At 35.2% G+C, this 57,671-nt stretch carries 59 protein-coding genes (1 of these 59 running past the window's edge); 39 read left to right on the top strand and 20 right to left on the bottom strand.

The window, feature by feature from the left end; translation table 11 throughout:
• Positions 1–692: 692 nt before the first annotated feature.
• A complete protein-coding gene (locus tag J5J03_RS09275) occupies positions 693–1,352 on the top strand; it encodes an HAD hydrolase-like protein (protein ID WP_208588941.1) in 660 nt (219 codons plus the stop codon).
• A gap of 395 nt (positions 1,353–1,747) precedes the next feature.
• Here the strand turns inward: J5J03_RS09275 and J5J03_RS09280 are convergent, their stop codons facing one another.
• Positions 1,748–2,986 carry a hemolysin family protein gene (locus J5J03_RS09280; protein ID WP_208588943.1) on the bottom strand — a complete coding sequence of 413 codons (1,239 nt, stop codon included), beginning with the start codon at positions 2,984–2,986 and terminating at the stop codon, positions 1,748–1,750.
• A gap of 487 nt (positions 2,987–3,473) precedes the next feature.
• On the opposite strand from J5J03_RS09280, the gene J5J03_RS09285 reads away from it, so the two are divergent.
• Both J5J03_RS09285 and J5J03_RS09290 read left to right on the top strand, forming a co-directional pair.
• Complete coding sequence (locus J5J03_RS09285) at positions 3,474–3,635, top strand: hypothetical protein (RefSeq protein ID WP_208588945.1); 162 nt, start codon at positions 3,474–3,476, stop codon at positions 3,633–3,635.
• Positions 3,636–3,734: 99 nt separating this feature from the next.
• Complete coding sequence (locus J5J03_RS09290; RefSeq protein WP_208588948.1) at positions 3,735–3,971, top strand: hypothetical protein; 237 nt, start codon at positions 3,735–3,737, stop codon at positions 3,969–3,971.
• Positions 3,972–4,073: 102 nt separating this feature from the next.
• Here J5J03_RS09290 and J5J03_RS09295 read toward each other — a convergent pair whose 3' ends face one another.
• From J5J03_RS09295 to J5J03_RS09305, 3 genes are all read right to left on the bottom strand, one after another.
• A complete protein-coding gene (locus J5J03_RS09295; RefSeq protein WP_208588956.1) occupies positions 4,074–5,372 on the bottom strand; it encodes a hemolysin family protein in 1,299 nt (432 codons plus the stop codon).
• A gap of 720 nt (positions 5,373–6,092) precedes the next feature.
• The gene (locus tag J5J03_RS09300; protein WP_208588958.1) at positions 6,093–6,206 is read right to left on the bottom strand and encodes a biofilm-forming protein; all 114 of its coding nucleotides are present in this window, start codon (positions 6,204–6,206) and stop codon (positions 6,093–6,095) included.
• 93 nt (positions 6,207–6,299) lie between these two features.
• Positions 6,300–7,004 carry a YetF domain-containing protein gene (locus J5J03_RS09305; protein ID WP_208588960.1) on the bottom strand — a complete coding sequence of 235 codons (705 nt, stop codon included), beginning with the start codon at positions 7,002–7,004 and terminating at the stop codon, positions 6,300–6,302.
• Between the two features lie 105 nt (positions 7,005–7,109).
• Here J5J03_RS09305 and J5J03_RS09310 point away from each other — a divergent pair, with 105 nt between their 5' ends.
• The gene (locus J5J03_RS09310; protein WP_208588969.1) at positions 7,110–7,532 is read left to right on the top strand and encodes a DoxX family membrane protein; all 423 of its coding nucleotides are present in this window, start codon (positions 7,110–7,112) and stop codon (positions 7,530–7,532) included.
• Between the two features lie 71 nt (positions 7,533–7,603).
• Here J5J03_RS09310 and nagZ read toward each other — a convergent pair whose 3' ends face one another.
• The gene (gene nagZ, locus J5J03_RS09315) at positions 7,604–8,830 is read right to left on the bottom strand and encodes a beta-N-acetylhexosaminidase (protein ID WP_208588971.1); all 1,227 of its coding nucleotides are present in this window, start codon (positions 8,828–8,830) and stop codon (positions 7,604–7,606) included.
• 272 nt (positions 8,831–9,102) lie between these two features.
• Between nagZ and J5J03_RS09320 the strand changes: the two genes are divergently transcribed.
• From J5J03_RS09320 to J5J03_RS09350, 7 genes are all read left to right on the top strand, one after another.
• Positions 9,103–10,785: a cache domain-containing sensor histidine kinase gene (locus tag J5J03_RS09320; RefSeq protein WP_231710669.1), complete on the top strand. Its 1,683-nt coding sequence runs from the start codon at positions 9,103–9,105 to the stop codon at positions 10,783–10,785.
• Positions 10,760–12,307, top strand: coding sequence for a response regulator transcription factor (locus J5J03_RS09325; RefSeq protein WP_208588979.1), 1,548 nt, complete (start codon positions 10,760–10,762; stop codon positions 12,305–12,307). Before J5J03_RS09320 ends, J5J03_RS09325 begins: the two co-directional genes overlap by 26 nt.
• Before the next feature lie 123 nt (positions 12,308–12,430).
• Complete coding sequence (locus tag J5J03_RS09330) at positions 12,431–13,759, top strand: ABC transporter substrate-binding protein (RefSeq protein ID WP_208588981.1); 1,329 nt, start codon at positions 12,431–12,433, stop codon at positions 13,757–13,759.
• An 86-nt stretch (positions 13,760–13,845) separates the two neighbouring features.
• Positions 13,846–14,742, top strand: a complete 897-nt coding sequence (locus tag J5J03_RS09335) for a carbohydrate ABC transporter permease (RefSeq protein ID WP_208588986.1) — start codon at positions 13,846–13,848, stop codon at positions 14,740–14,742.
• 2 nt (positions 14,743–14,744) lie between these two features.
• Positions 14,745–15,584: a carbohydrate ABC transporter permease gene (locus J5J03_RS09340; RefSeq protein ID WP_208588987.1), complete on the top strand. Its 840-nt coding sequence runs from the start codon at positions 14,745–14,747 to the stop codon at positions 15,582–15,584.
• 45 nt (positions 15,585–15,629) lie between these two features.
• Positions 15,630–16,262, top strand: coding sequence for a YesL family protein (locus J5J03_RS09345; RefSeq protein ID WP_208588988.1), 633 nt, complete (start codon positions 15,630–15,632; stop codon positions 16,260–16,262).
• 255 nt (positions 16,263–16,517) lie between these two features.
• Positions 16,518–17,750: a coiled-coil domain-containing protein gene (locus J5J03_RS09350; RefSeq protein WP_208588991.1), complete on the top strand. Its 1,233-nt coding sequence runs from the start codon at positions 16,518–16,520 to the stop codon at positions 17,748–17,750.
• 92 nt (positions 17,751–17,842) lie between these two features.
• On the opposite strand, the gene J5J03_RS09355 is transcribed toward J5J03_RS09350, so the two are convergent.
• From J5J03_RS09355 to J5J03_RS09365, 3 genes are all read right to left on the bottom strand, one after another.
• Positions 17,843–18,271 carry a BrxA/BrxB family bacilliredoxin gene (locus tag J5J03_RS09355; RefSeq protein ID WP_208588993.1) on the bottom strand — a complete coding sequence of 143 codons (429 nt, stop codon included), beginning with the start codon at positions 18,269–18,271 and terminating at the stop codon, positions 17,843–17,845.
• A 77-nt stretch (positions 18,272–18,348) separates the two neighbouring features.
• Positions 18,349–20,064, bottom strand: coding sequence for an aminodeoxychorismate synthase component I (gene pabB / locus J5J03_RS09360; RefSeq protein WP_208588995.1), 1,716 nt, complete (start codon positions 20,062–20,064; stop codon positions 18,349–18,351).
• A complete protein-coding gene (locus tag J5J03_RS09365) occupies positions 20,065–20,661 on the bottom strand; it encodes an anthranilate synthase component II (protein WP_208588997.1) in 597 nt (198 codons plus the stop codon).
• A 212-nt stretch (positions 20,662–20,873) separates the two neighbouring features.
• Between J5J03_RS09365 and J5J03_RS09370 the strand changes: the two genes are divergently transcribed.
• The 7 genes from J5J03_RS09370 to J5J03_RS09400 all read left to right on the top strand — a co-directional run bounded on the left by J5J03_RS09370 (position 20,874) and on the right by J5J03_RS09400 (position 26,747).
• Positions 20,874–21,827, top strand: coding sequence for an ABC transporter permease (locus J5J03_RS09370; RefSeq protein ID WP_208588998.1), 954 nt, complete (start codon positions 20,874–20,876; stop codon positions 21,825–21,827).
• The gene (locus tag J5J03_RS09375; protein WP_208589001.1) at positions 21,817–22,770 is read left to right on the top strand and encodes an iron chelate uptake ABC transporter family permease subunit; all 954 of its coding nucleotides are present in this window, start codon (positions 21,817–21,819) and stop codon (positions 22,768–22,770) included. The genes J5J03_RS09370 and J5J03_RS09375 overlap by 11 nt, the downstream gene beginning before the upstream one ends.
• Positions 22,767–23,540: an iron ABC transporter ATP-binding protein gene (locus tag J5J03_RS09380; protein ID WP_208589003.1), complete on the top strand. Its 774-nt coding sequence runs from the start codon at positions 22,767–22,769 to the stop codon at positions 23,538–23,540. Before J5J03_RS09375 ends, J5J03_RS09380 begins: the two co-directional genes overlap by 4 nt.
• A gap of 165 nt (positions 23,541–23,705) precedes the next feature.
• The gene (locus J5J03_RS09385) at positions 23,706–24,770 is read left to right on the top strand and encodes a siderophore ABC transporter substrate-binding protein (protein WP_208589005.1); all 1,065 of its coding nucleotides are present in this window, start codon (positions 23,706–23,708) and stop codon (positions 24,768–24,770) included.
• Positions 24,771–25,405: 635 nt separating this feature from the next.
• On the top strand, positions 25,406–25,873 hold the full coding sequence (locus tag J5J03_RS09390; RefSeq protein ID WP_208589007.1) for a chemotaxis protein CheX: 468 nt from the start codon (positions 25,406–25,408) through the stop codon (positions 25,871–25,873).
• A 17-nt stretch (positions 25,874–25,890) separates the two neighbouring features.
• The gene (locus J5J03_RS09395; RefSeq protein WP_208589010.1) at positions 25,891–26,358 is read left to right on the top strand and encodes a chemotaxis protein CheW; all 468 of its coding nucleotides are present in this window, start codon (positions 25,891–25,893) and stop codon (positions 26,356–26,358) included.
• A gap of 32 nt (positions 26,359–26,390) precedes the next feature.
• Positions 26,391–26,747 (top strand): response regulator, encoded by a 357-nt coding sequence (locus J5J03_RS09400; protein ID WP_208589011.1) that lies wholly within the window; start codon positions 26,391–26,393, stop codon positions 26,745–26,747.
• A 298-nt stretch (positions 26,748–27,045) separates the two neighbouring features.
• On the opposite strand, the gene J5J03_RS09405 is transcribed toward J5J03_RS09400, so the two are convergent.
• The 4 genes from J5J03_RS09405 to J5J03_RS09420 all read right to left on the bottom strand — a co-directional run bounded on the left by J5J03_RS09405 (position 27,046) and on the right by J5J03_RS09420 (position 31,428).
• Positions 27,046–27,678, bottom strand: a complete 633-nt coding sequence (locus J5J03_RS09405; RefSeq protein WP_208589014.1) for a YczE/YyaS/YitT family protein — start codon at positions 27,676–27,678, stop codon at positions 27,046–27,048.
• Between the two features lie 67 nt (positions 27,679–27,745).
• Positions 27,746–28,825 carry a Ger(x)C family spore germination protein gene (locus tag J5J03_RS09410; protein ID WP_208589016.1) on the bottom strand — a complete coding sequence of 360 codons (1,080 nt, stop codon included), beginning with the start codon at positions 28,823–28,825 and terminating at the stop codon, positions 27,746–27,748.
• The gene (locus J5J03_RS09415; protein WP_208589018.1) at positions 28,812–29,915 is read right to left on the bottom strand and encodes a GerAB/ArcD/ProY family transporter; all 1,104 of its coding nucleotides are present in this window, start codon (positions 29,913–29,915) and stop codon (positions 28,812–28,814) included. Before J5J03_RS09415 ends, J5J03_RS09410 begins: the two co-directional genes overlap by 14 nt.
• Positions 29,916–29,922: 7 nt before the next feature.
• A complete protein-coding gene (locus J5J03_RS09420) occupies positions 29,923–31,428 on the bottom strand; it encodes a spore germination protein (protein WP_208589019.1) in 1,506 nt (501 codons plus the stop codon).
• Positions 31,429–31,576: 148 nt separating this feature from the next.
• On the opposite strand from J5J03_RS09420, the gene J5J03_RS09425 reads away from it, so the two are divergent.
• Entirely contained in the window at positions 31,577–32,734 is a 1,158-nt protein-coding gene (locus tag J5J03_RS09425; RefSeq protein ID WP_208589020.1) for an acyl-CoA dehydrogenase family protein, read from the top strand.
• A 308-nt stretch (positions 32,735–33,042) separates the two neighbouring features.
• On the opposite strand, the gene J5J03_RS09430 is transcribed toward J5J03_RS09425, so the two are convergent.
• A complete protein-coding gene (locus J5J03_RS09430; protein WP_208589021.1) occupies positions 33,043–34,188 on the bottom strand; it encodes a glycosyltransferase family 4 protein in 1,146 nt (381 codons plus the stop codon).
• A 174-nt stretch (positions 34,189–34,362) separates the two neighbouring features.
• Between J5J03_RS09430 and J5J03_RS09435 the strand changes: the two genes are divergently transcribed.
• On the top strand, positions 34,363–34,764 hold the full coding sequence (locus J5J03_RS09435) for a universal stress protein (protein ID WP_208589022.1): 402 nt from the start codon (positions 34,363–34,365) through the stop codon (positions 34,762–34,764).
• Here J5J03_RS09435 and crcB read toward each other — a convergent pair.
• The 5 genes from crcB to J5J03_RS09460 are packed head-to-tail and all read right to left on the bottom strand — an operon-like array spanning position 34,754 to position 37,540.
• Positions 34,754–35,116 carry a fluoride efflux transporter CrcB gene (gene crcB, locus J5J03_RS09440; RefSeq protein WP_208589025.1) on the bottom strand — a complete coding sequence of 121 codons (363 nt, stop codon included), beginning with the start codon at positions 35,114–35,116 and terminating at the stop codon, positions 34,754–34,756. The two genes, J5J03_RS09435 and crcB, sit on opposite strands and share 11 nt — an antisense overlap.
• The gene (locus J5J03_RS09445; protein ID WP_208589028.1) at positions 35,113–35,508 is read right to left on the bottom strand and encodes a fluoride efflux transporter FluC; all 396 of its coding nucleotides are present in this window, start codon (positions 35,506–35,508) and stop codon (positions 35,113–35,115) included. The genes crcB and J5J03_RS09445 overlap by 4 nt, the downstream gene beginning before the upstream one ends.
• A complete protein-coding gene (locus J5J03_RS09450) occupies positions 35,499–35,906 on the bottom strand; it encodes a Fur family transcriptional regulator (protein ID WP_208589030.1) in 408 nt (135 codons plus the stop codon). The genes J5J03_RS09445 and J5J03_RS09450 overlap by 10 nt, the downstream gene beginning before the upstream one ends.
• 4 nt (positions 35,907–35,910) lie before the next feature.
• Entirely contained in the window at positions 35,911–36,774 is an 864-nt protein-coding gene (locus J5J03_RS09455; protein ID WP_208589031.1) for a metal ABC transporter permease, read from the bottom strand.
• A 13-nt stretch (positions 36,775–36,787) separates the two neighbouring features.
• Positions 36,788–37,540 (bottom strand): metal ABC transporter ATP-binding protein, encoded by a 753-nt coding sequence (locus J5J03_RS09460; protein WP_208589032.1) that lies wholly within the window; start codon positions 37,538–37,540, stop codon positions 36,788–36,790.
• A gap of 211 nt (positions 37,541–37,751) precedes the next feature.
• Here J5J03_RS09460 and J5J03_RS09465 point away from each other — a divergent pair, with 211 nt between their 5' ends.
• From J5J03_RS09465 to sufB, 9 genes are all read left to right on the top strand, one after another.
• The gene (locus tag J5J03_RS09465; protein ID WP_208589033.1) at positions 37,752–38,108 is read left to right on the top strand and encodes an arsenate reductase family protein; all 357 of its coding nucleotides are present in this window, start codon (positions 37,752–37,754) and stop codon (positions 38,106–38,108) included.
• 24 nt (positions 38,109–38,132) lie between these two features.
• Complete coding sequence (gene gcvH / locus J5J03_RS09470) at positions 38,133–38,516, top strand: glycine cleavage system protein GcvH (RefSeq protein WP_208589034.1); 384 nt, start codon at positions 38,133–38,135, stop codon at positions 38,514–38,516.
• Positions 38,517–38,879: 363 nt separating this feature from the next.
• Complete coding sequence (locus tag J5J03_RS09475; protein ID WP_153836526.1) at positions 38,880–39,230, top strand: toprim domain-containing protein; 351 nt, start codon at positions 38,880–38,882, stop codon at positions 39,228–39,230.
• Between the two features lie 17 nt (positions 39,231–39,247).
• Positions 39,248–39,571, top strand: a complete 324-nt coding sequence (locus tag J5J03_RS09480) for a thioredoxin family protein (protein WP_208589038.1) — start codon at positions 39,248–39,250, stop codon at positions 39,569–39,571.
• Positions 39,572–40,455: 884 nt separating this feature from the next.
• Positions 40,456–41,241, top strand: coding sequence for a Fe-S cluster assembly ATPase SufC (gene sufC, locus J5J03_RS09485; protein ID WP_208589039.1), 786 nt, complete (start codon positions 40,456–40,458; stop codon positions 41,239–41,241).
• A gap of 15 nt (positions 41,242–41,256) precedes the next feature.
• Positions 41,257–42,564 (top strand): Fe-S cluster assembly protein SufD, encoded by a 1,308-nt coding sequence (sufD, locus tag J5J03_RS09490; protein ID WP_208589040.1) that lies wholly within the window; start codon positions 41,257–41,259, stop codon positions 42,562–42,564.
• Entirely contained in the window at positions 42,564–43,784 is a 1,221-nt protein-coding gene (locus tag J5J03_RS09495; protein WP_208589041.1) for a cysteine desulfurase, read from the top strand. The genes sufD and J5J03_RS09495 overlap by 1 nt, the downstream gene beginning before the upstream one ends.
• Positions 43,774–44,217 (top strand): Fe-S cluster assembly sulfur transfer protein SufU, encoded by a 444-nt coding sequence (gene sufU, locus J5J03_RS09500; protein ID WP_208589043.1) that lies wholly within the window; start codon positions 43,774–43,776, stop codon positions 44,215–44,217. The genes J5J03_RS09495 and sufU overlap by 11 nt, the downstream gene beginning before the upstream one ends.
• A gap of 33 nt (positions 44,218–44,250) precedes the next feature.
• A complete protein-coding gene (gene sufB / locus J5J03_RS09505) occupies positions 44,251–45,648 on the top strand; it encodes a Fe-S cluster assembly protein SufB (RefSeq protein WP_018930854.1) in 1,398 nt (465 codons plus the stop codon).
• 166 nt (positions 45,649–45,814) lie between these two features.
• Here the strand turns inward: sufB and J5J03_RS09510 are convergent, their stop codons facing one another.
• Positions 45,815–46,708 carry a nucleoside hydrolase gene (locus tag J5J03_RS09510; RefSeq protein ID WP_208589052.1) on the bottom strand — a complete coding sequence of 298 codons (894 nt, stop codon included), beginning with the start codon at positions 46,706–46,708 and terminating at the stop codon, positions 45,815–45,817.
• A gap of 267 nt (positions 46,709–46,975) precedes the next feature.
• The gene (locus J5J03_RS09515; protein ID WP_208589054.1) at positions 46,976–47,275 is read right to left on the bottom strand and encodes a DUF378 domain-containing protein; all 300 of its coding nucleotides are present in this window, start codon (positions 47,273–47,275) and stop codon (positions 46,976–46,978) included.
• 316 nt (positions 47,276–47,591) lie between these two features.
• Between J5J03_RS09515 and J5J03_RS09520 the strand changes: the two genes are divergently transcribed.
• The 10 genes from J5J03_RS09520 to J5J03_RS09565 all read left to right on the top strand — a co-directional run.
• Positions 47,592–48,821: a spore germination protein gene (locus J5J03_RS09520; protein ID WP_231710670.1), complete on the top strand. Its 1,230-nt coding sequence runs from the start codon at positions 47,592–47,594 to the stop codon at positions 48,819–48,821.
• Positions 48,822–48,876: 55 nt separating this feature from the next.
• Positions 48,877–49,560 carry a GerAB/ArcD/ProY family transporter gene (locus tag J5J03_RS21985; RefSeq protein WP_231710674.1) on the top strand — a complete coding sequence of 228 codons (684 nt, stop codon included), beginning with the start codon at positions 48,877–48,879 and terminating at the stop codon, positions 49,558–49,560.
• A 325-nt stretch (positions 49,561–49,885) separates the two neighbouring features.
• Complete coding sequence (locus tag J5J03_RS09530) at positions 49,886–50,959, top strand: Ger(x)C family spore germination protein (protein WP_208589055.1); 1,074 nt, start codon at positions 49,886–49,888, stop codon at positions 50,957–50,959.
• A gap of 342 nt (positions 50,960–51,301) precedes the next feature.
• Positions 51,302–52,132: a sulfite exporter TauE/SafE family protein gene (locus J5J03_RS09535; RefSeq protein WP_208589056.1), complete on the top strand. Its 831-nt coding sequence runs from the start codon at positions 51,302–51,304 to the stop codon at positions 52,130–52,132.
• A gap of 15 nt (positions 52,133–52,147) precedes the next feature.
• A complete protein-coding gene (locus tag J5J03_RS09540) occupies positions 52,148–53,542 on the top strand; it encodes a bifunctional metallophosphatase/5'-nucleotidase (protein WP_208589057.1) in 1,395 nt (464 codons plus the stop codon).
• A gap of 53 nt (positions 53,543–53,595) precedes the next feature.
• Positions 53,596–53,904 carry a YunC family protein gene (locus J5J03_RS09545; protein ID WP_208589058.1) on the top strand — a complete coding sequence of 103 codons (309 nt, stop codon included), beginning with the start codon at positions 53,596–53,598 and terminating at the stop codon, positions 53,902–53,904.
• 112 nt (positions 53,905–54,016) lie between these two features.
• Complete coding sequence (locus J5J03_RS09550; RefSeq protein ID WP_208589059.1) at positions 54,017–55,111, top strand: HD-GYP domain-containing protein; 1,095 nt, start codon at positions 54,017–54,019, stop codon at positions 55,109–55,111.
• Between the two features lie 64 nt (positions 55,112–55,175).
• Complete coding sequence (gene yunB, locus J5J03_RS09555; protein WP_208589065.1) at positions 55,176–55,967, top strand: sporulation protein YunB; 792 nt, start codon at positions 55,176–55,178, stop codon at positions 55,965–55,967.
• 111 nt (positions 55,968–56,078) lie between these two features.
• Positions 56,079–57,560 (top strand): sodium-dependent transporter, encoded by a 1,482-nt coding sequence (locus tag J5J03_RS09560; protein ID WP_208589073.1) that lies wholly within the window; start codon positions 56,079–56,081, stop codon positions 57,558–57,560.
• 26 nt (positions 57,561–57,586) lie between these two features.
• Positions 57,587–57,671: the 5' portion of a methionine/alanine import family NSS transporter small subunit gene (locus tag J5J03_RS09565; protein WP_208589075.1), read on the top strand. 17 nt of this gene lie beyond the right edge of the window; only the first 85 of its 102 coding nucleotides appear in the window; its start codon is at positions 57,587–57,589; its stop codon lies beyond the right edge, outside the window.

Below are 57,671 nucleotides of genomic sequence, written 5' to 3' on the forward strand. Positions count from 1 at the left end.
CATTCGAATTCATGGATCTCTAAATTATTTAACACCTACTGAATACAAGTTGATGAACCTTTAAAAAATTGTCCGATTTAGTGTTGACATACCACTCCTTCAAAATATAGAATACCTCCTTTTTCTTTTTGATATCTAGTATAAAGCAACTTTTAAATTCTTCTTATATATTACCTCAGGCAATTTTCTGTGAGATCTAAATCAGTAGAAGCAATAGAAGTACATGCGCGTCTATGTTCCTTTTCAAGCATTCATATAAGTGTTAATGTGCCTCCACCATCTATATAATTCCTGCAAAATTCAAAATACAGCTCACTTCTTCCTATCGAAATATTATAATGCTAAATACTCAATTCTTACATATTACTTCACTTTTTAATTTTGCCATGGTATTTGAAGTAAAATATCTAGTCGCTTCTTTTACTAAGATGATTTGGAGTGCTGTTTTAATCATAGTAGGTGAGCCTAACACTATTTCCAAAGGTGAGCTGTAACAACTTTGATCCAAAATCCTGTATTGGCATGCCGTTTTTTTATTACGTAATCGATCCAGCGGTATTGGATATTTATGTTAAAATATAAATGACTTAGTGACAGAATGTACTTAAACGAAGGTGAAGAGTTTAAAAGCAGTTAATTTTTAGTTAGACTTACGGAATGTAATCAGATTATTTTACAAGGGGGAAAAAATAATGACACAAGCATTAATCTTTGACATGGATGGAACACTCTTTCAAACAGATAAGATATTAGAATTATCTCTGGAAGATGCTTTTAGCCGTTTACGGTCATTAAATAAATGGGATACGGATACGCCTATTGATAAATACCGCGAAATTATGGGTGTACCTTTACCAAAAGTATGGGAGGCTTTGTTGCCTAATCATTCCGTTGAGGAGAGAAAACAAACTGATGCTTATTTTCTAGAAAGACTAATTGAGAATATAAGAAGTGGGAAAGGTGCTTTATATCCTAACGTAAAAGAAGTCTTAAGTTATTTGACAGACAATAATTGTTCCGTATATATAGCTAGCAATGGTCTAAATGAATATTTAAAAGCGATTGTTAATTATTATAATTTAGATAATTGGGTTACGGAAACGTTTAGTATCCAACAAATTAAATCTTTGAATAAATCGGACTTAGTTCAAAGTATTATAAAGAAATACGCTATCACTACTGGAGCGGTAGTTGGTGACCGACTATCCGATATAAATGCAGCTAAAGATAATGGGTTAGTTTCAATTGGATGTAACTTTGACTTTGCACAAGAAGATGAACTTTCTAAGGCTGATATGATAATTGATGATTTAACTGAGCTAAAAACAATATTACCTAAATTAAACAAATAACTTATTCACGATTGTTGAATAAGCATTAAAAGGTTGTGATACATATTATAAATGAATGAAATGTATCGACCAATTTTTATAATTAGTACTGAAAATTAAAGCTACACTTACTTTAAAAGTAGTGGAATCAGTAAAATCTGATAACAATTTAAGGGGAAAACTACTACTTTTGCCGAAGAGTTGTAAAAGGCATAACTGTCATGCTACCAATGTTGGATATATATACATAAGTTAGTGGAAAAAAGGTACTTAAACGTGGCAGTATATTAATCTAAGAAAGAAGTCTTTATTTCCTCCAGTAAATCAGTACGGCGAAGTAATGAATATCATTATTGTGTATAAAGTGAAGAAAAGGCACTCAGTCAGAGTACCTCATCTTACTTGTTCAACCATTCTCATGCTTTACAAACCTTCACCTTGGAAATCATTCTTCCGTTTACTTCCTCAATCTTGAAGACTAATCCTTCGTATTCAATGGCATCTTTATCTCCAACTTCAGGAATACGTCCGATTTGACCAAGGATAAATCCATTCAGTGTTTCATACTCGTCAAGCGGAAGTGCCACGTCAAAATATTCAACTACCTCATCCAAATCTATACTTCCGTTTACATAGAAAGTGTTGTCATCGATTTTTGTGATGTCTGTAATAATTTCATCATCTTCATCAAAGATTTCACCAACGATTTCTTCTAATAGGTCTTCGAGGGTAACAATCCCGGCCGTTCCCCCAAATTCGTCTATGATGATGGCGATATGAATTTTGTTTTGTTGAAAATCTTTAAATAATTCATCTAGTGTTTTGAACATTGGAGCGATATACGGTTTTCTGCAGAAGTCCATCACATTAAAATCATCTGGATTGTTAGAAACATTCAAATATTGTATAAGGTCTTTGGCATGTAATATTCCAACAACATTATCAATATTGTCTTGGTAGACTGGTACTCTTGAAAATTTTTCTTCATCAACGATAGATACAACTTCTTCTAATGTTGCTTCCGTGGAAAGGGCAACAATCTCAGTTCGATGAGTCATAACTTCGCTTACCTTTACTGCCCAGCGTTTAATAGTGCCTTGAATGATTTTGTTCTCATCTTCTTCAAAGACTCCTTCTTTCGTCCCTACATTGGCCAATAAAGCTATTTCCTCTCTGCTTGTCGTTGTTTGATTATCATTAGAATTTTTGGATATTATTTTTGTAATATATTCCGATATGATTACTAACGGATATGTAATATAAATTAAGTATTGTATAATTTGTACTGAAATTAGGGCCAAACTTTTCCAGTATCTTGCGCCTAATGTTTTCGGAATGATTTCTGATACAACAAGGATAAGGATGGTTAAAACAGCTGAGACCACTCCAAAATATGCTTCACCAAAAACTTTAGTTGCTTGTGCCCCAACACCGGACGCACCAACTGTATGGGCTATCGTATTAAGTGTTAAAATTGCGGAAAGAGGTCGATCCACATTTTCTTTCATATTTTGAAAAAGCTTGGCGCGTTTGTTGCCATTCTCTGCTTTTACATTCAAATAAGAAGGGGTAGTGGAAAGAAAGACCGCTTCGAGAATCGAACAAAGAAAGGACACACCTAAGGCTAAGAACAAGTAAAAAAACAGAAGTATCATAAGATAAGCTTAACCTCTTTCTATTTAGTAGTAATTTTCTATTATTTTTTATTACGTCTTTATTTAGTATATCAAAATGAAACAGTTTTTACACAATTTATACTTCTACTTACAGTGTATAGTACCCTATCATAATAAAATAAAACTTTTTAAAAATTGAATACCTATTATATGAAAAATTGTGTCTGTTATATGATGTGTAGTGTACACCACTTTTATTTCTTTTGCTTAAAGAATTGAAATTATCGGATAGGGCTACCTGTATCATATAAGGGAAGTGGGCGTCAAACAGTTGATATAATTCATAATGTTTACTAGAGGAATATATCTACTTAGCATGTAGTGATAATGACTGAGCGGTTTGCTCAGTTTTCCTAATGGCTTAAATTTAGCATGAAATTTATTGGGATAATATGTTAAATTATGTAAGAAGAAATGGTTTTATTTAGCGGCTTAGTTATATAAAGTTAATTGGAGGTGCACAGGTTTGAGTGATCTATTTAATTTGTTGAATTCTTCAATTTTTCGTAAAAGGTTTAAAAAGAAAGATGCTGAATATAACCGTAAATGGGCTAAATCACAGGATTGGTTTGAAAATTACACAAATGATCCTGCATGGGGAGAATTGATGAATGAAGACCAAAAATAAATAATAGAATCATTTTGATTGAATGGCTTATCTCAAAGTATTCATTTTAAGATTAGGTGGAAAGTAATAAGAATATTTTCAGAAGTAGGAGTTGATGTCATGGGAGTATGGATCAGACGCCTTATCATAATAGCTTGTATGGTTGTACTTATACCGAAAATTTTTTCTCTTTTTTCAGGGCTAACTAATGAATTGCCAGAGGATATTAAAGGTATTCAATACATATTATATAAGTTCAATGAACATAAACTTAATGACTTGATTACGATTGGAGACAGGAAGAACGAAGGAAGATTATGTTTGTTAGCGCTTAAATCACAGGGGCAAATGAAATAGTCAATTTATAATTGAAAATTAGATCCCTCATTCATTTTTAGCCATTGAATTAAGGGGTATCGTTTGCTTACACAGTTTGTTTTACAATCTAAAAAAAGTTTGTTATTTTTTATTTGTGTTCACTTGACTTACTTCGATTTTTTTTATCTGATGGCCATCTACCTCTAGAATGGTAAATTTATAATTATCGTGTTCGATAGTTGTCCCTTTTTGAGGTTCTATTTTATTTGTGAGAAACCAACCACCAATTGTATCAATCTCATTATCATCGATATTAGTTCCAACTAACTCATTTAGTTCAGAAATAAGAAGTTTCCCATTGATGATATATGTATGCTCACCTATTTTTTTGTACATTGGTTGTTCATTTACGTCTAGTTCATCCTGAATTTCTCCGAAGATTTCTTCCATAATGTCTTCCACAGTAATTAGTCCAGCTGTACCACCATATTCATCCACTACTATAGCCATATAACTATGTTGCTTTTGCATTTTTACTAATACTTCATTTACTGGTGTATGTTCTGCAACATAAACAATCGGTTTAACATAATTAGTTGGATCCAATTGTTCACCCTGTAAAAAGTCATGAAAGAATTCCTTCGTGTTTACGACACCAACTATATGATCCTTATCACCATTTGCAACTGGATACCTGGTGTACTTTTCTGCCTTAATAATATCCAGGTTATCCTGGTGTGTATTATCTCTATAAATACATATAATCTCTGTTCTTGGGATCATAATTTCTTTTGCAATTCGTTCATCAAATTCGAAGACCTTATTTAGATAGCTCATCTCAGAAGCGTTAATTTCGCCTTTTTTGTAACTGGTTGAAAGGATAGAGCGAACTTCTTCTTCAGAGTAGACCTCTCCACTTTCCGAAGCAGGAGGTAACCCGAACATCCCAACTAATATACGAGCAGTACCATTCAAAGCCCAAATAAACGGATAGGCCACCTTATAGAAGACGACTAATAAGGGTGAAAGTAACAACGTAACTGCCTCAGTTTTCTGAATGGAAAAGGATTTAGGGGCGAGTTCGCCAACGACAACATGCAAGAATGTAATAAAACCAAATGCAATTATGAACGAAATAGTCGAAACTAGCCCTTCGGAAAAACCGAATGAAGCAATAACTGGATGCAGAAGATGGGCCACTGCTGGCTCACCCAACCAACCAATGCCGAGTGCTGTCACTGTTATCCCTAACTGACAAGCTGCTAAATAACCGTCTAAATTACTCGTAACTTTATCAGCAGATTTTGCACCTGGTTTCCCTTGTTCCACTAATGTTCTAACTCTGGATTTTCTCATTTTAACAACTGCAAACTCCGATGCAACGAAAAAAGCTGTTAATAAAACTAAAATAGCAACAATGATTAAATTAATTATTTCCAAAATGCCCCTTACACGATAATGGCGTAAGGTTTTCACCTCCAGTGTAAAATTATAAATTCTTTAACTAATTATTAATTTTTCTCATTAATAACATTTGTTTTCAGACTTTTGATCAAGGAGGAATACTAATAAAAATTTGTGCAACAAAGGAAGCAACTACTCATACCAAACTTAACTACTTCATGTAAATTATACCTGTCTGTTTTTTGCAAAACTCGTTAGGCGTTTAAGCTATTCTTTTAGTTAATTCATCTCATCATTTACCACGGTACTAATCCTACTGTAAGCTACCACTAATCTAGTCTCATTTTATATTTTTTCCAGTGCATCATTATAATATGCTAATTTTGAGGGATTTTCTTGTCATCTACTAATACTAGACGTTTAACTATGTCTTTCTCATATTTCGCAAGTATTATTTTTAACTCACAATTACACCTTGCTGTATTTTGACCACCACTGCCATGAATTATATAAACGCAGCATAGATGTAAATGGTGAAACATGTTATTTATTGAATGTCTTATTCAGGAGCCATCTCTTGTGTATAGTTATATGATTCACGACAAATCAAGTATTGGTATAAAAGACTGGTCAGCTTTTTTACTTGGAGAAATATTATTCTTCCTTGGATAATTACATATATCCAAGGAAGGTCGGTAATCGATCAATTTTCCAGTATATTATTTAATGTTTGGTCCTACCTCCAGCAAGTTATGATCAGCCTTTTTTGTTTTTTTGCTTTTTAGGGTTGTCTGCTTTAAAAGCTGTTTCGGATTCGTGATCTTTTCTAATTTGCTCAATACTTGAATTTTGAATTCCTTTCCTTGCCATGTTATTCACCACCTTTTTATCAATCATACTTAATTTTCCCTAAGTATTGTACAACCATTCATATATGTTGTTATCTTACAATCCTTAATTAATCTATTGCTTAGGAATATGATCATCTCTTAAGTCAATATATAATCTTCCATCTTTCTGTATCTCAGCAAAAAATATATCAGATATATCATTAACTCCAGCTTGTTTCAATTGTTTTTCCAGCCAATTTTCATCTATGCTTAATTTGGATAAGTTGGACTTGTTGATCTTCCCGTCCGAAATTACTTCTGTAGCTATCGGGAATGGTTCTGTTTTTATTACTTGGATATGCATATCACCTTTTGTTAGCGTTTGTTTATCTTCCTTTTTCATAACTGAAAGTGTCCCGTCCGTTTCAAATATTGCATAATCAACATCAGTAACGGAAAATACGTTTTTCTTTCGCAACAATGAATGTAAAGCATCGATATCTAATCTGGCTTTTCGTAGTTCGCCTTCCATAATTTTCCCTTGTTTTATAAGAATCGCTGGCTGTCCTTCGATAACTTTTCGGGCTTTCTTAGATTTAATATCAACTACTCCCATAATGATAGTTAGAATTGCCCATCCAGATAAAGCATATATCCCAGCCCAGATCTCTAAATTTTGATTTACAACAAGGGAAGCTGCAATGGAACCTACTGCAATTCCAGAAACAAAATTAAAAAATGTTAACTGACGTAGTTCTTTTCTTCCCATTATTCTCGTGAGTAATAACAGGACAAGAAATGCAGAAATAATTCTGATTGTTAGTTCAGGAAAATCCATAAGAAATACCCCTTTGCGAAATGATATGGTGTTTTAAAAAGTTCTACTGTTTTAAGTTACCCAAATTTATTTATTTAACAACCAATGGAAATGGTATACAATAAAATGACTGACAACAATCTAAATCCAAATGGAGATACAAAAAGGGAGGTGAAGATTATAGCTTATTATGCTACTAGATTAGTTCTGGGTATCATCTTTCTAATAGCGGGTTTAAACGGGTTTCTTGTTGTTTTTGATATCGAGCCGTGGATTCCGACAAGCTCTGAAGCAATGGAGTTATTTCAATTTAGCTATCTATTAGTTGTGGAAAAGGCATTGGAAGTGATTTGCGGATTTTTACTAATGATTAATCGGTTTGTTCCTTTAGCTTTAGCAGTATTGACACCGATTACAGCCAATATTTTCTTATTTCACAACTTTGTAGATCCTTCATTACTTATCTTAGCTGTAATAATGATTATCATTCAAGGTTATTTATTATATCATTTCAAAGATACATTCAAAGGATTATTGGAGAGTCAGTAATCTCTTATCTTTCAAAAAAAGTTAAAGACGGACATCCACTTGAAACAGTCATCTGGATACGCCCGTCACTTTTATTTGCTTAGTTTTATTATTTCTTTTATCTCGCGATTTAGTTGTTCTACGTCCATAGACTCTATTTTTTCATCTGTTATACCGTATTGCTTTTTCAGTTGTACTACACGGGTTACACTGTCATCCAAGCGTTTCATTGAGATTCTACCGTTCACAACTGCATCTTCGATAGCCGTAAATACAGCATCTATTTGCTCATATCCATGACAGATCAATAACAAATCTGTCCCTGCCTGGATTGCTTGTACAGCTGCATCACCAATCTCATAGTTCTTTAAAATTGCACCCATAGTTAAATCGTCGCTAATCACAAGTCCATCAAAACCTAATTCGTTCCTTAACACCCCTTGAATAATTTCAGCTGATAATGTAGCAGGATTGTCTGGATCAATCGATGGTACCATTAAATGACCAATCATTATTGCTTCAGCATCATGTTTAATCGCTTGCTGAAAAGGCCTAAGTTCAACTTGACGTAATCTTTCAATCGAATGATCAAGAAGCGGAAGATCGATATGTGAATCAACATCTGTATCTCCATGTCCCGGAAAATGTTTTCCAACGGGAATAACATTTTCGTCAGATAAGCCTTGCATTAGTGCAATTGCCATCCTGCTCACTAGTTCAGGTTTGTCTCCAAATGACCGGTCTCCAATAATAGGGTTATTCGGGTTACTATTCACATCAAGTACTGGAGCAAAATTAATATTAAAACCATACCCCTTCACTTTTTTGGCTAATAGTTTCCCGATTTGATTAGACAGATCACGATCATTCTTTTTGCCAATTGCTTGGTTTGATGGGGTTGCCATTACCTCTTCAGGAAGTCTTGTAATTCTCCCGCCTTCTTCGTCAATTCCTAAAAATAACGGTATTTGATTGTCATTGGCCTGTTTTAAATCATTAATTAAATCGATGGTTTGTTGAGTATTTTTGATGTTCTTTTGTAATAAAATGAACCCTCCAACCTTTTTATTGGAAAGATAATGCTTAACTTGTTGGTCAATGGAGGTACTTTCCAATCCGATCATCATTAGTTGACCGATCTTTTCCGGTATTGTCATAGCATCCATATTGTAGGGAGAGTCCCAACGCTCACTGTTTAATTCACCGGTTGATAAGGCTGTCAGGTGGTGAGTAGACAAAGCGTGTTCTTTTATGGGTTTATTGCTGCAGCTACATATAAACATGAGTATAAGTATCCATAAACTTAATTTCTTTATCATAGTCCCATAACTCCTATTAACCTTAGTATAATATTTATATAAAGCTATGCTTATAGATTAGACCAATTTTAAGCTTTTATGTTACTTAATTTGAAGCGAATCAAATTGACGTAATGCTTTCATTCAACATATAATAACTGTAAGCGTTAACAGAGGGGGTGGGTGTTATCGGTACGATTAATAAGATTCGCTTGAAATTTTTAAATTTACGTCTGAAATATAAAATGGTTATTCTCACATCATTAGTACTGCTGGCGTTTAGTATAGGAGGTTTGTCGATATTACAATACGCTTTTAACCTCTACAATAAGGAAATCTACCGCCAATCTGCTCAAGCTTTGCAAGTTTCAACAAATTCTGTAGAAGCAGAATTAAAGAAAATGGAACGTCTTTCCTATCAAATCACTACCGATACATATGTGCAATCCTATTTGTTAGAATTGACTAACACCGATTCGAACTATGATAAATACATGATCGGAAATGAACTTCGAAAAAGGTTATTACATATTGGCGCATTAAACAAATATGTACAATCGATTCAAGTGTATGATACAAATGACAAAGAATATGCCAGTGGAAATTTAATTATCAATTTAACTGAACACAGGTTAACAACAATGAAACAGGCTGCCCAAGAGAAAGAGGGTGGGGTCAATTGGTTATCACCATCAGAAAATGATGAGACAGTAATGGCGGTCCGGGATATACGTGAATATATGGATTTTTCTTTCGAAAGGTTAGGAACCGTAGGAATACGAGTTGATATTAATGAAATAATGAATGAGCTCACAAATAATTTAGAAGAGCAAGAAACTAATTTTCTTATTTTTGACCAGAACGAGCAGCGAGTGTTCTCCGATGAAAATAATTTAGACGACATTAAACCTTCAGATTTCCTAGTTAACCAACAGGGCTATCAAATTATAAAGCATAACGGTGAAAGATATTTTTTAACTTATTCAGAGGCTAATCACTTGGATTGGACGTATATGATTCTAACGCCATATAGTAATTTGTTTACAGTAATTAGCCAGGCACGAACGGCTGTTTTTTTAACTTATTTTGCACTATTTTTACTGATGATTTTCCTAGGGACCAAGTTTACCGGTACGATTGTAAACCCGATTGAAAGTTTGAATAAAAAAATGAAAAAAGTCCAGACGGGTGACTTGGATTATTATGATGTTGGCATGGAAACAGAACTGACTAAAGATGAAGCAGGCCAAATGCATGAGAATTTCAAGAAAATGATGAACCAGATAAATTATTTAATTGGCGAAAATTATAAGAAACAATTATTAATTAAAGAGTCTGAATTTAAAACATTGCAGGCACAAGTAAATCCGCATTTCCTTTATAATACGCTGGAATCGATCAATTGGTCCGCCAAAATAGTCGGTGAAAAGAAAATTTCGCAGATGGCAGAATCACTTGGTTACGTTTTACGAGCATCGATTAACATGAAGGATGCATTGATTCCACTGGAAGAAGAATTGACAGTAGTAGACCATTATATTACGATTCAAAGTCATCGTTTTGATGAAAGATTACAGTTTACAAAAGAGATACCTAAGCGATTCTTAGATGTACAAGTACCAAAATTCATTATTCAACCATTAGTGGAAAATGCAATTCGTTATGGTCTGCAAGAAATGATTGGTGTTTGTAAAATTCATCTCTCGATTAAAGAGGGGGGAGACACGATCGTTATTCTAGTGGAGGATAATGGCCCAGGTATAAACAAGTCTTATTTAGATCAAATCGAAACTGGCGACTATCAGCCAAAAGGGACTGGTATTGGGCTGCACAATATAAACGAACGTGTCAAAATACTTTTCGGAGAGGAATATGGACTAACCATTGACAGCGAAATAGGGAATGGCACGACAGTTTCGATTAGTTTGCCGAAGGAGGATAAAGAAGAATATGTACAAAGTGTTGTTAGTAGATGATGAACGGATGATCTTGGATGGTATATCTGTGATCGTGGATTGGAATAAACATGACACAGCATTAATTGGCAAAGCAATGAATGGACTAGAAGCATATGATTTTATTACGAAACAACAGCCAGACATTGTGATTACCGATATAACCATGCCCGGTTTAGATGGTATCGAACTAGTGAAAAAGGCAAAACAAGACTATCCATCTATTAAATGGATTTTTTTATCTGGATTTAGTGAATTTGAATACGCAAGAAAAGCTATGCGATTTGGTGTCAAACATTATTTACTAAAACCGTGTAATGAAGTGAATATTTCCGAAGCTTTAGTTGATGTGGTTCAAGAAATTCGCGAAGAAGAAGAAGCTGTTAAATATATGAAGGCAATGGAAGAAGAAGTGACAAAAAATACGGTCAATGAATGTGAGGAAGTCTTAAAGCAGTTTTTTATTTACGAACAAATAACGGAAAAAAGCCAGTCAAAAATGAAGCAGATGGTGGAAGGACTCTATTCATCAGAATCTTTCTTTTTTTGGCTGCTTTTCGTGGAAGGGAAAATGGCATATGACCAAATCAACCAACTAATAGAAACAATTAATCAATCATTTCTCAATGAACAAGTCGTCACCACATTAATCGAAAGTAAAGTAGTCGTAATGATGCGCCATTCTCCAGAATATCAAAAAACAATCAAAGACATTCTCCAAGCTGAAATAAGTCAATCAACACTGAATATGACTTCCATTTTATCGAAAGACTTTACAATTGACCAAATAGAAAAAATCCCAACAATAGATGAAATGGTACAGCAAGTTTTTTATCAACCAAAGCATAGTTTTATTCCGTATCAAAATTGGATTAACTTTCATAAAAAATTGCAACCAGACATTGAAATAGACCTAGATACGATTGTGTTTTATTTAAAAAAACAACAAAAGAATGAGGCGGTGTCCTATCTTATAGATTTTGTTGAAAAACTGAAAAAGCATAAAGTTGCTCCAAAGATTACAAGAGGATATTTTATTCAAATTTATTTATTATTAATGAGTAAATTAGCACATCACTCTACAGAGGATCGGGTGCAGGCAATTGGACAAATGGAGGATTATCAGCATATTTCTGATTTTGTTACGTTCTTTGAAGAACTTTTTGAAAGAATGATTATGCAAAATCAAACACCGCAAAAATATTCAAAAGTAGTGCGACAAATGTTAACTTGCATTGAAGAAGAGATTGAGAATCCTGCGTTATCACTTCAGTGGCTGGCTAACCACTGCCTCTATATGAATGCAGACTATTTAGGGAAAACCTTTAAAAAAGAAATTGGACAACGTTTCTCATCTTATGTAACCAATGCACGCATTAATAAAGCAGTGGAGATTATCGAAGCGGAACAGGATATTAAAGTATTTGAATTAGCGGAAAGACTAGGTTTTGGTAATAACCCACAATATTTCAGTCAAATATTTAAAAGAATGAAGGGATTTACACCATCTGAGATTATCAAGTCAAATGAAGGGGTAAGATAGCGGTTTCAAAAAACTCTTCTTTTTAAACATTTACCACTGTTTTTTCTATCATACCTACATGTCAATATCTGCTATTATATAACTGTAATCGCTTTCAGCGTATTAAAAAGGGGAGGGAAAGAAATGAAAAAATCTTTGTTAGTACTATTAGGAATGATGATGATTCTTTGGTTAGCTGCATGTAGTGGCGATGATAGCTCTGAAGATACAAGTGGCGATACCGATGATACTTCAGAAGAAACAGACACTGACTCCGATTCTGAAGCAAGTGGGGATCAAGTAACTTTAAGAATTGCTTGGTGGGGATCACAGCCACGTCATGATTACACATTGGAAGTTATTGAATTGTATGAAGAGCAAAACCCGAATGTAACGATTGAACCAGAATATGCTAGCTGGGATGACTATTGGCAAAAATTATCACCACAAGCAGCAGCAAATGAATTACCAGACATTATTCAAATGGACTTATCTTATATCTCTCAATATGCAGAAAATGGTCAATTAGCAGATTTAGAACCGTTTCTTGGCAGCGAGATCGACGATTCAAATATTGCGGAAAATACGATTGAAGGTGGCCGAATTAACGACGGTCTTTACGGGTTTAATCTAGGTTCCAATGCACTAAGTTTTCAATATAACCCTGAGATTTTAGCGGAGATCGGAATTGAAGAGATCCCTGAAACATACTCATGGGACGAATATCAAGAAATGGCTCAACAGGCAGCAGATGCTGGATATTACTTTGATAACGGTATGCAAGCAGATGTGTTTTTTAACTATTACTTACGCCAAAATGGTGCTCGTCTGTACGCAGAAGATGGAAGTGGCCTTGGATATGATGATGATCAATTATTTGTAGACTTTTTTACGATAATTCAAGAACAAGTGGAAGTGGAAGCGACTCCAACTCCTGATTTTATGGCACAATTAGCAGGCCCTGAAGATGACCCAGTTGTATTAGGGGATGGAGTAGGGATTTTCCAATGGTCCAATCAATTTGTTGGGTTGGAGGATATGTCAGAGCATACTTTCGCATTTGCTACTCCTCCAGGTGAGAATCTAGAAGATGGTTTATTCTTAAAGCCGAGTATGTATTTCTCCATTTCCGAAAATTCAGAGCAAAAAGAAGCAGCAGCTGCCTTTATTGATTTTTGGGTGAACGATGTTGAAGCGAACAAACTTATTCTTGGTGACCGTGGAGTTCCGGTTTCTTCTGTAGTTCAGGAGGAAATTGCAGATGATGTTTCTGAAGCTCAGCAAGCAGTATTTGATTATGTTGCATGGGCTGAAGAAAATAGTACGCCAATGGGTGCTCCAGACCCGGCAGGTGCAGGTGAAATCATCGAGCAATTAACTAATATAAGTGAACAAATTGCATATGGCGAAATTACACCAGAAGATGCAGCTGAACACTTTAGAACGCAAGCAGAAGGTATTTTAGGTAACTAAAAGGATTATGAAAGGCAGTAGCTGATCCTTAAGAGATCAGCTATTGCTTTTCCATTATTCAGAATCATAGAAGGGAGCTTTACAAAATGCAAACTCATATGAAGCAAAATTTATGGGGATATCTATTTATTGGTCCGTTTATTATAGGATTTTTGGCGTTTACCATTATTCCTATCATTGCTTCTTTCTACTTCTCATTTACATCGTACGATTTATTTAATTCTCCTGAATGGATCGGATTAGATAACTTTAAAGAGATGTTTACATCTGATCCGAGATATTTACACTCTTTAAAAATCACTTTTATCTATGTATTTGCTGGAGTTCCATTGCGTTTATTATTTGCATTAGTAGTAGCTATGCTACTAAATACAGCGTCTCGAGCAGTAGGATTGTACAGAACTTTATATTATTTACCCTCTTTAATAGGTGGTAGTGTTGCGGTAGCAATTATGTGGCGTCAAATCTTTGGTGATGATGGAATTGTAAACTTAGCACTTATGACAATGGGAATCGATCCAGTTAGATGGTTTGGAAATCCAACGGCCGCATTATGGATGTTGATATTTTTATCTGTTTGGCAGTTTGGCTCTTCGATGCTGATCTTTTTAGCGGGTCTAAAGTCGATACCACAAAGCTATTATGAAGCTGCAAGTGTTGATGGTGCAAGCTTCTTTCAAAAATTCTTTAACATCACAATACCAATGTTAAGTCCTGTCATCCTATTTAATGCAGTTATGCAAACAATTGCTGCATTTATGACATTTGTTCCAGCTTATATCATTTCAAAAGGTACAGGTGGACCATTAGATGGGACATTATTATATTCACTGTATTTATTCAAGCAAGGTTTTGAATTCTTCCATATGGGTTATGCATCAGCCATGGCTTGGGTAATGTTAGTGATCATAGGGATATTAACTTCTCTAATTTTCTTTTCATCTAAATATTGGGTGCATTATGAATCAGAGGGAGGCAGATAGCGATGCAAGCAAAATATTTAAAAAAGATCATATATCATTTAATCGTTGGTTGTTTTGCTATCCTTTTGCTATATCCAGTAATTTGGTTAATTATGAGTTCATTTAAATCAAGCGAAAAAATATTTGCAACAGCAGAATCTTTAATCCCACAGCCATTTATATTAGGTAACTATGCACAAGGATGGGCAGGCTTCGGTGACTATGGGTTTGATACGTATATTTTAAATACGTTTATCTTTGTTATTTTAGTGTTAATCGGTCATTTAATTTCTTGTTCTTTAATTGCTTTCGGATTTGCGAGATTAAAATTTGCTGGTAGAAGCTTTTGGTTTGCGATTATGATATTAACATTGATGCTTCCTTATGAAGTAGTGATGATTCCACAATATATTATATTTGCCCAGTTGGATTGGCTAAATTCATTAAAACCACTTGTTGTACCTGCCTATTTTGGTCATCCATTTTTCATCTTTTTATTGGTGCAATTTATTAGGACGATACCTAGAGAATTGGATGAAGCGGCAATTATTGATGGATGTAATACATTTGGTATATATAGAAGAATCATATTGCCATTAATTGTTCCTGCTTTAGCAACGACTTCGATTTTTACATTCTACTGGACATGGGATAACTTACTTGGTCCAGTATTATATTTGAATAGTCCTTCGAAATATACGGTTTCGATGGCCTTAAACATGTTCCTAAGTAATGAAACAGTTTCCAACTGGGGTGCAATGTTCGCGATGTCAGTAGTATCCTTAATTCCAGTGTTTATTATTTTCTTCATTTTCCAACGTTATGTGGTAGATGGTATTAGTACTAGTGGGTTAAAAGGCTAAAGCTGCAGTAATTCCGTTAGAAGAGTTTTTAAGGGGGATGTTAGTATGAACGCTTTGAATAAAGCATTTGAATGGATCTCGAAAGTAGCATATTTGAACTTATTATGGATTGGGTTTGCACTGTTTGGTCTAATCATTGTAGGTTTATTTCCATCGACTGTTGCAACTTTTTCAATAGTAAGGAAATGGGTTTCTGGAAATACTGATGTTCCTCTGTTTAAAACTTTTTGGAAAGTTTATCGCCAATCGTTACTACAAGCGAATATTTTAGGCTATATAATAGCGGTAATGGGTTATGTATTATATTTAGATTTCTTATTTGTTACGTTAGTGGAAAATGATTATTTAATGTTACTTACTATTCCATTCTTATTCATTTCGATATTTTTTATATTAACATCATTTTATGTTTTTCCAGTCTATGTTCACTATGATATGAAACTGTTACAAGTATTGAAAAGTTCATTTTTTATTATGATATTGAATCCCTTACCGACAGTGGTTATGGTATTGGGAGTGTTTGGTATTACATATGGTTTATGGCATTTCCAAGGGTTAGCTTTGTTCTTTAGCATGAGTCTAATAGCTCTTGCACTAACGATGCCCGCGCATAAAGCTTTCTCCAAAGTACAAGAAAAGAAAGCTTATTTCACTAAACAGAAATTAATGGAAGAATAACAAGAGCTCTTTGCAAGGGCTCTTTTTTTATGGTAATCTATTAAAAGTTGTTTTTCGACATAAAATGACATAAGGAATGCTAGTATTGAAATATTTTTGTAACATTCACATAACATTAGTGAAATCTAACTATGTTACAATGAGTCTGGTTCAAATGATAGGATGAAAAGACTACAAGAAAACCTTTTCAATTAAAGGGAGCTTACATAGAGAGAGCGTATAAACGAAAATTTTGTTGGAAAGTAGGGGAATCGAGTGCGAGAAATACGAGGTTTAGTAAAAGATTCAGTTGTTGTCGTAACGATTATGTCAAGTTTGTTTTTTGTTCAGACTGTTAGCGCTGAGACAAAAGAAGAAATTCAAACTCAACGATCGGAAGTACAATCAAGTATTGACGAAAAAGAACAGGAACTTCAGAAAATTAAAGAAGAGTTAATTGAGTTAAATGAGCAAATTATGAGATTGGATGAAGCGATAGAGGATAATGAACAAAAAATTGAGGAAACGGAAAGTGAAATAACAGATACTGAAACAGAAGTAAGTGAACTGGAAGAAAAAATCGAAGAAATACAAGAAAGTATTGAGCGAAGAAATGAAATTCTTAAGGAGAGAATATCTTCATTACAGGAAAATGGCGGTTCATCTAGCTATCTTGAAGTATTACTAGGTTCTACTGATTTCGTAGATTTTGTTGATAGAGTAGCATTAGTACATAAGATTACTCAAGCAGATCAAGATTTATTAGAAAGTCAAGAAAAAGATAAGTTAGAAGTGGAAGAGAATAAAGCAGAGTTAGACAACAAATTACAAGAATTAGAAGATATGAAAGCAGATTATGAAGAAATGCAAAAACAAATCGTTGCACAAAAAGAACAAAACGAAGACTTGAAAGAAAAATTGAAAGAAAAAGAGGAAGAAAATAGCGAGTATTTGGATGATTTGAAAATTGAGGATGAAATTCTAGCAAAAAAAGAAAAAGCACTTAAAGAAGCAGAAGAACAACAACGTGCTCAGGAGCAGGGGGCTAGAAGTAACGGCTCAAATGGTGCTATTGAACAGTACTCCAGCAATTCTTCCGAGACCGTATCAGTTAGTGGTAGTACGGTAGATATCGTAACAACAGTAGGTGAAAAATATATTGGCAACTCTGTTTATGTTTTTGGTGGCGGCAGATCAGCTTACGATATTGCTAATGGTCGTTTTGATTGTTCTGGATTTGTCAGCTGGGCTTTTAAACAGGCAGGAATCAGCTTGCCTGCGAGTACTTCAGGATTAAGTTCAGTAGGATCAAAAGTTTCTACTAGCGACATGCAACCAGGAGATCTTGTATTTTTTAATACGTATAAAACAAACGGACATGTAGGGATCTACTTAGGTAATAACAAATTTATTGGTTCCCAAAGCTCAACAGGTGTAGCTATCGCTGACATGGGTAGTGGCTACTGGAAATCAAAATTCTCTGGTCTTGTACGCCGCGTAGGATCATAAAACATAGGAAACCCCGTTTCAACATGAAACGGGGTTTTCTATGTAATTTAGTGGATCTTCAAATCAAACGATTACCACAGCCAATATTAGAGTTAACAGAATTCAGAATAAGCATTGGTCAGTTGCGTGACAATCTCTTCCATTTCATGCCCTTCAATTTGCTCACGAGGAATAAAGTGTTTCAACTCTCCACCTTTTACAATGGCCATGGATGGAGAAGAAGGTTCTACACCTTCGAAGTATTCACGCATTTTTGCAGTTGCTTCTCGATCTTGACCGGCAAACACAGTAACAAGCTTTGCAGGTTTCTGCTCACCATCTAATGATTGAACAGCTGCGGGTCGCGCCAATCCAGCTGCACAACCACATACAGAGTTTACCACAACTAGTGCTGTCTCCTCGTTAGTAGACATAAATTGCTCTACATCTTCAGGTGTTACTAATTCTTCAAAGCCAGCATTGGTTAATTCATCACGCATGGATTGTGTAATTTCTCTCATGTATTCTTCATATGCATTCATAGTTATATACCTCCTAATTATACTCTACACAATTTTAACAAAAATATAGTGGTATGAGCGACATATTTGTTTGAGCATTATTCAATTAATTGAACTTTAACCCATCCTCGAACACTGTTAATAAACCAGATTTGATCGAAACTATCTATGTCTTCTAATGAAACACTTTTTTCTATTATGATGCCATCAGTGACTAATTTTTGACGGTAAGTCCCGGCCAATAGTCCATCAGTTACTGGTGGCGTATAGTATAGACCATTTTTCTCTAATACAATATTCCCTATTGTAAATTCTGTAATAAACCCCCGTTCGTTCCATAACAGTGTCGTCATTGCATTTTTCGACATATTTTCATCATAAGTATTATAAAGAGTTCTATTCGTAGTTTTATGGTAAAGAAAGATATTTTCTTTATTTATTGGCTTTCGGGCAATTGTAACTTGTATTGGTTCCAGTATTGGTTTAACAGATTGACATGCTAATGTAATTTCACCATTAGCATGTAAAAGCAATCTTACTTTAAAAATCCCCTTTGGTTTTTTGGTCGCAAGTTCTTCTAATTCTTCTACAATGTAATTCGTACGATGTGGAAATTGAAAATAAATAGCAGACTCTCTCAATCTATTCATATGAAAGGATAGTAAAGGGTAATTCCCTTGTTCTAATTTGATAGATTCTAATAAAGAAAATGGTTCTCTTTTTTGATAAAGAACTGCTGCTTTTTGATTCAATTCTTGATATTCATTCTTAGGTACAGAATTCCAGGTGATTCCTCCTCCAGCTCCATATGTTGCGTGATTTTCTTGAATAGTAACCGTGCGAATAGGAACATTAAACATTGCTTCTCGTTGAGGAGTTATAAATCCGATTGCGCCACAATAGACCTCCCTTGGTGTGTCTTCTAAGTCTGCTATATATTTCATTGTTTTTACTTTGGGAGCACCGGTAATAGAACCGCATGGAAACAATGCTTGAAACCAATCAAACACCGTATTTTTTTCTAGTGTTGCCGATATGGTCGAGGTCATTTGGTGAACGGTTGGATAGGTTTCTATGTCAAATAAACGATCTACTTTTACTGTTCCTGGTTTGGCGATTCTCCCTAAATCATTGCGTAATAGATCGACGATCATTACGTTCTCTGCTCGGTCCTTTTTGGAATTTATTAATTGTTCTTTTAATACTGCATCATCACGTAATGTTTTTCCTCGCTTTATTGTACCTTTCATCGGTTTTGTTGTCATTTGTCCATTGCTTACATGAAAAAAGAGTTCAGGTGAAACAGAAAGTATTTGAAAATCCTCCATACTTAAATAAGCACAATATGAAGCTGATTGGTTTTGTAACAATTGTTGATAAAAGGAAAAACTATCACCGGTAAACTGTGCTTTCAATCTAGTTGTATAATTTACTTGATAGGTGTTACCTTGTCTAATTAATGATTTTATTTTTGCAATGGATTCGTTATATTTTTTATGACTAACAGTATTTTTCCATGTAGAGATGGAATAAGGGACATGATCATTTTTAGTTTTGAACGTTGTAAATTCTTTAAAGACACCAAACCACATTAATGGTAAGGAGGGGTTATCGTGTACGATATAACTATTATCAAAGGCCGGAGCAGCCTCATAGGAAACGTAGCCGGCAACATAATATCCATCATTCAAAGCTTTTTCTATTCTATTAAAAGCATGGTGTATACTGCCAACGTGAGATGCAGTAATGATATCAATTGGATGAGTAAATGTTTTTCCTTTTCCTTTAAAATCGAACTGAAGGTATGTTTCCATTTACAGCACATCCTTTCGATATGTTGTTGGTTGGATTAAGCGTAAACTATTTTTAACGATTTCATATCCATAATCCGTTAGAATAGCCTCGGGATGAAATTGAACTCCTTCTATCGGAAGTTGTTGGTGTTGTACTGCCATGACAGTTTGATCTTCTGATTGTGCAGTTACTAATATCTCATTGGGCATGGTGTTGTTATTTGCAATCAATGAATGGTATCTTGCGACATCAAATGATCGCGGTAAGCCGTTAAATACACCTATATTCTTGTGGTGGATCGTACTTGTCATACCATGCATGGGCTTATGAGCTGGAGTAATACTCCCCCCAAAAAATTCAACAATAACCTGCATTCCAAGACATACTCCAAAAATAGGAATCAATTGATGAAAATGTTCTAGTATATCTGGGGATATTCCACTATCTGCAGGTGCTCCTGGCCCTGGTGATAAAACAAGCAGACTAGGTTGCATAGAGGCGATTTCCTCAATTGTTGTAGCATCGTTTCGGTATACAACAACATTTTCTCTCATTTGGCGATAATATTGCACTAGATTATAGGTGAAGGAATCATAATTATCAATAATAACAATCATAACTTTTCCTCATTTCAAAATTTAATCACTAACTATTATAACCTAATACAAATAACTGAAAAAGACTTCAGTTGTTTTACAGTATAGTTATTAATCCATCAGTACTTATAGTTGACAATTGTTAGTTATTTGATTATAATTTGTTTCGTACTTGGAATGATAATCATTTTCAACGGTTATTCTAAGAATATAGTGTGTTATGAGGATTATATATGAAACTATGGATTTTAATAATTGCAACTATTATTCTGTCATTTATATCTTTATTTATAGGTGCGATTGATATCAAGATTAGTCATCTGTTAGATTGGCAATCTGATGAAGCGCAACTTTTCTTCATCAGCCGAGTTCCTCGTTTAATGGCAATTATCTTAGCAGGAGCTGGAATGAGTATTGCGGGCTTAATTATGCAATCATTAAGTCGTAATAAATTTGTATCACCAACGACAGCCGGTACATTAGATGCTGCGAAGCTTGGAATTTTAATTTCAATGTTATTTATTACAAACGTTACATATACGCAACAAATTATTTTTAGTTTCGCATTTGCTCTAGTCGGAACATTGGTGTTTATGCAAATTCTAGACAAAATTAAGTTTAAGGATGCCATTTTTGTACCCTTAATTGGTATCATGTACGGAAATATTTTATCATCTATTACAACTTTTTTTGCTTATGAAGCAGATCTTATCCAAAATATTTCTGCATGGTTAATGGGAAGTTTTACATTAATTATATCTGGTCGATATGAATTGCTCTATGTCAGTATACCTGCTGTTATCTTAGCCTATTTGTACGCTAATAAATTTACAGTCGCAGGTATGGGAGAAGAGTTCGCGAAAAATTTAGGGTTAAGTTATAAAGTAGTATTAAATATAGGACTTATTCTTGTTGCCGTAATTTCTACAACAGTAGTGCTTACTGTAGGAGTTATCCCTTTCTTAGGGTTGATTGTACCTAATATTGTCTCTATCTATTTAGGTGATAATTTACGGAAAATCATACCACATACGATGTTATTAGGTGTTGTTTTCTTATTAATATGTGACATTATTGGTCGTATTATTATTCACCCTTATGAGATTCCAGTTAATGTTACAGTGGCAGTAATCGGCAGTGCGATCTTCTTAATCATGTTATTTAGGGGGAGAGCATATGCGAAATAGTACAAAATTGATTTTATTATTTATATTGGTAATTATCAGTGTTTTATTGTATGGATTTTATGATATAAAAGGTGGATTTGATTATGCTTTCCCTAGACGTATGATTCGTGTAGCTGCCATGGTCATTACCGGGGTTGCCATTTCTTATGCAACAGTTGTTTTCCAAACGATCACACATAATCGTATTTTAACTCCTTCGGTTATGGGAATCGGTTCAATGTATGAGGTAGTGCAAACAGTAATCTACTTTTTTGCAGGATCGATGTCGATTTGGATAGTTAATAAATATTTAAATTTTGGTGCAGCACTCGTAGCTATGGTGATATTTGCATTATTACTGTATCGTTTCCTATTTCGTGCTGATAAATATCCAATTTACTTATTGTTATTAATAGGAATGATTATTGGTACACTTCTAGGAAGTTTAGTGACCTTTCTACAAGTATTGATTGATCCAGTTGAATATTTGGGGCTTCAATCACTTTTATTTGCCTCTTTTACAAAAGTAAAAGCAGAGTTGTTATATATTGCGTTTGGAATTTTGTTTATTTCGTTTATATACGGTTCATTTATTATGAAAAAATTAGACGTAATGTCACTAGGTCGTGAAAACGCAATTAATTTAGGGATAAATTATGACCGTATGGTAATGAACATTCTTATATTATCATCAATCTTAATTGCTACTTCTACTGCACTAGTAGGATCGATTACTTTCTTTGGTTTAATTGTAGCAAACTTGTCATACCAATTTTTTGTCACTTATAAGCATTCCGTTTTAATTATAGGAGCAAGTTTATTTAGTATTTTGGCATTGGTAGGTGGCCAATTTCTAGTTGAACATGTATTGGAATTACGTACAACAATAAGTGTAATCATTAACTTTGTTGGTGGTATTTACTTTATTTATCTATTATTAAAAGAAAGTAGGGATACAGCATGATAGAAATCAAGGGACTAACGAAACAATTTGGTAAAAAGTCTGTTGTAGATGACGTTTCCGTTGCTATTCAACCAGGAACGATTACATCGTTTATCGGACCGAATGGTGCTGGTAAATCTACACTTCTTTCAATGGTGAGTAGGTTATTGGATGCAGATACAGGAGAAGTGTTACTTGATAAAAACAACGTAAAAAAATGGAAGTCTACTGAATTTGCCAAGCGTGTTTCGATACTGAGACAAGCGAATTATATCAATGTTCGTTTAACAGTTCGTGAACTTGTTGCTTTTGGTCGTTATCCATACTCTAAGGGAAGATTAAATGCAGAAGATAATAGATTTGTTGATCAGGCGATGGAATATATGAATCTAACCGATATGCAAAATCAATTTCTAGATGAATTATCTGGAGGACAAAAGCAACGTGCTTTTATTGCGATGGTTATTGCACAAGATACAGACTATATTCTACTTGATGAACCTTTAAATAACTTAGATATGAAGCATTCTGTTCAAATTATGAAAATATTACGTAAGCTTGTAAATGAGTTAGGAAGAACAGTAGTTATCGTATTGCACGATATCAACTTTGCTTCTGTTTATTCAGATCAAATTGTTGCATTGAAAAATGGTAAACTTGTCAAAAATGGGCCAACGAATGACATTATAAATTCAGATGCGTTAAGAGAAATTTACGATATGGATATCCCGATTCAGGAACAAGATGGATGTCGAATATGTGTCTATTTTAACTCACATACAGGCTCTTAATAAATAGGATTAGAATGTCTAAAGGATAAGATTGGATCCTTTAGACTGTTTTTTGGAAAAAATTTAAAATGGTATTGACGAGAATGACTTTCAATTGTATAATGATAATCGTTGTCATTGATAATGATTATCATTATTAAAAAATATACATAAGGAGAGAGAAGTATGAAGAAGTGGCTATTAGCTTTATTACTTTTAGTTTTCGCAGTTGTGCTTGCAGCTTGCGGTGCTGATGAAGAGGGAGCAACAGATGAGGCAACAGCTTCAGAAGATCAAGAAGAAAATCAAGCTTCAGAAGATAATGCAACAGAAAGTGATGAAACAACAGAGGATGAGAATGCTGCTTATCCTATGACTATATCTCCAACTATCTCATCATCAGAGGGCAGAGATGGTACAGCATATGAATTTGCAGATGTTGAATTTGAAGAAATGCCAGAAAATATTGTAGTGTTTGACTATGGTTTCTTAGATACACTAGATGCACTTGGCGTTGAAGGAATCGTAGGGGTAGCAAATGGGAATACATTGCCATCTCATTTAGAAGATTATGCATCTGATGATTATACTAACATTGGAAGTTTAAAAGAGCCATTACTTGAGGATATCGCTGCATTAGAACCAGATGTAATTTTTATCTCTGGTCGTCAGTCAGCATTTTATGATCAATTAAAAGAAATTACTCCAAATGTAGTATTTATTGGTACTCAACAAGATGATTATTGGAATACATTCTTAGAGTCAGTAGATATAGCAGCAAAAATCTTCAATAAAGAAGCAGAAGCTGAAGAGTATCTGTCTAAATTTGATTCAGCCTTAGAAGAAATAGAATCTTTAGCAGGAAACTATGAAACTAGCTTAGTAACAATGTACAATGAAGGAAGCTTATCTGGTTTCGCATCCAATTCTCGCTTCGGTTATATTTATGATGTATATGGTTTTGAACCAGTAACGGAAGATATTGAGTCTTCTTCTCACGGATCTAATTTCGGATTCGAAGCAATTTTAGAATTCGATCCAGAAGTGTTATTCGTTATCGACCGGACAGCGGCAATAAATGGTGAATCCAATATCGATGCTGATATGGAAAATGACATCATAAAACAAACAACAGCTTATGAAAATGAACAAATTATTTACTTAGATGGTGCGCTATGGTACTTAAGTGGTGGCGGTCTTCAATCAGAACTTGCAAAAATCGAAGAAATTACTACGGAACTAAGTGAATAATCATTTATCACGGTGCTAAACGTCTGTACGACCTCGCTTCAACCTACAAGTAACACATGAATAAGTTATGGAATAACAGACGTTAACACCTGATAATTTTCCTAATGATCAGAGTGGATCAATCTTCCCCACTGACCATAGCCAAGATTTATAAGGACTGTTTCAGAGTGTCAGTTAACACTGATGCTCTGACAGTCCTTTTTCTATTGTAAATACGTGTTTACGATACTAGGTTACTTACCGCATCAGCAGGCATCAGGGTACTAATCGTCTCTAGGTTTCCCACTTCAAGCTTCAAATTAATCAAGGGGATTCATATGCTAACATCCTGATCATAGTTTTACTTTATGAGATCAAAGTGTAAGAAAACTATCTTTATTAATCACTTTCAAAAATCATGCTGTCTACATCACAGATATTTCCGTGGTGTTTATTCATTTGTATAGAATGTTCAAAATTACCTAAATAGGCAAAAATGCTTATATTATTAGACGGGTTATATGATATAATAGTAGTTAAATATCATAAAATTCACTTAGAATTGATGAATCCTGTTGTGTATTGTCTTATCATTAGGTATTATGGAATATGAGAACTAATTAAATTTTACTAGATAAGATTAAGGGGAAATGAATATGTCATCATCAACTGAAGTGAATACAAATGAGGTCATCAAAGAGTTATATAATGGTTCTGTCCAATCCATCAAAAATGTTGTACCAGTTGAGCATCAGTTCGAATCACCAAAAATGACGACCAATCCATTGAATGTAAAGTATGGCGTATTGATTGGGTATAGTGGAACATTCAAAGGCGATTTATTAATTCAAGCGGATCATCATGTATTCAGTTCGATTGGAGAAGCATTGTATGGAATGCAATTGTCAGAAGATATGTTAGATTCCTTCTCAGGAGAACTAGGTAATATGTTGGCTGGGGGGCTTTCTACTCACTTAGCAAATGCAGGAATTGATACAGATATTACGCACCCAACTATTATTAGTGGTAGTGCTAATTTATCTGGTTTTAAAAGAGTACTTGAGGTAGAAATCCACTATCCAAGCATTGGTGATATGAAAATGTCACTTCTATTAAATCAATAAAGGCTGGTGACGCTATAATGGAAAGTTTAATAACCAAAACAATTATTTTTAAATTAAAGAATCAAGAATACGGTGCAAATATTGATCAAATTCGATCTATTGAAAGGCTAGAAGAGATTGTTTCATTACCACAGACATCTGATTTTATTAAAGGAATTATCAATTTGCGTGGTAATGTGACTCCGATTATTGATTTGCGTACGCGACTAGGTATGGCAGAGGCTAAGCCTACGGAACAGACGAGAGTACTAATTGCTAATGTTCGTGAAGTACAGGTAGGTTTAATTGTGGATGAAGCGACAGATGTAATTGATATTTCAGCAGAAGTAGTGGAAGATGCACCAGAGTTGGTGAAAGGTGTTGATTATCAATATATAAAAGGAGTAGCCAAGCTAGCTGATCGAGGGATGTTACTTTTATTAGATCTTGATTATGTGTTAAGTTTGGATGAAATCAACGAAGTACAACAAGTAGCAGATGAATAAGAAATTTACATTTATCAACGGAGGGGAATACTTTGGCACGAGTGTTAATTGTAGATGATGCTGCATTTATGCGCATGCAATTAAAAAATATATTTACGAATTTAGGACATGAGGTAGTTGGAGAAGCAGAGAACGGACAACAAGCAGCAAGTATGTATGAAGAGTTACAACCTGATATTGTTTCCATGGATATTACAATGCCAGAAATGAACGGGGTAGAAGCAACGAAAGAGATTAAAGGTAAAGATGCCAATGCAACGATTATTATGTGTTCAGCGATGGGACAACAACAAATGGTATTAGATGCTATAAAAGCAGGGGCATCTGATTTTATCGTAAAACCATTTACAGAAGACCGTGTAAAAGAAACGTTGGATAAATTATTCTAAATAATAGAAGCTGTACGATAGCTTTATTGTCGTATAGAAAAACCCGTTTTCAGTCTAGAAAACGGGTTTTTGCTCGTAAGGTTAGAAATTATTGGTAGCACAGCTTCTATAAACAAGTAAAAAGGAAAAGGTTAATTAAAAAAGCAAGGATAGTTATTCAGATGGACTTGTCATTTTAAAGATAGCTAGTGCATGGCAACCCTGCAACTGAGTGTTTCGCGGATACCCACGGAGGGAAGTGGGCAAGCCGGAGTAGTGGTTATACGGTCTATATATGTCATAATGGCTAACTTAGCATTTAGCTTGCTTTCATGCTTCGAACATCATATTTCTGCTTTACTAAAACAACATACGGCCGTAATGCTTGAATAATAACACCAGTAACTAGAGCGTTAATTAAGGTGCCGATTCCGACATCGCCTTGAAACAGCAGGGCGACGATCACTAAGGCAATACTGATGATAGCACGAGATTTACCAAACGATAAGCCGGTTTTATCCGTTATGATAACCATGGAGCGATCCATCGGATTTGGTGCAAAGCTAGACTCTAGATAGATAGCAATACCGATTCCGCTGAAAATGATCCCAAGTAGTAGTATGACTGATTGCTCCAACCAATTGTCAGGTGTCAGCCAAGTCCCTTGGATAAATAACCATGAATCAATTCCAAGACCTGTGATGAATGAAGTTAACATGGCGAACCATTCAGGTCTTGCTTTAATTGCCATCGCATTGATCATGACGATGGTAAAGCCAACGATGATTTCCCAGCTTCCAATCGATAATCCGAATGTTCGATACAAACCAACGAGTAAAGCATCAAAAGGTGATGCTCCTAATTGTGATTGAATCGTTAACGATATACCTAGTGTTAACGTAATAATACCTATGATATATATAACAAATGATCGTGCCATTTTTGGTAACATATTATTCTCCTCCTAGCACGATATACTATAACAAAAAAATGGCACGAAAGAAACAAAGGGAGTCTCTTTATTGTACGATATTACTTAAATCTAACTCGAATGAGATGTCAGGGGTAATCGTTATTTCTGGATATTGTGATTCCCATTCTTTTCGATTCCAATCTCTGAATTTACTTTTGGCAGAAGCGCCAACCATGAGAGGATCAATCTCTAGCTCTTGAAAAGTCTGGATTAATTGCTTACTTTCTTCTTTCAGCTTTTTAGAAACAGCCTGTTCCAGTTCTTTCTTTTTAGCAAATGTTTTGACCCCCTCTTTTTTTGATTCGGTTAACGTACCTATGATATCAGCCTTAATGACTACCTCATTTTTTGATTTCCAATGTATACTTCTTGTCGAGCGAATCGAGCTAATGGCAATAGTCTCGCTTTTTTCTTCCCATTCGAATTCATACGTATGATCTTCACAATCTTGGTACAATAATTTAAAAATAAAAAATTGCTCATAGGGAATTCGATGGACTAATTTATCATCTTTCATCATGCCTAAAGCTGCTATATCGATAGAAGTTTCACTTTGTTCTAAGATAGGAAGGAAAGGATCCATCCCATCCCCAATTAAACGATAATTAAATTGATGTAAATTCATTTTTGGAATATTTGATTTACTATTATTTTCAATCAGTTTTTCGATGAACCGTGAAAGTGTTAACTCCATCTTATACTCCGTCTTTAATAGTGTTTCTGTATCTCCTTGTGTAATCGCTACATTAATATCACGTCCGATATCTGGGGCTTCATTAATTGCGTGAATAATTTCCTCAACTCCATTAGTTACGAGATCTTCGCTAAATAGAATAGCTAAAATATTGCCAACTTCTACTTGAAATGGTGCTTCCGTCTGAATAAAAGAATTAATCTCCTGAAGAGTTTTAGCTTCGCCAGTATAGCGGATATTTTCACCCAATTCTGCTTGTTCACTTCTACCGTATACTGGAGCAACAGCGATCCCTTTATATTTTTCTGTAGCTGGATCCCAATCGAAACCATATGTCATGATTAATTCGACATCATCAAGTATTTTCGTTTTGACACAACCTGTTAATACTAAGCAACACAACAATATAAGCCATATGTTATTTGTTCGCATGTTTTTTCTTCACTCCTGATGCAATTTTATGGCAAACATATAGTAAAGGAATATAGCCAAATAATAGGACCATACCAACTCTTGACAGAGTGAGTGTTATTTTTTCGATAATAAGAAAATTGTGAATGAAAAAAATACTTGAAATCCCTATAAGTGCACAAAAAATGCTAATTTTTCGAAAGGTGAAAGTAGTTATCCGATGAAAACATTGCATACTTGCCCAAAAATAAAGACAACTAGTTGCTATGATGGCGATCATGTGTAAGCTAATTCCCACATATTCAAACCTTTCGATAATCGGGAAGTTAATAACCTTCCATAATTGTAGAGTTGGCCAAGATATAAACTGAATATGCTGCTCATTGTAATACATAAATATCGCAATGGCCGAAAAAAAATAGACTATAGTTGTAAAAATATTACTTGAAACGGCCCACTTTAATCCTGATTGAAAACGATGTATAAACGGTGCGTAAATTAAAATTAATTCAATACCTAATAAACTAAAGGACATTGGTTCCATAGCAAGGATGATATCTTTTGGTGGGGTGTTAAAGACAGGTAATAAATTATTAAAATGACCATCCGTAAAAGCTTTGTATTTGAATATGGCTAAAAATCCGGTGACAAAGACACTAAAAAACGCGAATCCGACCACGATGCGAAATCCACCTAAACTAATATATAGGATTAACATGACTAAAATAAACATAAAAAAATAGATCGACATATCAGGGAAGAACCAAATCTGAATAATTTCAATATAGGAAACTAATACAGTCATGGAGATAGCGAACAGATATAAACTGAATATAAAAGTTAACAATTTTCCGAATAGATTACCAAATATAAACTGATGAATTGTCATGAAGTCAGCTTGTTCCTCTCCGACTATTCTCCAAATAATTACAACAACAAAGGTTGTCAGTACACCGGTTAGAATAATACTAATCCAAGCATCATAACCAGCAATACGCGCAATGTGGCGTTCAAAGCTTAAAATCCCTTCTCCGATTTGAGTTGCATGAACAATATAGAGCAATAAAAACGGGGAAACCATTTGTGTGATGTCCGGTTTAAAATGATTCATGATCAACCTACTTTCGCTTACCTCGTTTTAACTTCGTTCTGTTAGTATTAATCCGATGCTTGTCAGTTGCTGTGGTAATAACAGGTCTTGACCCTTGTACATTAAATGGAAATCGAATTACAGCGTCTTTCAAGTCTCGCCAACGAGGAGGATATAAAGGCTCCAGGAACGGTCTTCCGAGTGAAGTTAATCTTAGGAGATGTGTGACGAGAAACATAGCCGCAATTGTAATCCCGACAAGCCCCCACATTTGGGCAAATATAATAAATGGAAAACGCAGTAATCGTATAGTATTACCAATCCGGTAGATAGGTGTAGTAAAGGATGCCAGTGCGGCTAATGCGATTAATATAAGTAGCACATTACTTGTTAGCCCTGCTTCTACTGCTGCTGTCCCGATCACAATACCACCAACAATACCAATTGTTTGGCCGATCTTCGTAGGAAGACGTGCCCCAGCTTCACGTAATAGCTCGATTGTTAATTCTAATATTAAAACCTCCAGTATCGGAGGGAATGGAATGTCCTTTCTAGAGGAAATTAAGGTTCCTAAAAGGTCTCCAGGAACAATATGATAATGATAAGTTAACACGGCAACATACATCGGTGTAATTAGAACAGAAAAGATAACTGCAAAAATACGAATAATTCGAAATGCACTGGCAATCGGCCATGTTAAAAAGTAATCTTCATAGGAAGCAAAAAATTCAACTAGTGTAGTCGGTGCTATTAGTACGTGTGGAGATCCATCAACGACGATTGCCACTTTTCCTTCCACTAAAGCACTACTAACCCGGTCTGGGCGTTCAGTATCCATTAATTGTGGGAAAGGCGATTGAGCATTATCAGATATCATCTGAGAAACAAAGGAACTGTCCATAATCTGGTCATATTCAATATCGGAAATTCTTTGTATGATGGTATCAACATTATCTTGATTAGCGATTCCATCTATATAGGTAATCGCTACATTTGTTTTGGTCACTTTCCCTACTTCAACGTTCTTAACATGTAATTGTGGTAGCTTTACTCTTTTCCGAATGAGGTTAATGTTTGTATTGATATCCTCGATGAAAGCGAGCTTAGGACCGATAACACTGAATTCGATCTCAGGTTGAGCTACTTGCCGATCGACTTCAAACTTTGCGGGAATCAGTAATATATTTTGACTATTATTCGTAAGTTTTAGTCCCATATAACCAGTTAGTAATTTATCTTCAATTGTGGTTAAATCTGAAGTTATTTCTGTCTCTGAAAAAGGTAGTAAGTTTTCTAATACTTCAATTTTATCAATCTTAGTGTCTTCTAATTTTTCGAAGAGTGTAACTTCAATCTTGTCTAAATTGATTAACGATTGATAATAAAAGACTTCAATATTATTTATATTCCCTAACTTAAAATGCTTAAAATCATCACTTGCTTGCATGACATGGAATAAGTCATCAAAATTGGTTACATCTTTTTTAGATTGTTTATTTTGATTGCGTTTGTGGGAGAATTTTTTTCTTATCATGATAATACCTCTTGGTGAAAGATTATTGTTAGTATGTGTTGTTTGACTTTTAACTATGCATCTATTCATTGATACGCACTGAGTAGATTAGTGGCAAAAATCAAGATAGTTCGCTATCATCAAAGTAGCATGGAAAGGAGGCAGAATTATGGACTTGTCAAGTAACTTTCTTCAGACAGATCGTCATGAAATGCTTTACCGGAAAGCAGAACAATTAGCAAAGAAAATCAAAAATAGAAGGCAACAAGCCGATAGTGAGGCAGCTTTGCCTAAAGAAAATATCGAAGAGTTACGCAACGATAACTATTTATCCTTAACGTTACCAAAAGAATATGGTGGAGAATCGCTATCCTTATATGAATTTTTGCTTATCCAGGAGAGATTAGCAGAAGGTGATGGGGCAACAGCTTTGTCTATAGGTTGGCATTTGGGAGTAGTTAAAGAGTTAAGCGAAGAGAACTTATGGGATCGACAAAAATTTGATTACATTGCCAAAGAAATAGGGGAGAAACAAAAGCTAGTAAACCGCTGTGCTACAGAACCTGCAACTGGAAGTCCAACCCGTGGCGGAATTCCGGAAACTACTGCTGTTTTAGATGGGGAAGAATATGTTATTAATGGTAAAAAGACTTTTACAACAATGGCATTAGAGCTAGATTATTATATTGTCACAGCTTATGTGAAAGAGAAAGATGCTGTCGGTTCGATTCTAATTCCGAAAGAGACAGAAGGTCTTCGTGTTGAGAAAACATGGGATACGTTAGGTATGCGCGGAACAGGAAGTGACGATCTAATTCTGGAGAATGTACGTGTTTCAAAAGATAACTTAGTAGAAGTAAGTGATCAACCAAAGCGCCCCGGCCCCAAAGGGTGGCTATTACATATTCCAGCCTGTTACTTAGGCATCGCAATGGCAGCTCGCAATGATGTGATTCAATTTGCCAAAGAATTTCAACCCAATAGTTTAAATAAGCCGATATCTGAAGTGGAACATGTTCGGAATAAAGTGGGGGAAATAGACTTAAAGTTATTACAGGCACGTTACTTTATGTATAGTGTTGCAGAGAAATGGGATATATATCCAAATAAACGAAGACAGTTAATGAAAGAATTGGGGGCTGTAAAGTTAGTTGCTACTAATAGTGCTAATGAAGTAGTCGATCTTGTGATGCGAATTGTTGGGGGACGTGGCTTGTCTAAAAATATGCCCTTTGAGCAATATTACCGAGATGTGCGAGCAGGGCTTCATAATCCACCGATGGATGACATGGTCATCTCTTCATTAGCCAAAAACGCATTTTCATAATATTTAATCCGACATAATCAATCAGTTCTTATTTGTAGAAGCTACAAATAAGAAGTTGTGAAAATTTGTCTTGGTGTAGCTTGTTCCATTCTGACTACAGATGAGTGCTTTAAAACGCTCCTGCAGAATACTCCGCTTTCCGCAGCGACGGTCAAGCACTCATCAACAAAAGAATGGTAGAAGGCAAATCCATGTCCACATTATTTAGCAGTATATATATTTTGTTTGTATTTTTTAATTTTGGCGTACTACGTTAAGTTCTGTTTGACATGGTTTATATTGCTAATATAAAAAGCATGCTTAGTTGTTTAAGCATGCTTTTGGTTGGTTTTGGTATCTTCTAATATAAATTGATAAGTGCTGAGTAATTCTTCAAAACGGTCTTCCCAACGTTGTTTTTGCGCATATCGAACGGCATTCTGTTTCAATTGCTTTCGCCAATCTTCATCATTCAATATTGAATGAATAGCATTAATATAAGATTCTAAATGATTGCTATTACATAATTTTCCTGTAAAACCCTCTTGCACGATACTTTTTACGCCACCTTCATTAGCCGCAACTACTGGTGTTCCTGTTGCTAGTGCTTCTAAAACTACATTTCCAAATGTTTCTGTTTCAGAAGGAAATACAAATAAATCACTGGTGGAAACAATTTTAGCTACATCGTTTTGTGGTAAAAAACCAGTATATGTTACATTTTGCTGCCAGTCATTATTTAGGCTATTTTTAGATGGACCATCACCAACAATAAGCCAGTGGATGTTATCTTGTAGCTCGGAAGGAAGTTGTTTTGCAATCTGTGGTAGGATTTCTACGTTTTTTTCTGGTGCTAACCGACCAACATAACTTAAAATATAGCGTTCCTTAATATTATATTTCTTTCTAATTTTTTCAGCCGAGTAATATGGATGAAAAACGTTTGTATCAACACCGCGCTGCCAAATTTGCAAACGCTGAAATCCTTTTTCTTGTAATTGTTGGTAGGTTACAGAAGACGGTACGAATATTCGAAGTAATGGTTGATGAAACCATTCCATATAACGCCAAAGTGCTTTCGATAGGAAGGTTAAATGATAGTATTTTAAATAATGATCAAAATCAGTATGGTAAGAACCAACAATGGGAATATTGTATTTTTTCGCAAGATGAAGACCAGTTAAACCAATAGAGAAGGGTGTAGCGACATGGATGATATCAGGCTGGAATTTTTTGATGATTTCTTTTAAATGGATAGTATTTGGCAAAGAAATACGACAATCTTTATAAAGCGGAAATGGAAAACTCGATTGACGGTAGATTTGCCCAGCGCTTATTTCTTTTCTTGGTTGTTTTGGTGAAATCACAATATAAGAATGATGACTTTGATCTAAATACTTCGTAAAACGCCCCAGTGTCTTGGCAACCCCATTAACATCTGGAAGAAAGGTATCAGTAAAGATAGCAATTTTCATATTGTCTCCCCCCTAGGAACTATTCCTTACTTCAACCATATGTCGAAAAAATGTAAAGAACAACATGAATATGTAAAATAAATGTAAAATAATCCTAACACAAATTCAGATAACGCTTTCAACGCGAAAAAAGTTTTTGCTATAATAGGAGTAGTAGGAAAGGGAGAATGCGGTATGTATCAAAAAATAATTCTAGCTGCAGATGGTTCTGAGCATGCATTAAGAGCGGCGGATCACGCTATTAAATTTGTGAAAAGTGTACCAGAGTACCGGTTAGATGTAGTTATTGTCATGAATAATGGAATGAAAAGAAAACAAGCGGTCAATATGGCGAGCTTGGTAGAAGAAAGATTAAAATTAACGAAACAAAAATTGAAAAAGGACAATGTTCATTTTCGAACAGTTATTTTAATTGGAGATCCGAAACAGGAAATTGTGAAATATGCAAAACGTGAAGAAGTTGACCTTTGTATTATGGGGAGTAGAGGATTAAATAGATTTCAAGAAATGGTTTTAGGGAGTGTCAGTCATAAAACAGCTAAACATATTAACTGTCCGATCATGATTATAAAGTAATGACTTTCCAAATAGTAAATATCGTAGTAAAACTGATCGCAACGGATCCGAACAGATAAAGGAGTGCTTTCTTCGATTGTTTTTGCTCCAGCATTTTAACAACCTCAATACTAAATGTGGAGTAAGTGGTAAATGCTCCACAAATTCCTACACCTAAAAAGTTCCATGTCCATAAAGAAATCCATTCTGCTTGATAAAATAGATAAGTAAAAGCAAAAAGGATGCTACCTGTAAAATTGGCAAGTAATGTACCTACAGGTAGCCAATATTTACTTGCGTTAAATTGCAGGCTTAACAGATATCTAAGGATGGCACCAATGAAGCCACCTAAACCAACGAACAAATAACTCATGTGATCTTCTCCTTGCTGATTGCTAACATAGCACCAATAATACTTAATCCTACACCACCGAGAATTTGTATCGCCAGATAAAGAATGAGCCATTCGGTGCTTCCATCGAAAAGCAATACGCTCTCTGCAATAAAGGTGGAAAAGGTAGTAAAAGATCCCAGCAGTCCTATTGTAAACGCCGTAAAGATAGCTGGCGACAACTTATATTTAAAAAAAGGATGAAATGTAACATATGCTAATACAAAACATCCGATTAAATTGACAATGGTTGTACCGACAGGAAAGCTGATATATGATACGGATTCTGCAATGATATAACGGAGAAGAGCTCCGAGTACCCCACCAATCCCAACTGCTAAAAATAGTTTTAATTCTTTCTTTTTCATTGACATGTAGGACAAAAACCGTAGATTTCAAATTTATGGTCGTCAATCATATACTGCTTTAGTTCCTCTGAGATTTCATCCATTGGACAGTGGTGAATTTCTTTGGTAACACCGCAGCTTTTACAAATAAAATGATGATGATGGTGATGATCACATTTAAGTCTGAAATGTTTTTCACCATTTAATTCAGTAGACTCTAAAATGCCTAGCTGATCAAATAAATGCAAGTTTCGATAAATTGTATCAAAGCTTATTCCTTCGTAATTCGGCTCCATATTCTGCAATAAGTCTCTTGCCGTACAATATCGATTTTCTTGTACAAAGAAATCAATCATGTGTTTTCGCTTATCCGTATATTTATAACCTTTTTCTTTTAAAATACCAAGTGCTTCCGTTGTATTCATTTGATCACCCCGTTTTTAAACGATGCTTTCTGCTATTTATATTTGCTATTACTTTTTTGGTTACAATCGTTGCTATTAATAAAAGAATGAGTAGCATGACGATCGTACCACCTGGTGGTATTTCTAAATAGTAACCAGACACTAACCCAAAAATAACAGCTGTTTCTCCATATATTATCGCATAAATTATCGTTTGTTTAAATCCTTTTGCAATACGAATACTAGCAGCAACAGGTAATGTCATTAATGCTGAAACTAATAAAACACCAACAATACGTATTGAAGCAGCAATCACGAGTGCAGTTAACACGATAAAAATAAAATGAATCCTTTTAGCATGTATACCAGTTACCACTGCTTGTTCTTCGTCAAAGGATAATAAAAACAGTTCCTTATATAAGAAAAATATAACCGTACAAACAATAACAGCAATAATGATAATACTGTATAAATCTTGTCTGCTTACTGCTGAAACAGAGCCAAATAAATAACTATATAAGTCTGTATTAAATCCATTTGCAACCGAAATAAAAATAACACTTAATCCGACGCCACCAGATAAAATAATCGGGATAGCCAATTCTTGAAAGGCAGTGTATACACGGCGTAATCGTTCAACAATGACAGAGCCAATAATGGAAAAACCTAATCCTGAATAAAAAGGTGTGATCAGTATAGCACCTGTCTTTTTTTCTAGTAGCAGTCCAAATGCAATTCCTGCAAGTGTGACGTGAGATAATGCATCAGCTATCAACGATAATCGTCGTACCACAATAAAAGCACCTAATAATGGGGCGATAATACCGATAATAATACCCGTAAAAAAAGTATTTCTTAAAAACTCATATTCGAATAAATTCATTAACATAATTGTTCCTCCATTAATGCTCATGGGTCACTAGGTGTAGGGGGTGACCGTAAAAATCCGATAGTTTATCTTTGGATAGTGTTTGGAACTCATTTGGATTACCATGAAAATGCAATGTTTTGTTCAAACAAGCTACTTTAGAGGCGTGATGTGTCATCGTTCCGATATCATGGGTTACTAATAATAAAGAGATGTTTTGCTGATTTAATTCATGTAATAAATCAAAAAACTTTTCTACATTCTCAGCATCAACACCGACAGTAGGTTCATCCAAGATTAACAATTTTGGGTCACTGACAAGCGCTCTCGCAATAAAAATTCGCTGTTGCTGACCTCCAGACAGTTCTCCAATATTTTCAGAAAGATAATCTGTCATTCCGACTTTTTCTACTGCTTCATAAATGTGTAGTTTATCTTGACGTGTTAATCTTCTGAAATAGCCTAACTTAGAAGTGAGCCCCATTGTTACGACTTCTTCTACTGTTGCTGGGAATCCACTGTTAAAGCTGTTTGCTTTTTGGGAAACATAACCTAGTTTACTTTTTTCTTTAAATTTCCGAATTGGTTGACCGAAAAGCTCGATTTTCCCGGCAGTTGGCTTTTCCATCCCTAACAATAGTTTGATTAAGGTAGTTTTACCTCCGCCATTGGGTCCTACAAGTCCAATAAAGTCACCTTCGTTTATAATAAAATTAACTTTTGATAAAGCTTGTCGCTCACCATAATGAAAGCTGACATTCTCCATCTCAACAATTGGTTTTATCATGTTTATCACCTTCGTTTTCAATCTTATCATATTGTATCGTAATCATTACGCTTTGTAAATTACCAAAAACGGACAGTGTGCTATAGATAAAGTGAGATTTTCTTCCGTATAATAACTTTTTCGATACTGTCATGAAATACCAATTAGATCATTTGCTTTTTATCTTATCTTTTCGTTAAAATAATAGCAACGAAAAGGAGGAGGGTAATACATGACAGTTCAGTTTTATTGGTATCCTAAATGTGGGACTTGCCGAAAAGCGAAGAAATGGTTAGATGAACATGAAGTTGATTATGAAGCTATACATATCGTAGACAACCCACCTAGCAAAGCAGAATTAAAAAAGATCATTGCTAAAAGTGGTTTACCATATAAAAAATTCTTTAACACAAGTGGTAAGAAATATCGAGAACTAGGCTTGAAGGATAAATTAAAGGAAGCTACAGAAAACGAAATGCTGGATTATCTCGCTTCAGACGGTATGTTGTTAAAAAGACCACTGACAGTTGGCGAAGACCAAGTGTCAGTTGGGTTTAAAGAAGAAACATTTGAGCAGACTTGGATTTAAATATACAATTTAGGAGGATTTTTCATGAGTTTACCTGAAAATTATCTATACTCAAAAGAGCATGAGTGGGTGAAAAAAGAAGAAGCTAAAGTAAGAATCGGTGTGACTGATCATGCACAATCAGAATTGGGAGATATTGTGTTTATTGAATTGCCAGAAGTGGGAGACGAAATCAAAACGGATGAACCATTTGGTAGTGCAGAATCAGTTAAAACTGTTTCAGAATTATATGCACCTGTTACAGGTAAAGTAGTGGAAGTAAATATCGAGTTAGAGGATAATCCGGAATTAGTAAATGAATCCCCATATGATAAAGCATGGATGATTGTAGTAGAACCAAGTAACCAGTCAGAATTAGATGATTTATTATCTGCTGAAGACTATGATAAGATGATTAATGAGGCGTAGCCAACAGGTAGCATTCGCATGTAGCGGATGCTATATTTTTTAACAGGAAAGGAAGTATAAAAATTGGGTGCCTGGCTAGCTTCGAGCGCCAGAAACTAGGCGACTTCACGAACCGCCCTACGATAAGTCATCATCGGTTCGTAAACTCACCGTGATTCCTTTATCTCAGTTAATTCTGAAGCCGCTACGTTTCTAACCGGGCGCTTTGCGCTTTTCTAATCCAAGTACCATTAGTCTGTCATAACTTGATTAAGTGTATCCATACAATAAAGTGAGACTTCTATCAGCGGAGGCTTACGGGAAGCACCGTTATAAATAATAGCTTTTGGTTTTATTTGAACTTTGATGAAGTAGGTGAGCCAATTGTCAAAACAAGAAATAAAAGTAATCATAGTGGAAGGTAGAACTGATAAAGAAAAAGTGGCAAAATTAGTGGATGAGGAAGTAGAAATTGTCTGTACTAATGGTACGATTAATGTGGAACGTTTGGAAAATTTGATTGAAATGTTTAATATGGATTATCGGGATGTTTTTATACTGGTTGACGAAGATAAGGCTGGTAAGAAATTAAGAAAACAACTTTCTAAAGAATTACCACATGCAATTCATATTTATATTGATAAATCGTATCGAGAAGTGGCAGCTACACCTGAGTCTGAGTTAGCAGTAGCGCTGATTTCATCACATATAATGATCAACCCAGATTACTTATAGAATAGAAGGAGATTGTAATGCTAGATATAAAAAAAGAACAATGGAAGAAATTGTTACGTCATGAGGAATCGCTGGTCATTTTCGTGCACACACCTTTTTGTGCGACTTGTCAATTAGCAGAACGAATGTTAGGAATCTTGGAAGAAGCAGATCAAACACAGTTCTTTTACCGAATGAATGCTTCCTTTTTTCCGGAATTTATGAAGGAAAATAAAATTCAGAGTGTACCAGCATTGTTATTGGTGAAAGATGGAGTGGTTGTCGATCAATTGTATGCATTTGAATCGGTAACTAAATTACATGCTGTTTTGGAAGGATGGAAACAAAAACAAAGCATTTAGCAATAAAATCAAGTAATTTGTAAGAATTTATATCATATATTTTTGTATTAGTTATATTTGATTACAGGTGGGTGTGTATCTGCGCTAATCTCCTCACAGTGTATTTGGTCACTATGTTAGAAGATGTTACAATAATAATTGTCAAATAAAGAAAGGATTGATTTATTATTAGTGACCAATTACATCTACAGTACACAACGGAAATGGAAAAAGCGATGCATCAGTCGCACGGAGTAGGATATGCGGAATATAGCCGTAAACTCTCTCAACGATTAGATGTAGAAAAAGAAAGAGAAACTAGCTATAAAAAAAGCCAAGAAGTTGTGAAAGACGTAGAACGCTTAGTTCACAGATAATAATTGAAAAAATAAATAAATGAAATGAAAATAGACACAAAGATACAACAGTTACTTCTCGAAAAGTAGCTGTTGTTTTTTTATAAAGATACTGCCCGGTGAATTTGAACTGAGCGTGGACATTTGTTCCGTTATTTGTTACAAAAGTGCCGTTATTAAGGTAGTCGCGGACATCTGTTCCGCTATTCATCGAAAATAGTGCTAATTTAAGCCGAAATGAGCCAAATAAGGGATTCAATGTCCACAAACATCGAAAAACGCGCGGTTTTCAGCCAAATAACGCACTAAATGTCCACCCCCCCTTATCCGAATCTGGAATGGATGGGCTTTTATTAGTAATAGATCGATAAATACGGGTTAAGTGTGGTATAATATCAGATGGAATGAATAAAATCAGTTGATTTCGATAGTGGTAAAATGGTTGATTATAGATTCGAAATAGTATAAGATTATAATGAGAATAAAGTGAGAATGGATTTAATTCCACTTCAAATCATTACATTTTAAAAGCTTTGGAGGTATGTAGTTATGGCAAGTTCTACTTTAGAAATTAAGGATCTTCATGTTGAAATAGAAGGTCAGGAAATATTAAAAGGTGTTAACCTTACCATAAAAGGTGGAGAATTCCACGCGGTAATGGGACCAAATGGTACTGGTAAATCAACCTTAGCATCTGCAATTATGGGTCACCCTAAATATGAAGTAACCAAAGGTGAAATTCTTCTCGATGGGGAAGATGTATTAGAAATGGAAGTAGATGAGCGTGCACAAGCTGGTCTATTTTTAGCTATGCAATACCCAAGTGAAATTAGTGGTGTAACAACTTCTGATTTCTTACGTTCTTCTATTAATGCCCACCGTGAAGAAGGTGACGAAATTTCTTTAATGAAGTTCATTAAAGAAATGGACGAAGCAATGGATTATCTTGAGATGGATAAAAATATGGCACAACGTTATCTAAACGAAGGTTTCTCTGGTGGTGAGAAGAAACGTAACGAGATTCTTCAATTAATGATGTTAAAACCAGCTATCGGTATCCTTGACGAAATTGATTCTGGTCTAGATATCGATGCGCTAAAAGTAGTATCAAAAGGTATCAATAAACTACGTGATGAGTCATTCGGTTGCTTAATCATTACGCACTATCAACGTTTATTGGATTATATTACTCCAGACAAAGTACATGTTATGATGGAAGGTCGTGTAGTGAAATCTGGGGGACCTGAATTAGCTCAACGCTTAGAAGCGGAAGGTTATGACTGGATTAAGCAAGAACTTGGTATTGAAGATGAAACTGTAGGACAAAAAGCATAAGATAGGAGGTATCGTATGACTGTGGAAACTAAACTGCCATATGATCAGGACTATGTCCGATCATTTTCAGAAAATAGAAAAGAACCGGAATGGATGAAAGAGTTGCGCTTACAAGCTCTTGACTTGGCAGAAGGACTTGAAATGCCAAAACCGGATAAAACGAGTATAAAACGTTGGAAGTTTGATGACTACAAACATGACGTTGCTGGTGAATCCATCAACTCACTCAATGATTTACCTGAAGATATTCAAGTGTTCTTGGATATGGAAGATCAGAATGAGAATCTTGTCATCCAACGTAATCAATCTGTAGCGTATAAATCACTTGCTTCGGGCTTAGAAGAAAAAGGAGTTATACTAACAGATATTCAAACAGCATTACAAGAACATAGTGATCTTGTAAGGCGTTATTATATGAAAGATGCTGTACAAATTGATGAACATAAATTAACTGCACTACACACGGCATTAATGAACGGTGGCGTCTTTGTGTACGTACCAACAAACGTGCAAATTGAAGAGCCGTTGCAAGCTATCTTTTGGCAAGAAGCTCCGGAAGCAGCTACCTTTAACCATGTAATTGTAGTAGCAGAAGCGAACAGTTCTTTAACGTATGTGGAAAACTATATTTCACAAAATAAAGAAGAACATGCGGTAGCTAATATTGTGGCAGAAGTTATTGCGCATGATAATGCGAACATTAACTTTGGGTCTGTAGATAATTTTGCTGCAGGTACAACAGTATATGTTAACCGTCGTGGAGTAGCTTATCGTGATGCTCGTATTGAGTGGAACCTTGGGCAAATGAATGACGGTAACACCGTATCTGAGAATATTACACACCTAATTGGTGATAACTCATATTCTTATGCAAAAACAGTATCTGTAGGTCGTGGAGATCAATCGCAAAACTATACAGCTAAAATTGTTCACTTTGGTAAACAAAGTGAAGGTTTCATTCTTCAACATGGAGTTATGAAAGACAGTGCATCATCTATTTTTAATGGTATTGGAAAAATCGAACATGGTGCAACGAAAGCAAATGCAGAACAAGAATCACGTGTATTAATGCTAAGTAGAGATGCTCGGGGAGATGCAAACCCTATTCTGTTAATCGATGAAGATGATGTTACAGCAGGACACGCAGCATCTGTCGGTCGTGTTGATCCAGTGCAACTATACTATTTAATGAGCCGTGGTATTTCTCAGCAAGAAGCTGAACGTCTCATTATTCATGGTTTCTTAGCTCCGGTTGTTAAGGAGATTCCAATTGATGCAGTACGTGAACAATTGACCGAAGTTATCGAAAGGAAAGTCTACTAATGACTATTAAAGCTATTCGTGAGCAATTTCCGATTCTGAATCAAGAAGTAAACGGCCATCCGCTAGTTTATCTTGATTCAGCGGCAACATCACAAAAACCGTTATCTGTTATCGAGTCGATGGAAGCTTATTACAAGCAACATAATTCTAATGTACACCGCGGTGTTCATACACTAGGTACAAGAGCAACCGATCAATATGAAGGTGCTCGTGATAAAGTAAAAAACTTTATCAACGCAAGTTCAACGGAAGAAGTGATCTTTACCCGTGGAACAACAACCTCACTTAATACAGTTGCTTATGGATATGCTCGTCACGTTCTACAAGAAGGTGATGAGATTGTCCTTACCGAAATGGAACATCATAGTAATATTATTCCTTGGCAACAGGCAGCGAAATATACTGGTGCAACATTAAAGTATATTCCAATGGAAGCTGATGGAACGATTACACTTGATTCTGTCCGTTCCACTGTTACGGAAAATACGAAACTGGTTGCTGTAACACATGTTTCCAATGTATTAGGTACGATTAATCCGATTAAGGAAATTGCTCAAATTGCTCATGAGAATGGTGCAGTGATCGTAGTAGATGGTGCCCAAAGTGTTCCACATATGCAAGTGGATATGCAAGACTTGGATTGTGATTTCTATGCTTTTTCTGGTCATAAAATGTGCGGTCCAACTGGTATTGGTGTGCTTTATGGTAAGAAAGCATTATTGGAAGAAATGGAACCAGTGGAATTTGGTGGAGAAATGATCGATTTTGTAGGACTTTATGATTCTACATGGAAAGACCTTCCATGGAAGTTTGAAGGTGGAACACCGATTATCGCTGGAGCAATTGGTTTAGGTGCAGCGATTGATTTTCTATCCGATTTTGGAATGAATAACATTCTGGAACATGAACAGCAAATTGCGAATTATGCACAGGAAAAACTTTCTGAAGTCGATGGACTGACCATTTACGGACCAAAAGAACGTGGTGGCCTGGTAACCTTTAATATTGATGGTGTTCATCCACACGATACAGCTACAGTTCTGGATGCAGAAGGTATTGCGGTAAGAGCTGGTCATCACTGTGCACAGCCATTAATGAAATGGTTAGATGTAACAGCTACAGCAAGAGCAAGCTTTTATCTATATAATGATGAAAGTGATATTGACCGATTAGTTGAAGGAATACAGCGAGCGAAGGAGTATTTCGGCGATGTCATTTAATAATTTAGATACGTTATACAGACAGGTTATTATGGATCACTATAAAAATCCTCGTAACCGTGGAACTCTAGCGGACGAATCTGTTACAATAGATATGAACAATCCTACATGTGGTGATCGTATTGAATTACACCTTCAAGTTGAAGATGGCAAAGTGAAAGATGCTAAATTTGAAGGAGAAGGTTGTTCAATCAGTATGTCATCTGCTTCTATGATGACACAAGCAGTAAAGGGGAAAAATATAGAGGATGCTTTAAAAATGTCATCCATTTTTTCCAAAATGATGTTAGGTGAAGACGTAGAAGATGTGGATTTCGATCTTGGGGATATTGAGGCATTGCAAGGTGTTTCCAAATTCCCGGCAAGAATTAAGTGTGCAACATTGGCGTGGAAGGCGATGGAAAAAGCTGTCGCAGTTGACGAAGAGGAGTAAGCACAAAGAAATCCTAATATAGGAGGTAATAGTATGGCTAAAAAAGCACCTGAAATAGGCGAATATAAATATGGCTTTCATGACAGAGATGTTTCGATTTTTAGAACGGAAAAAGGCTTGACACGTGCAGTAGTGGAAGAAATTTCTCGCATGAAAGAAGAACCAGAGTGGATGTTAGAATTCCGCTTAAAAGCATTAGAACAATTCTATAAAAAACCAATGCCACAATGGGGTGGTGACCTTTCAGAATTAGACTTTGATGAAATTACGTATTACGTAAAACCGTCTGAGCGTTCTGAACGTTCTTGGGATGAAGTACCAGATGAAATCAAACAAACATTTGATAAATTAGGTATTCCTGAAGCAGAACAAAAGTATCTAGCAGGTGTATCTGCTCAATACGAATCTGAAGTTGTTTATCACAACTTAAAAGAAGATTTAGAAGACTTAGGTATTGTCTTCAAAGATACAGATACTGCACTAAAAGAAAACGAGGACCTATTTAAAGAGTATTTTGGTAAAGTTATTCCGGCATCAGATAATAAATTTGCAGCCTTAAACACTGCAGTATGGTCTGGTGGATCCTTTATTTACGTACCGAAAGGCGTTAAAGCGGAGACACCTTTACAAGCATACTTCCGTATTAACTCTGAAAACATGGGTCAGTTCGAGCGTACGTTAATTATCGTTGATGAAGGTGCTTCTGTACACTATGTGGAAGGTTGTACAGCACCAACGTATACAACCAACTCATTGCACAGTGCAGTTGTTGAAATCTTCGTTAAGAAAGACGCATATTGCCGTTATACAACGATTCAAAACTGGGCGAACAATGTGTATAACCTAGTGACAAAACGTGCAACATGTGATGCAAATGCAACGATGGAATGGATCGATGGTAACATTGGTTCTAAATTAACCATGAAATATCCTGCCATTATTCTAAAAGGTGAGGGTGCTCGTGGAAATACGCTTTCCATTGCATTAGCAGGTAAAGGACAGCACCAGCACGCAGGTGCTAAAATGCACCACCTAGCGCCTAATACGTCTTCTACGATCGTTTCTAAGTCGATCTCCAAACAAGGTGGTAAAGTATCTTATCTTGGTATGGTACACTTTGGACGTAAAGCAGAGGGTGCCCGTTCTAACATTGAATGTGACACGTTAATTATGGATAATAAATCAACTTCAGATACGATTCCTTACAATGAGATTTTAAATGATAACATCTCATTAGAGCACGAAGCGAAAGTTTCTAAAGTATCGGAAGAACAATTATTCTATCTAATGAGCCGTGGTCTTTCAGAAGAAGAAGCTACTGAAATGATCGTGATGGGCTTCATCGAGCCATTTACAAAAGAACTTCCAATGGAATATGCGGTCGAAATGAACCGTCTTATTAAGTTCGAAATGGAAGGTAGTATTGGATAATTGAGATTAAAGCTTTAAGAGGTTAAATCTAAGATAACGAGTTCAAGCTAATGTTGTGCTGAACTCGTTATCTTTTTTTGTATATTTAAAAATCATCTACCTGATCATCTTCTACTTAGTATAGACGGTATAATTAAATGATTTGATCTCTATAATTGTGTCGATTTTAGTTGCCATAATTTCTACAGAATTGAGCCAATTTTGCAAATAGATCTTCTAGTATAAATCGAGAATCAATTGACTCATATACTTTAATTGGTCGATACTTACCGGAATGAACATATTTCATATTTTCATCAAATACAGGAGCTGGCTTCCATGTCCATTTACCACAATCTGCATATAGTATTACACCAACTGCTGGGGAATCACCAAGTAAACGGTATTCGGAAGGTCTTGATACGCTTTGATTGTTAAATTTAATGAGTTGTTCTACTAGATATTTGCCTATTTTTCCTTGTGGATACACTTTTTCAATCAGTTCTGCATACCCGACAGGCATTGTTCGATAAACATTTCTAGGAATTTGCCAAACTTCCAGATTCGATTTAAAAATCACATTAGCAGAATGAATATCGTTTGATAAATTATATTCACGACCACCTGAAGGCCATTCTCCGCCTCCGATCCAGATTACTTTAATATCTTTTTCTGCAATTCTGGGTTCTATTAGCAATGCAGAGGCCATATCAGTTAATGGACCAAAAAATGCAACATGAAGAGGCCTGCTATCATCTTTCATCGCTTCTTCGATAATCAACCTAGCACCAGGGGAGTCAATAGGTGTTTCTTCATCCGGCATAGCGGCTGCTGCTCCATTCTCGACACGAAATTTTCCGTCCAACCTCATTAGATTTAAAAGTAGCATCGTTTCGTCATAACTATCCTGTAAACTTGTTTTTGATTTCTGATCACCAAAATGGGCAGGAATGATTCCATGAAGATCAAATGAACTAGATAGAACTGTATGTACAATTGCATATTGATCATCTACTTCATTCTTAGCATCAGTATTAATAATTACCCTTGTTTTCTTTTCTGCTGGTATTGTAAATTCCATTTTGATAAAACCTCCATATCTATTAAATTTAACCATCAACTAAAATTTTTCCATCTATATAAATAGATGGTAATTATTTATTTTAATTATACATACACTTCTACATTCCCCAACAAAATTCCTGCTAAAAATTTTACCCATACTAAAAGGCAGTGCCTTATATCTGACACTGCCATTGCTTTATACCATCATTTCTAGTGGTGAGTACTTAATTTAAATTGCATAAGGACCGACATCAAAATCGGTCCCAAAAAATAAAATACTCGATTAATTTTCTTTATCATTGTTAAATTCAGTCGGATCATTTTCCTCTGCAAACTCAGTAGAATAAGCTAAATTTCTACCTCTCGCAGCACCTCTATTTTCTTCGTCAGCTTGCGGAGCAAACAACAAGGGTAAACAGCATAAAGCACCGATTCCTACTAATGTATAAATGACTCTGGAAAATGCAGCATCTTGTCCACCGAATATTGCTGCAACCAAATCAAATTGAAATAATCCAATTAACCCCCAGTTTATAGCACCAATAATTACTAGTGCTAAACCTATACGTTGTATGGTATTCATTCAATTCACCTCCTTTTGTAGAGTGTTAGTTATATCTATTATTAGTTTGTTTTTCTAATTTATACGAATTAATATTCCAGTGAGAGCACCACTTGGTGTTATGGGAAACTGAAATTTAATGGTTGCAGATTTCTAACTGGATTTGTTTCTGATCACTGCCTGTATAAAATAGTTAATTATAGGAAAGTTATAGTTATAAATTAAAAGAAGGGATTTTCGTTTATGGGGATATTATCCAAAGAGATAAAGAGAAGGTTTGAAAATAACGATGATTTCTTTCAGCAAGAAATATATCTACAAAAAAAAAGTGGAGATAATGGGATTCAATACGTTAGTAAATATTCCTAAAACAAAAGAAATCCTACAAGAGTATCCCAATGATGTGAATATGTCCGAAATAGATGATTTCTTAGCAACTATAGGTGAATTGAAAGAAAAAAATATAGATGATGCCGTCAAAGCTATTTTTGAGGGGAAATTAATCGTTTGTTCTTCCACAGGCAAATATGTGGTCGTTGATCCTATTCCACAGGAACTGAACCGCTCGATAGAACCACCTTCTAATGAAAATGTGCTACAAGGTTCGCAAAGCTCCTTTATCGAGGATATAGATACCAATATAGGTTTAATTAGAAAAGAAAAAGCTTCAGAGAAATTATGTGTCAAATCTTATTCTTTAGGAAAAAGACAAAATAAAAAAATGGCTTTGTTGTATTTGGATGACAAAGTAAACAAAGATACTTTAGCAGAAATACAAAACCAAATTGAAAAAAATCTAAAAAAGGAATTACATAATCAACAAGATATGTCAACTATAATGGGCTTTTCTCCTTGGCTGACAATGGCTAAATTTCGTACTTCTGAACTTCCTTCTGAAGTAGTAAATAAGTTATTCCAAGGTAGGGTGGTATTGTTTATAGACAGACTGCCAAATGCATTCATTCTTCTAGGTTTATTATGGGATATGTTTACAGTGGAAAATGATTATAATTACCCTTATCCTCTTATGATTCTTATACGTGCTTTACGAGTAGTAGGCCTCCTAGCAACCTTATTAGTACCAGGTTTATATGTAGCACTTGTAGCTGTTAATCCAGGTGTTTTAAGAATTGAGATGGCATTATCCATTGCTCAAAGTCGGCAAGGAGTACCATATCCTGCATTAGTTGAAGTTCTTCTTATGTTAATAATTTTAGAATTAATTCTGGAAGCAAGTGTTAGGTTGCCCAAAAGCATTGGGCCAACTATAACGATGGTAGGCGGAATTATTTTAGGTCAAGCCATTGTTGATGCGAAGCTGGTAAGTAACTTATTGATTATTATTCTAGCTGCGACTACGATAGCCAATTTTACAATTGTAGGTGTTCAAAATTCGCTATCCATTAGGCTATACAAATATTTAATCGTTATTTTTGCTTCTATATATGGCGTATTTGGACTCTTAGCAGGAATCTTCTTTATAATTGCTTATTTAGCTAGTCTAAGAACATTTGGAGTATCTTACCTAAACTTCAATGTCGAAAGGGATGTCTTAAAAGGTGAATAGTAACCTGCAGGTAATATTAATGTATTTTATCACGCATGTTGGGTTAATTTTTTTTATGTATCCAACTGATATAATAGAAAGTGCAAATCGCACACACTGGGTACCAGTTTTTATTGGAATGCTAACTCATCTGATTTTTATATGGGTTTATATGAAAGGATTAAGCTATTTCCCAGGGAAAAACATCATTGATATTTATATGGAGCAGGGAAAAGTACTTTCCTTCATTTGTTTAATACCAATTATAGTGTATTTTGTCTTGGCTACTATTACTACGGTTAGAGCATATTCGGAAATCATAAACATCGTTTTTCTTTCTGAGACACCATTGTGGGCTACAATGTTACCATTCTTATTTATTTCAGCCTATATATCGACAAAAGGGATAGGTGTAATTTTTCATACTACATTTATAGCAGCATGCGTTTTCTTGCCTCTTTTTCTATTTATTTTCATTCTTTCTTTTCAAAATGTAGACTGGAGGTATGTTTTTCCGCTCTTTGACATGGATTATTCATTTATTTCAAATAGGTCTTATTATAAAGGCTTTTTCTCTTTTGCTGGAGTATTTTTATTTCTTGGCTTTATACAGCCATATCGGACTTACGACAGAAAAAAAGTGTTACTTTCTGCCATATTGCTTTTTCCGTTTTTCCCTATTCTCCGTGTATGTTCCCATTCTGACATTTGGACAAGCTACCTCTGCTACTTTTCAATTCCCTTTTGTTACTGCTCTTGATTCTATTTACATAGACTGGCTTGTATTCGATAGAATCACGATGTTTTTTTTGATAAGTTTACTGATCTTTATTATGATTTTTCTTTCCTTGTTATTATGGATGACTACTAGGATTGTAGTTCGTTTCGTTCCCTTTGTAAAGCAAATGTATGCAATATATTTGCTATCTATACTTATATTTATCATATCTGTCATGTTACCGAATTGGAAAGCTGTTGAAGATCTTTTTTGGTGGAATACTTATTTTAGATTTTACATTATTATAGTCATTCCTTTCTCGGTTTTAATTGTTGGAATATGGTCCAAAAGGAAGGTAAGGTAAGCTATGTTTAGGTTAGGCTTAAAACTAATATTTCTCATCTTAGTTATAGTGGCATTAAGTGGTTGCTGGGATACTAAGGATATTGATCATCGTCTGCTACCAGTGACAATGGGAATATCCAAGGAAGACGAAGAATACCAAGTTATTCTTCAAGTTCCAGAACCGGTTGAAGGACAAATAGAAAATAGAATCATAAAGGAAACTGGACAAACCATAACAAAAACAATAGATACATTAAGTGAAAATATGGAAAGTCAAGTAGATCTGCTTCACGTAAAAGTAATTGTAATAGATAAGCAATTAGCGAAAGAGGGAGTAGAAGATGTCATTTCTGGTTTTATGAGGTCAAGAGATGTATCCTCTCATGCTTTAATTACTATTTGCGATGAGAACATTGATCAGTTTTTTAATGAAGTCTCGAGTAATTTAGACGTAAATGCCGTAAACCTATTTGAATTCTTTGAAAAAAATGCTGGATGGACTCCACAAATAGCATTAACAAGGGTGTGGCATGTTTATCGTAGTATTCATTCTTATACACATGATGTTGCTGTTCCAATTGTGGTATCAGAAGGAAGTACTAATATTAGGCATTTAGGATCAGCAGTTATGAAAAAGGGAAAAATGGTAGAATCCCTCACACCGGATGAGACTCTCCTTTTTAATGCCTTTAATGGTAAAAGTGCTCAAGGAAGAGTAGAGGCTATGGATCATGCCAGTGTGTTAATTATTAGCAATACAACCAACACTAGGAGTGATGTTATCAAGGATGAACCTAGCTTGGAGAAAGTAATTAATTTAAAGGTAGTATTATTAGAAACTAAAGGCGATCCTACAATTGAATTAATCAAGGAAGAACTCATAATAATTTTGACTGATCGTTTTGATAGAATGTTCGCAAAACTTCAAGAGAGTGAAGCTGATATTCTAGGACTAGGTCAACATTTTAGAAGTAATATGCCAAGGGAAGAATTGAGGGAGTGGCGCTATAAATACTATAAGAAGTTAAAAGTAAAGTTCATTGTGGAAATTGACGTTCAAAACACTGGGTTCCTAAAATCTAAATCATCAGAATGAGGCTGGGACAAAAGAGTAATTATATAGGTAAAAACCGAACATGAAAGTCTGAGTACACATACCGCTTCGGCAAAATACTTTGCTTTCCGTGGGCGATCTTTAGCTAACTGTGTGAAGAAAAACACTTCACACAGTGGAGCTTCGGCTCGTGCTCGTCATGAGGAGTCTACTCTAAGATTATTTGCATGAAAAAAAAGAGACTGTTGATAAATGCCGAAAAGAACAACACCACTATACATGCTGTTTTAAATTCCTCCGATTGGATAAATCGCCATAATACCATTATAATAAAGAGGAGAAATTTAGTGTAACAACTAAGACAAAAGGATAGTAGGGATACTTTTGGTTATAATAATTTGTTTATTCATTGGGTTATTATCAGCGATGTTAGGAAGTATTGTAGGGTTTGGTGGAGGAGTAATTCTGGTACCAATTTTACTAATCCTTCATTCTGCAACTCCTTTATTTGATTGGGCAAATGCAAGCACAATTGTAGGTATATCCTTGATTATTATGATATTTACTGCTTTGTCATCGACTTATGCTTATGCAAAAAACAAGCGAATAGACTATAAAAGCGGCTTATATTTTATTGCAGGTAGTTTGCCTGGTGGTGTGTTAGGAGCATGGTTAAATCAGTTTGTTGATACAGATGTGTTTTCACTATTTTTGGGTATATTTATGTTATTAATCTTTACCATGTTCTTATTTAAGAAAGCACCTGAACAAGCCAAAGAAGATATAGATAGGAAGACTTCACAAAGCATAGTTCGTGAAGTGAAAATTGGGGATACCGTTTACCGCTATTCTTTTTCCCCGTTTATTGCTGTTGCTATTGCTTTTACGGTAGGAATGTTATCCGGTTTTTTCGGAATTGGTGGAGGATCTTTAATGGTTCCAGCCATGATTATATGGTTCCGTTTTCCGCCACATATTGCAACAGCTACTTCCATGTTTATGATCTTAGCACTTAGTATTGTAAGTTCTGGTACACACATTGCGTTAGGTCATATAGAATGGATGTATGTATGGGCTTTTGTACCTGGTGCGTGGTTTGGGGGAATTTTAGGTGCGAAAATTAATCAGCAACTTTCCAGTAAAGCTGTGGAGTATTTATTAAGAACAGTCGTATTATTGATTGGTTTACGTCTGATTTGGCAAGGTTTGTTTTAGGGAGGGTTAGTCTTCATGATCGAACATATCCATTTTTATTATTGCAATGATTTACATAGTCATTTTGACCAATGGCCAAACATTGTCGATTATTTTAATAAAAAGAAAAAACAGCATGCCCAGGCTGATGAACAAAGTTGGAGAATTGATATTGGGGATCATGTAGATCGATTCCATCCAATTGCAGAAGCATACAACGGGAAAGCTAATGTCGAATTATTGAATGATGCTGGCTTTGATATTGTAACAATTGGAAATAATGAAGGGATTACGCTGGAGCATGAACATTTGTATCACTTATATGATCAGGCCAACTTTCAAGTTACTTGTGGTAATTTAATCCCTGTAAATAAAGAGAGACCAGCATGGCTGCAAAATGGTGTTACGATAAAATCGAAAGAGAACTTAACCATCAAATTTTTCGGATTGACGGCACCGTTTAACGCCTTTTACCATCCCTTAGGTTGGCATGTCGAATCGCCTTACGACTATTTAGCACGTGAAATGAAGGATTTGAAAGAAGATGCCGACGTACTGATTTTACTTTCTCACCTCGGACTCACTGAAGACCAATTAATTGCTGAAAAATATCCAGAAATTGATGTTATTATTGGTGGTCATACTCATCACCTCTTAAAAAATGGGGAAGAGGTTAATAATGTATTATTAACTGCTGCAGGTAAACATGGCAAGTATATCGGAGAAGTACATATAGATTGGGACCACCATTTAAATAAAATCGTGGATAAACAGGCTTATACAGTGGAAACCAAATATCTTAGCCAGGATCCAGAAACTGTTCAGAAACTTGCAAAACTCAACGATGCTGCTCAAGAACTATTAAATAAGCCAGTGAAGTACATAGAAAACAGTCTAACAGTGGATTGGTTTGAACAGACACCTATTATTAAATTGTTAACGACAAAACTAAAAGATTGGACGAATGCTGATATAAGTATGTTAAATGCAGGCATATTGCTAGAAAATATCGCAGAAGGCTATGTTACCTATGGAGATATACATCGGATCTGTCCTCATCCAATCAATCCTTGTACTGTCAAACTAAGAGGGATTGAAGTATTGGAGGTTGTACGTGGTGCATATGATGAGGCACTGATGCATTTTGAACTAAAGGGTTTTGGTTTCCGAGGTAAAGTGTTAGGTAAATTTGTCTTTAGTGGTATTGATATTGATACAAAGATAGATGAGGCAGGTATAGAGCGCGTTCAGCATGTTCATCTTAATGGGCATGAGATTGAACAAGAAAAGATTTATACGTTTGCGACTGCAGATATGTTTACGTTTGGAAGGATGTTCCCAGAAATTGCAAGGTCTACGACAAAGAAGTTTTATCTGCCAGAATTTATGAGAGATCTACTAGCGGATGCTTTGAAATCGTCATCATCGTAGACACAATTACACACTCCCCTTCATATTTTAAATGGAGAGGAGTGTGTTTTTTTATGATGGAAATGAAACCAATTTTTATAAAGAATCATCCGTTTACAGCTATTTCGGTTAAACTGCCATATACGAATTTGTTAGTGATTGCCAATGAAGTAGGATATGTCATGTGTGGAGCATTAGATGTAGATTTATTAAATGACCGTTTAACAGATCGTCCCATTGTTGCAGGTCGAGCTACCGGTGTAAAGACGATTGAGGAATTACAACATGCTAAGCTGGATAAAGTGACCAATTATTCCAAAAACTATGGTTGGAAAGAAGGAATGCCGATAGAAGAAGCATTACTAAAAATATCCAACAAATAAGTGACAATTTGCCTAATATGTGAAATTCATTTACAAAGTCGCAGTAAAAATAGTAGATAATATCGACATTATCTGATAAAATTTTACCAAAATGGCAAATGGGTGTTTGAAAATGAGATTAGTTCCAACCAAACTTATTCGACCAGGTATTGAATTAGCAAAACCGATATATGATGCACATGGTCGGATTTTACTACAAAAAAATATGCAATTAACCGACTCAATGGTAGATCGATTGAAAAATTCAGGAATAACCTATGTTTTTACTCGTGATGAGGATACGGAAGATATTATGGTTCATCCTCCAATTCCCGATCAGCAAAGGGTGGAAGCAATTCAAAAAATAAAAGAGACATTCCAAACGTTACAATTTGAAGATTTGAAGAAAAATAATTATTTATTAGATAAAGCTGCATTAAAATTAGATCAACTAGTAAAAGAAATTGCAAAAGAATTAAGTGAAAATGATGAAGTTATTCATTATTTATCAGACTTATTAATTATTGATGATTATGTATATACCCATTCCTTAAATGTGAGTATGTATACACTTGCATTAGCACAGGAACTGAACTTAAAAAATAAAGATATGGAACAATTAGGATTAGGTGCGGTATTACATGATATCGGTAAAATAGTTATACCAGAGGAAGTCTTAAATAAGCCCGGAAAGCTGACGAACATGGAATTTAAGATTGTTCAAGCACATACAGAATATGGTTTTGACTTATTGCGAAAAGCTCATACGATTCCACTTCTTGTTGCGCACTGCGCCTATCAGCATCATGAACGGTTAGATGGAACAGGTTATCCGCGTGGCATTAAAAATGATGATATTCATCCATTTGCCAGAATTATAGGGGTAGCGGATGTTTTTGATGCGGTGACAAGTAATCGAACCTACCGCGATGCGATGTTACCACATGAAGGATTAGAAATTTTATATGGTGGAGCAGGAACGCAATTTGATATACATCTTGTCGAAGCGTTTAAGAAGACAGTTGCTCTTTATCCAAATGGCTTAACCGTTTATTTAAGTGATGGTAGAGAAGGGGTCGTTGCCCGCCAAAATTCACAATTGTTTGATCGTCCTGTTGTCCGCGTGCTGAAAGAAAATGGTTCAAAAGTAAAACCGTATGACCTGGATTTGACAAAGGTGTTGGATGTCATGATTGTAAATACGGAACAATTTATTACAAGTAGATAAAAATTTCTTTAATCATATCTAAATAAATCCCCCCAATCATATGAATAGATTGGGGGGATTTATTATGCGAAGAAAAAAGTGGAGTAGACGAAAAATAGGTTCACCTCCAGCTAATCAAATCGTTTTTATATCATTTTTTATTTTTGTTCTCGTGATGATTGCAAGTATTTTAATAGTTAATGAGGGAATCAAACCAGTACTGTTGAATTACGCAAAAGTTCGTGTCGATGCGATTGCTAATCAAGCAATGGGAATAGCAGTTAGTAAAAAGATTTCAGAGGATTTAGAAGCTGGGGATTTAATAGAAGTACAATTGGATGAAGAAGGAAGAGTAGAAAATTATATTTTTAATGCGGTAGTAGAAAACCGTGTACAAAGAAATGTTCAATATCGTGTTGAAAACTTTCTTAAGTTATTGGAGAAAGGAGAACGACCAGAAACAGGTGTGCCTCTTGAAGTAGAATTGGATTTGGAGCCATCAGAACAAGAATTACTTGACGATGTAAGAGAAAAAGGCCTATTAGTAGAAGTACCGTTAGGTCAAGCATTAGGAATTCCTGTGATTGCTAACCTTGGTCCAAAAGTACCGGTAAACATGGAAGTGATCGGTAGTGTGGGGACAGAAGTAACTAGTGAAATTGTTGAAACTGGAATAAATGGCGCGTATATTCATGTTAATGTTCATATAGAAGTGGAAATGATGGTAGTGATCCCGTTTGCTTCTGAGCCAACAAAGGTGGTTCAAGATATTCCAGTAACCAAGGTATTTCATCCAGGTGATGTACCAAATTATTATAATGAAGGTGGAGAAGGGTCATCAGATCTTTCTATTCCAATAGATCCAGATCTAGAATAATAGTATTTTCCTAGTTTTTCCTTTGACAGAATATTCGGAAGTTAGATATAATTTCAAAGATTAAAACTATTATTGCAATAGAAAAATCATTAAACGAAAGGGGTAAAATTAATGGAAAACAGATCACAGTGGGGCACACGTCTGGGTTTCCTTCTTGCAGCAATTGGATCTGCAGTAGGTTTAGGTAATATTTGGCGGTTCCCTGCGACGGCATTTGAGAATGGTGGAGGTGCCTTTTTCGTTCCATACTTGTTTGCTTTATTAACGGCAGGTATTCCATTACTGATTATGGAATATACAATCGGACATAAATATCGTAGCTCATCGCCAAGAAGTTTTTCGAAAATAAGTAAAGGGATGGAATGGATCGGTTGGTGGCAAGTACTTATCTCATTTGTTATTTCTACTTACTACCCAATCATTATTGCATGGTCAATGATGTATGCATACTTCGCTTTAGGAACTAAGTGGGGGGATGATCCAACAGCGTTCTTCGTTGGAGACTTTTTAAATCTAGTTGATGCTGGAACATTTGGTTCGCTCGTTCCTACAGTTGTGATTCCTTTACTAATTGTCTGGATACTTGTGTTATTATTCTTAGGTCGCGGTGTGAAGAAAGGTATTGAGTTAGCAAACAGAATCTTTATTCCGACATTATTTATCGTTTTTATTATTATCGTTATTCGTGCTGTTACATTACCAGGAGCAATGGAAGGTTTAGATGCATTCTTCAAACCTGACTGGGGCAGTATAACAGATGGTTCGGTTTGGGTTGCAGCATATGGTCAAATCTTCTTTAGTTTATCGATCGCATTTGCCATCATGATTACGTACTCATCTTATTTACCGAAGAAATCAGATATTACTAACAATGCATTTATTACAGGTTTTGCGAATTCATCTTTTGAATTATTAGCTGGTATTGGTGTATTTGCCGTATTAGGCTTCATGGCATTCCAATCAAATACGGAAGTTTCTGAAGTAGTTGCAGGTGGTGTCGGATTAGCTTTCATGGTTTTTCCAGAAATTATTAGTCAAATGCCTGCATCCGGATTCTTTGGGTTTTTATTCTTTGCATCCTTGTTCTTGGCAGGTTTATCATCGATGATTTCGATTTCGGAAACATATGTTGCAGGTTTACAAGAGAAATTCTCTATCTCTAGAGGTAAAGCAGTACTAGTTGGTGGGGGACTTTCTTTATTAATCTCTCTTTTCTATGCAACCCAAGGCGGTCTTAACCTACTAGATACTGTGGACTACTTTATTAACAACTATGGTGTGGCCTTAGCGGGGCTATTTGAAGTTGTTGCGATCGCATGGTTTGCACGTTCGCTCAAAGATTTGCAAAATCACGCAAATTCTGTATCTGACATTAAACTTGGTATATGGTGGAGACTTTGTTTAGGGTTAATTACGCCATTCATATTAGGCTATATGATGCTGAAAAACTTAAGAACAGAAGTATCTCGTCCGTATGAAGATTATCCAATTGATTTCCTATTCAGTTTTGGATGGGTAGTAGCAATTGGAGCAATGTTCGTTGGTGCGTTATTTACGATTAAAAAATGGCCAAGTAAAGATAACGAAGCATAAATTGAACGTTAAAGGAGGTTGCCTTTATGTCTGGTAGCGCAATTACAATGGCAGTAATCGGTATGGTAATTATTTGGGGCGGCTTAATCGCTAGTGTATTCAAAGCAATCC

It is taken from the genome of Gracilibacillus suaedae (assembly GCF_017599345.1).
Taxonomy (GTDB): domain Bacteria; phylum Bacillota; class Bacilli; order Bacillales; family Amphibacillaceae; genus Gracilibacillus; species Gracilibacillus suaedae.

What these genes read in the sequence shown, in the direction of transcription:
- J5J03_RS09275 (WP_208588941.1), top strand. Translation starts at nt 693, where the DNA reads ATGACACAAGCATTAATCTTTGACATGGATGGAACACTCTTTCAAACA.
- J5J03_RS09280 (WP_208588943.1), bottom strand. Translation starts at nt 2,986, where the DNA reads ATGATACTTCTGTTTTTTTACTTGTTCTTAGCCTTAGGTGTGTCCTTT.
- J5J03_RS09290 (WP_208588948.1), top strand. Translation starts at nt 3,735, where the DNA reads ATGGGAGTATGGATCAGACGCCTTATCATAATAGCTTGTATGGTTGTA.
- J5J03_RS09300 (WP_208588958.1), bottom strand. Translation starts at nt 6,206, where the DNA reads ATGGCAAGGAAAGGAATTCAAAATTCAAGTATTGAGCAAATTAGAAAA.
- J5J03_RS09305 (WP_208588960.1), bottom strand. Translation starts at nt 7,004, where the DNA reads ATGGATTTTCCTGAACTAACAATCAGAATTATTTCTGCATTTCTTGTC.
- J5J03_RS09310 (WP_208588969.1), top strand. Translation starts at nt 7,110, where the DNA reads ATGACTGACAACAATCTAAATCCAAATGGAGATACAAAAAGGGAGGTG.
- nagZ (WP_208588971.1), bottom strand. Translation starts at nt 8,830, where the DNA reads ATGATAAAGAAATTAAGTTTATGGATACTTATACTCATGTTTATATGT.
- J5J03_RS09325 (WP_208588979.1), top strand. Translation starts at nt 10,760, where the DNA reads ATGTACAAAGTGTTGTTAGTAGATGATGAACGGATGATCTTGGATGGT.
- J5J03_RS09330 (WP_208588981.1), top strand. Translation starts at nt 12,431, where the DNA reads ATGAAAAAATCTTTGTTAGTACTATTAGGAATGATGATGATTCTTTGG.
- J5J03_RS09335 (WP_208588986.1), top strand. Translation starts at nt 13,846, where the DNA reads ATGCAAACTCATATGAAGCAAAATTTATGGGGATATCTATTTATTGGT.
- J5J03_RS09340 (WP_208588987.1), top strand. Translation starts at nt 14,745, where the DNA reads ATGCAAGCAAAATATTTAAAAAAGATCATATATCATTTAATCGTTGGT.
- J5J03_RS09345 (WP_208588988.1), top strand. Translation starts at nt 15,630, where the DNA reads ATGAACGCTTTGAATAAAGCATTTGAATGGATCTCGAAAGTAGCATAT.
- J5J03_RS09355 (WP_208588993.1), bottom strand. Translation starts at nt 18,271, where the DNA reads ATGAATGCATATGAAGAATACATGAGAGAAATTACACAATCCATGCGT.
- pabB (WP_208588995.1), bottom strand. Translation starts at nt 20,064, where the DNA reads ATGGAAACATACCTTCAGTTCGATTTTAAAGGAAAAGGAAAAACATTT.
- J5J03_RS09365 (WP_208588997.1), bottom strand. Translation starts at nt 20,661, where the DNA reads ATGATTGTTATTATTGATAATTATGATTCCTTCACCTATAATCTAGTG.
- J5J03_RS09370 (WP_208588998.1), top strand. Translation starts at nt 20,874, where the DNA reads ATGAAACTATGGATTTTAATAATTGCAACTATTATTCTGTCATTTATA.
- J5J03_RS09375 (WP_208589001.1), top strand. Translation starts at nt 21,817, where the DNA reads ATGCGAAATAGTACAAAATTGATTTTATTATTTATATTGGTAATTATC.
- J5J03_RS09380 (WP_208589003.1), top strand. Translation starts at nt 22,767, where the DNA reads ATGATAGAAATCAAGGGACTAACGAAACAATTTGGTAAAAAGTCTGTT.
- J5J03_RS09385 (WP_208589005.1), top strand. Translation starts at nt 23,706, where the DNA reads ATGAAGAAGTGGCTATTAGCTTTATTACTTTTAGTTTTCGCAGTTGTG.
- J5J03_RS09390 (WP_208589007.1), top strand. Translation starts at nt 25,406, where the DNA reads ATGTCATCATCAACTGAAGTGAATACAAATGAGGTCATCAAAGAGTTA.
- J5J03_RS09395 (WP_208589010.1), top strand. Translation starts at nt 25,891, where the DNA reads ATGGAAAGTTTAATAACCAAAACAATTATTTTTAAATTAAAGAATCAA.
- J5J03_RS09405 (WP_208589014.1), bottom strand. Translation starts at nt 27,678, where the DNA reads ATGTTACCAAAAATGGCACGATCATTTGTTATATATATCATAGGTATT.
- J5J03_RS09410 (WP_208589016.1), bottom strand. Translation starts at nt 28,825, where the DNA reads ATGCGAACAAATAACATATGGCTTATATTGTTGTGTTGCTTAGTATTA.
- J5J03_RS09415 (WP_208589018.1), bottom strand. Translation starts at nt 29,915, where the DNA reads ATGAATCATTTTAAACCGGACATCACACAAATGGTTTCCCCGTTTTTA.
- J5J03_RS09420 (WP_208589019.1), bottom strand. Translation starts at nt 31,428, where the DNA reads ATGATAAGAAAAAAATTCTCCCACAAACGCAATCAAAATAAACAATCT.
- J5J03_RS09425 (WP_208589020.1), top strand. Translation starts at nt 31,577, where the DNA reads ATGGACTTGTCAAGTAACTTTCTTCAGACAGATCGTCATGAAATGCTT.
- J5J03_RS09430 (WP_208589021.1), bottom strand. Translation starts at nt 34,188, where the DNA reads ATGAAAATTGCTATCTTTACTGATACCTTTCTTCCAGATGTTAATGGG.
- J5J03_RS09435 (WP_208589022.1), top strand. Translation starts at nt 34,363, where the DNA reads ATGTATCAAAAAATAATTCTAGCTGCAGATGGTTCTGAGCATGCATTA.
- crcB (WP_208589025.1), bottom strand. Translation starts at nt 35,116, where the DNA reads ATGAGTTATTTGTTCGTTGGTTTAGGTGGCTTCATTGGTGCCATCCTT.
- J5J03_RS09445 (WP_208589028.1), bottom strand. Translation starts at nt 35,508, where the DNA reads ATGTCAATGAAAAAGAAAGAATTAAAACTATTTTTAGCAGTTGGGATT.
- J5J03_RS09450 (WP_208589030.1), bottom strand. Translation starts at nt 35,906, where the DNA reads ATGAATACAACGGAAGCACTTGGTATTTTAAAAGAAAAAGGTTATAAA.
- J5J03_RS09455 (WP_208589031.1), bottom strand. Translation starts at nt 36,774, where the DNA reads ATGTTAATGAATTTATTCGAATATGAGTTTTTAAGAAATACTTTTTTT.
- J5J03_RS09460 (WP_208589032.1), bottom strand. Translation starts at nt 37,540, where the DNA reads ATGATAAAACCAATTGTTGAGATGGAGAATGTCAGCTTTCATTATGGT.
- J5J03_RS09465 (WP_208589033.1), top strand. Translation starts at nt 37,752, where the DNA reads ATGACAGTTCAGTTTTATTGGTATCCTAAATGTGGGACTTGCCGAAAA.
- gcvH (WP_208589034.1), top strand. Translation starts at nt 38,133, where the DNA reads ATGAGTTTACCTGAAAATTATCTATACTCAAAAGAGCATGAGTGGGTG.
- J5J03_RS09480 (WP_208589038.1), top strand. Translation starts at nt 39,248, where the DNA reads ATGCTAGATATAAAAAAAGAACAATGGAAGAAATTGTTACGTCATGAG.
- sufC (WP_208589039.1), top strand. Translation starts at nt 40,456, where the DNA reads ATGGCAAGTTCTACTTTAGAAATTAAGGATCTTCATGTTGAAATAGAA.
- sufD (WP_208589040.1), top strand. Translation starts at nt 41,257, where the DNA reads ATGACTGTGGAAACTAAACTGCCATATGATCAGGACTATGTCCGATCA.
- J5J03_RS09495 (WP_208589041.1), top strand. Translation starts at nt 42,564, where the DNA reads ATGACTATTAAAGCTATTCGTGAGCAATTTCCGATTCTGAATCAAGAA.
- sufU (WP_208589043.1), top strand. Translation starts at nt 43,774, where the DNA reads ATGTCATTTAATAATTTAGATACGTTATACAGACAGGTTATTATGGAT.
- sufB (WP_018930854.1), top strand. Translation starts at nt 44,251, where the DNA reads ATGGCTAAAAAAGCACCTGAAATAGGCGAATATAAATATGGCTTTCAT.
- J5J03_RS09510 (WP_208589052.1), bottom strand. Translation starts at nt 46,708, where the DNA reads ATGGAATTTACAATACCAGCAGAAAAGAAAACAAGGGTAATTATTAAT.
- J5J03_RS09515 (WP_208589054.1), bottom strand. Translation starts at nt 47,275, where the DNA reads ATGAATACCATACAACGTATAGGTTTAGCACTAGTAATTATTGGTGCT.
- J5J03_RS09520 (WP_231710670.1), top strand. Translation starts at nt 47,592, where the DNA reads ATGGGATTCAATACGTTAGTAAATATTCCTAAAACAAAAGAAATCCTA.
- J5J03_RS21985 (WP_231710674.1), top strand. Translation starts at nt 48,877, where the DNA reads ATGTATCCAACTGATATAATAGAAAGTGCAAATCGCACACACTGGGTA.
- J5J03_RS09530 (WP_208589055.1), top strand. Translation starts at nt 49,886, where the DNA reads ATGTTTAGGTTAGGCTTAAAACTAATATTTCTCATCTTAGTTATAGTG.
- J5J03_RS09540 (WP_208589057.1), top strand. Translation starts at nt 52,148, where the DNA reads ATGATCGAACATATCCATTTTTATTATTGCAATGATTTACATAGTCAT.
- J5J03_RS09545 (WP_208589058.1), top strand. Translation starts at nt 53,596, where the DNA reads ATGATGGAAATGAAACCAATTTTTATAAAGAATCATCCGTTTACAGCT.
- J5J03_RS09550 (WP_208589059.1), top strand. Translation starts at nt 54,017, where the DNA reads ATGAGATTAGTTCCAACCAAACTTATTCGACCAGGTATTGAATTAGCA.
- yunB (WP_208589065.1), top strand. Translation starts at nt 55,176, where the DNA reads ATGCGAAGAAAAAAGTGGAGTAGACGAAAAATAGGTTCACCTCCAGCT.
- J5J03_RS09560 (WP_208589073.1), top strand. Translation starts at nt 56,079, where the DNA reads ATGGAAAACAGATCACAGTGGGGCACACGTCTGGGTTTCCTTCTTGCA.